Raw genomic sequence first — 56,731 nt, 5'->3', positions numbered from 1 at the left:
ACGCCTCACCAGCACGCGAATGGCCATTCGCGATTCCAAGGCCCCCGACGACCCGGCTCTGACACTCGATCGGAACGCCTGGGCCTCGCTCTGCACAACGCTCGGCGAAAGCAACATGACGTGACCACGTCGCGCTTGGCCTGGCGCAAGTCGTCCCGCAGCGACGAGGAGGTCAACTGGGTCGAGGTGGCGGTCATCAGCGCCGAGGCTCTCGCAGTCCGCGACTCCAAGCTCCCGGGTAGCGCAGTGTTCACGCTCGACCAGCAGGAGTGGCGCGCGCTCCACGCGGCACTCAGCAAGTACACGCCATGAGCGGAGAGCACCTGACCTGGCGCAAGTCGTCGCAGAGCGATGAAGAGTTCAACTGCGTGGAAGTTGCTCGCGTGGCGGGATACGCCGTGGCTGTTCGGGATTCCACGGATCGGGACGGTGGGGCGTTGTTCGTCCGGCTTGCTGATTGGAGCGCGCTTGTCAGTGCGCTGCGCTGACGCGTGGTGGGCACGTTCAGTATCAGTGGGCGACGCTGGCTGATTTTGGTGCGGTGACGGGGGGTGGTCATTGTTGGCGGTGGGCGGCGGTGACTATGGCTTTTAGGAGGCCGGGGAAGGTCTGCTCTAGTTCGTCGCGGCGGAGGGTGTTCATTCGGGCGGTGCCTGCGTAGTGCTGTCGGATGAGGCCGGCTTCTCTGAGGACGTTGAAGTGGTGGGTGGCGGTGGACTTGCTGACCGTGAGGTCGAAGCCGCCGCACTTGATGTCGGTGTCGGAGTCCCAGAGGCGGGTGACGATGCTGCGGCGGACGGGGTCGACGAGGGCCTCGAGGATCTGCTGGAGCGTCACGTCCTGGACGGACGGGTGGGGTGGGGTGCGGTCGTCCATGCGGGCCATAGTACGACAGCGATCAAAGTTTGACATCGGTCGAACTTAGGCGTTCACTGATCATCCGTTGGACGGAGACGATCGGAAGGACGGTCCACTATGGCCAGGACGGTGTTGTTCCACGAGCTCGGCGGCCCCGAGGTGATGCGGATCGAGGACGTCGAGGTCGGCGACCCGGGGCCCGGCGAGGTGCGGATCCGGGTGGACGCGTTCGGGCTCAACCGGGCCGAGGCGCTGTTCCGCTCCGGGCGGTACATCGAGCCGGTGAAGCAGTTCCCGGCGAAGCTCGGGTACGAGGCCGCAGGGGTTGTCGAGGCCGTGGGTGAGGGTGTCGACGGGATCGCGGTGGGCGACTCGGTCAGCACGATGCCCGCGTTCTCGCAGAACGACTACGGGGTGTACGGCGAGCAGGCGATCGTCCCGGCGCACGCGGTGCTGGCCAGACCGGACTCTGTGAGCGCGGTCGACGGCGCGGCGGTGTGGATGCCCTACGTGACGGCGTACGGCGGGCTGGTCGAGGTCGGCGGGATGCGTCCGGGTGACACGGTCGTGCTGAACGCGGCGTCCAGCAGTGTGGCGCTCGCGGCGTTGCAGGTCGCCGAGCGGACGGGCGCGACGGCGATCGCGCTGACGCGGGGCGAGGGCAAGAAGGACGCGCTGCTCAAGCTCGGCGCGGAGCACGTGATCGTGACCGACACCGAGGACATGGTCGAGCGCGTCCGCGAGCTGACCGGTGGACGGGGCGCGGAGTTCGTCTTCGACGCGGTCGCGGGTCCGGGCGTCCTCGACCTGATGAAGGTCGTCGCGCCGGACGGGATGATGATCGAGTACGGGATGCTCAGCGGGCAGCCGACGCCGTTCCCGGGGTTCGACCTGGGGATGCCGCCCGTCAGCATGCGGACGTTCACGATGCGCGAGACGTCCCACGACCCGGAGCGGATGCGGCGGGCGGTCGCGTACGTGAACTCGGGGCTGCGGTCGGGGGCGTTCCGTCCCGTCGTGGACCGGACGTTCGAGCTCGGGGACATCGTCGAGGCGCACCGCTACATGGCGGCGAACAACCAGGTCGGCAAGATCGTCGTCACCGTCGACCGCTGACGTTCAGGTTCAGGGCCACGAGGACGACGACGGTCGTCGCGAGGACGGCCATCGCGGGGAAGGCGTACGGGATCGGCTCCTCCACGGTGGCCAGGCTCTGCGGGACGCAGATCACGGCGATCAGCACTTCGAGGACGAGCGTCGCGATCCGGACGCCCCTCCCGGACGCCAGTTTCCAGGCGCAGCCCGCGGCGGCCAGGGCGAACACGCCGACGAACAGGCCCAGGACCACGACGACCTGCGAGAGGTCGGCGGTCAGCTTGTCCGTGGACCGCGCTTCCTGCGAGCCCGCGACGACCAGGTAGCCCGCCGGGACGGCCATGAGCACGGACTGCACGCCGAGCAGGACGCGCGCGAGGGTGAGGCCGTGACCGGTGTGGTGGCGGGAGGTGTCGGACGTCATGCCTCCAGGATTCCGGGCGAGGTCCGGGTTCCCCAGCGTTCGCGTACTCAGAGCGGTACTCAGTGGAGGAGGCGGCCGAGGCGTTTGAGGTTGCGGATGACAGGGGTGGTCTCGACGTGGGTGACGCCGGGGAGGGCGGCGACGCGGCCGGTGAGGTAGCGGTAGAGGTCGTGGGGGTCGCGGCAGAGGACGGTGGCGGACAGGTTGGTGTTTCCGCTGGTGGCGGCGGCGAAGACGACCTCGGGGTGGGTGGCCAGGGCGCGTCCGGCGGCGTCCAGGTCGGACGGGGTGACGGTCATCCAGAGGCGGGTGCTGTGGTTCAGGCCGACGAGGCGGAGGTCGAACTCGGCGTAGAAGTGCAGGGCGCCGAGGGCGCGCAGGTGCTCGACGCGGCGGCGGACGGTGGACGCGGACCAGCCGGTCTCGGCGGCGAGGTCCGGGAGGGCCGTGCGGCCGTCGCGCGCGAGGACGTCCAGGAGGGGACGGTCGTCCGCGCTGCACTGGGGGATGTCGGCGGGGTCGGCGACGAACTCCGGGTGCGGGTTGAGGGCGGCGGCCTGTTCGGGGGTCAGGGCGTCCAGGAGGCGGATCGGGCTGGGCGAGCCGTAGAAGACGTGCAGGACGGAGTGGGCCGCGACGTCGACGATGCGGTTCGTGCGCGGGAGTCTGTCGAGCAGGAGGTGTTCGGCCTCGTCCGGGGTGCTGGCCCGGGTGATGCACTGGACCTCCGTCCCGCCTGAGGCGAGTTGGACCCAGGCGGTGTCGTCGCGGCGGGCCAGGGCCTCGGCGACGGAGAGGGCCGCGCCGGGCGCGCAACGCAGGCGGAGCACCCAGCGTCCGTGGGCGAGGTATCCGGCGGGCGGGACGGCGACGACGCGCAGGAGGTCCGCCGAGCGGAGGCGGCGGTAGCGGCGGGCGACGGTCTGGTCGGAGACGTCGAGGATCTCGGCGATCCGGCTGAACGGGGCGCGTCCGTCGAGTTGCAGCGCATGGATCAGCTGCCGGTCGAGCTCGTCGATATCCACCACGGCAGCGTACGTGATGTCGAAATCTGTTCATTCGGGTGCTTCTTTGTCGCTTTGGTGGCGGTGAGCGGCCGAGAGTCGTGGGGTTCGATCTGAGCGACTCGAAAGGATCCGGATATGGGCAGGTGGGGACCGCTGACGGCGGTGTGCCTCGGCGCGTTCATGCTGCTGGTGGACGTGAACATCGTGACGGTGGCGCTGCCCGACATGGCGCGCGGGCTCGGCACGACGTTCGGCGCGTTGCAGTGGGTGATGGACGTCTACGCGCTCACCCTCGCCGCGTTGCTGATGGGCGCGGGGACGCTCGCCGACCGGATCGGACGGCGGCGGCTGTACGTGGTCGGACTGGTGGTGTTCGCGGCGTCCTCGCTGGTCAGCGGGCTCGCGCCGGACGCGGCGACGCTCGTGGCGGCGCGGGCGGTGCAGGGCGTGGGCGCGGCGGCGATGTTCGCGACGACGGTGGCGCTGATCGCCGCGTCCTACGAGGGGCGCGAGCGCAGCGTGGCGTTCGGCGTGTGGGGCGCGGTGTCGGGGGCGGCGTCCGGGATCGGGCCGATCCTGGGCGGGGTGCTCACGCAGCACCTGGGCTGGCGGTGGATCTTCCTGGTGAACCTGCCGGTCAGCGCGGTCGCGATCGCGGTGACGCTGCGGCGGGTGCGCGAGTCGCGGAATCCGGACGCGCGGCGGCTGGACGTTCCGGGCATCGCGCTGTTCGCGGTCGCGGCGGGGGCGCTCACGTACGGGCTGACACGCGGCGGCGACACGCTGTGGATCGCGGTCGTGGTGGCCGGGGTGGCTCTCGCGGGGTTCGCGGTCGTCCAGCGGCGGACGGCCTATCCGACGCTTGACCTGGGGCTTTTCCGGCGTCCGAGGTTCGTGGGGGTGATGATCGGGTCGCTGGCCATGTCGGGGGCGGCGTTCGCGACGCTGATCGACACGTCGCTGTGGCTGCGGGCGGTGCTCGGGCTGTCGCCGATGGAGGCGGGCCTGGTGATCCTGCCGCTCCCAGCCGTGTCGTTCGCGACGTCCCTGCTGGCCGGACGGCTGTTGCACGGCGTCTCACCACGCTGGACGGTCGGCGGCGGCCTCGCGCTGATCGGGGTCGGCGGGTTCGCGCAGGCGTTCCTCACGGCGGACGCGGGCTGGACGGATCTCGTCCCGGGCCTGGTCGTGACGGGGATCGGGGCCGGTCTGGCGCTACCGAACGTGACGGCGGCGGCGGTCGGGGCCGTCCCGGCGGAGCGCGGCGGGATGGCGTCCGGGGCGGTCGGGGCGCTGCGTCAGCTCGGCTACGCGCTCGGCGTCGCGGTGCTCGGCGCGGTGTTCCGCGCGGCGGTGCCCGGCGACCCGGCCGTCTCGCACGACGCGGCCGGGTTCGCCTCCGGGCTGTCCGCCGCGTACGCGACGGCGGGGACGCTCGCGCTGGTCGCCGCCGCGAGCGTCCTCCTCCTCGTCCGGGATCGGGACCGGGTCCCTGCGTCGCACACGGAACGGCCGCTGGTCAGGACGTCACCGCGTAGCGGTGCATGACGACGCCCTCGTCGAAGGTGCGCGGGGCCTCGAGGAGGCGCAGGCCGAGCCGCCGGTCCAGGCCGGGGAACAGGGACACTCCCCCGCCGAGGATGACCGGGTGGACGCCGATCCGCACCTCGTCGAGCAGGCCCAGCCGGGCGAGCGAGGTCGCGGCGCGGGCGCCGCCCATGAGGAGCAGGCCCTTGCCGTCCTCCTCCTTCAGCTCGCGGACCTCCGCGGCGAGGTCGGACCCGATGATCCTCTCGGCCCAGTCGCTCTTCTCGAGCGTCCGGGAGATGACCATCTTCCGGGACGCGCGCCAGACCGGCGCGTACCGGACGACGTGCGGGTGGTCGGTCCTGGACTCCGCGTCCGGCCACCAGGACTCCATCATCTCCCAGGTCACGCGGCCGTAGAGGGTGATGTCGTTCTCCTCGTCGAGCTCGAAGGAGTGGTCCGACAGCTCCGGGCCCATGACCGGCCAGTCGAACTCGCCCTTCGGGCCCACGACGTGCCCGTCGGCGCTGGTGTGGATGAAGTAGGTCAGCTTCCGCATCGTTCCGCTCCTTCTCGTCGGTGCCTTCACCCTGGAGTCGGAGCGGTCCGGACGTCCTCTACATCCCGTCCGGGACTTTCTTGTCAGTTCTTCTGGCCGGTCGTGGCGACGGCGAAGCCCAGGCCGATCATCATCAGGCCGCCGGTGCCGCCGATCGCCGCGAGGCGGCGCGGGGAGCGGGCGAGCCAGGTGCGCGCGGACGCGGCGGCCAGGCCCCACACGCTGTCGAGGACCAGCGCGATCGCGCAGAAGATCAGGCCGAACAGGGCCATCTGGAGCGGAACGTGCCCGGCGCTCCGGTCCACGAACTGGGGCAGGACGGCGGCGAAGAACACGCTGGTCTTCGGGTTGGTGACGCCGACGACCAGGCCCTGCCAGAAGGCGCGGCGTCCGGCCGAGGCGTCCGTCCCGCCGAGCGCCTCGGTCAGCTTGCGCCGCTGCCGGACGGCCTGGACGCCCAGGTAGACCAGGTAGACCGCGCCGACCAGCTTGATCGTCGTGAAGAGCAGCGCGGACTCGGCGACGAGCGAGCCGATGCCGAAGGCGACGGCCAGGGAGAGCGTGAGCGCGCCGACCTCGTTCCCGGCGACGCTCGTGAGGGCCGTCCGGCGGCCGTGGGCGAGCGCGCGCCCGACGACGAACAGCACGGACGGCCCGGGGACGAGGATGATCACTGTGGCCAAGGCGCAGAAGGCCAGCAGACGTTCGGGGGACACCATGTCCGGAGATTACGCTCCGCCCGATTCGTCCGGCGAATGAGTTTTGACTGGTGAGACCGCCTGCCCGGACGATCAGGCGGTCGGCTGGCGCAGCGTGGGCGTGGACGCCAGGAGGGCGGCCGTCTCCGCCGCCGTCCGGGTGGATTCGAGGTCGGCGGCGGGCAGGTCGTCCACCACGCGTCCCCCGGCCAGGACGACCACGCGGCCCGCGACGCGGCGCGCCACCCGCAGGTCGTGGGTGACGAACACGATCGCGAGACCCTCGTCCCGGCGCAGCTCGTCCAGCAGGGCGAGGACCCGCTCCTGCGTGATCACGTCCAGGCCGGTGGTCGGCTCGTCCGCGAGCAGGACCCGGGGCCGCGACGCCAGCGCCCGCGCGAGCGCGACCCGCTGACGCTCCCCGCCCGACAGCGTCCTCGGCCTGCGCTCCGCCAGCTCCGGATCGAGGCCGACCCGGGTGAGCAGGGCCGCCACGTCCGCGCGGGTCGCCCCGGCCTCGGCGATCACCTGGTGGACGGTGTGACGGGGGTCGAAGGAGGCGAGGGCGTCCTGGAAGACCAGGCCGGTGCGGCGACGCAGGGCGCGGCGGTCGCGGTCGGGCAGTGACCACACGTCCCGGCCTCCCGCAAGGACCTGGCCGTCCTGTGGACGGTCGAGCGCGGCGAGCACTCCGACCAGCGTGGACTTCCCCGATCCGCTGCGTCCGACGACCGCGACGGCCTCGCCCTCCCGGACGTCGAAGCCGACGCCGTCGAGCGCGACCGTCGTCCGACCTCGACGCGCGACGCGCCCGCTTCCGCCCAGAACGCGCCGCACCCCACGCAACGACATCACCAACGCCCCCGGCTCACCCGAACCGCCCAGACCCGAACCGCCCGGACCACCCGGCTCACCCGGACCGACCAGACCGCCTGGCCCCGGACCGCCCGGCTCGCCTAGACCACCCGGCTCAACCAGACCGCCCGGCTTCACCAGACCGCCCGGCTCGACCAGACCGCCCGGCTCAGCTGGAACGCGCGCGGACGGGGCCGGGTGCGGCGACATCTCCACGGCCACCTGCGGCTCGCCCCGAACTCGCGCGGGCGGGTCCAGGCGCGCGGCGGCGACCAGTTCGCGGGTGAAAGGGTGCTGCGGCTCGGCGAGGACGGTTCCGGACGGGCCGTGTTCGACGATGCGGCCGTCCGTGATGACGGCGACCTCGTCCGCCCAGCGCGCCGCGACGGCGAGGTCGTGTGTGATCAGCAGGACGGCCCGCTCCTCGTCCAGGGCCTGGGCGCGGACGGCGTCCAGCACCTCGGCCTGCGTGACCGGGTCGAGCGCGGTGGTCACCTCGTCCGCGATCAGCACGTCCGGGCCGAGGACGGTCGCGAGCGCCAGCGCGGCGCGCTGCGCCTGCCCCCCGGACAACTCGAACGGCCGCGCACCCCAGACCACGTCCGCATCCAACCCACACCGCCACAACGCCTCCCGCCCGTCGCCCGCCGATCCGTGGGCGTGGAGGGTTTCGGTGAGGTGGTGGCCGATGGTGATCGTGGGGTTGAGGCTGGCCAGGGCGTCCTGGAAGGCGTACCCGACGCGGCTCCCCCGGACGGCCCGCAGCTCTCGCGGGGACAGCGACAGCAGGTCGGTCTCGCCGAGCAGGATCGAGCCGCCGACCCGGACGCCCTCGCGGTGCAGTCCGACGACCGAGCGCGCCGTCAGCGACTTTCCACTGCCGGACGGTCCCACCAGCGCGACGACCCGTCCGCGGGGAACGGTCAGGTCCAGGCCGTCCACGACCCGGCGACCGGGGACGTCGATGGTCAGTGACCGGAAGGTGAGGGCGTTCACCAGGCGCTCCCTTCGCCCCGCGCGAACGCCGAGGCCAGGACGTTGACCGCGAGGATCGTCACGACCACGCACGCGGCCGGGAACGCGACGGTGTACCACTCGCCGGTCAGCAGATGCTGCTGGGCCTCGGTCAGCAGGTTCCCCCAGCTCGGACGGTTCGGGGGAACGCCGAGCCCGAGGAAGCTCAGCGTGGACTCGGTCAGGATCGCGTGCCCGACCTCGAAGGCGGCGATCGACGCGATCGGGGGCAGCGCGCCCGGCAGCAGGTGCCGCCGGAGCACCTGCCACCGCGACAGCCCGAGCGCGTACGCGGCGCGCACGTAGAGCCGTTCGCGCTGGCTGATCAGTTCCGCGCGGGCGGTGAGCGCGACCGGCATCCAGCTCGTCACCGCGATCGCGACGACGACCGTGCCGAGGGACGGTCCGAGCAGCGCCGACAGCGCGAGCGCGACGATCAGCATCGGGACCGAGAGCAGGACGTCCGCGACCCGGGAGATCACGGCGGACGGCCAGCGCGGCCCGGCCGAGGCGAGCGCGCCCAGCAGGACGCCGGCCGCGACCGTGACGGCCCCGGCGAGCAGTCCGGCGGACAGCGACGTCCGCGCGCCGTACAGCAACCGCGCCCACAGGTCGCGTCCGAGCAGGTCCGTGCCGAGCGGGTGCCCGGACGACCCGGGCGGCAGCCCCGTCGCGTCCGTGTCCGTCGCGATCGGATCGTGCGAGGTCAGCAGGGGTGCCGCGACCGCCGCCAGCGCCATGACCGCGAGGACCAGCCCCGCCGCCCACACCCCGGGCCGTCCGGCGGGCAGCCGGAACGCCAGCAGCCCCCGCCACGAAGCCCCGGCACGTATGGGCGAGGTCTCAGTGGGCATGGGCGGGCTCCAGCTTCACGCGGGGATCGAGCCAGGCGACGGCGAGGTCGCCGAGGAGGTTCGCGACCACGACGATCACCCCGGTCAGCAGGACGATCGCCGTGAGGACGGGATAGTCCTGGCTCTGCGCGGCGAGGATGGCCTGGCGGCCGATCCCGGGCCAGGAGAAGATCAGCTCGGTGGCGTAGGCGCCCGCGACGAGGCCGCCGACGCCGACGCCGAGGCGGGCCGCGAACGGGACGAGGCCGGGGCGCAGCAGGTGGCGCGCCACGACGACGCGTCCGGGGAGGCCGCGGGCGCGGGCGTTGTCGACGTGCGGGGCGGTCCGGAGGCGTCCGACGCCGGTCTCGACGAGGCGCGCGTACGCGCCGAAGTGGTGGCCGAACGCGAGGGCCAGCGCGGGCAGCACCAGGTGCGGCAGCAGGACGCCGAGGGTGACCGCCTGATCAGGCCCCGACAACCCGCCGGACGGCAGCCATCCGAGCCAGGCCGAGAAGATCCAGAGCAGCAGCAGCGCCACCACGAAACCGGGCATGCCGCCGACGACGAACAGCGCGGTCTCGATGCCGCGGCGCAGCCAGGCGCGGCGGGTGAGCGCGGCGGCGAGGCCGACCGCGACCGCGCCGAACACGCTGATCAGGACGGCCGCGCCGGTCAGCAGCAGCGTCCACGGGACGGTGTCCGCGAGCACCTCCGACACCGGACGTCCCGTCTTGTAGGAGGTGCCGAAATCACCGTGCAGGACGCCGCCCACCCAGCGTCCGTACCGGGTGGGCGGCGGATCGTCGAGCCCCATGGAGCGCCTCAGCTCGGCGACGGCGGCGGCGCTCGGCGGACGTCCGCCCGACCGCGCCTCCAGGATGTCCGCCGCCGGGTCGCCGGGCGCGGCGTCCAGCAGCGCGAAGCACAGCGCGGACAGGGCGACGACGACCGCGACGGCCGCCCCCGCCCTGCGCAGCACCGACCGCGCTAGGGCGTGCGAGACACGCACTAGGACCAGGACCACTTCTCGGCGTTCCAGAAGAAGCCGTAGCCGTGGTGGCCCAGCGTGCGCTGCTGCGGTCCCCTGAGCGTGTCCGGGATCGCGTTGTCGGTCTTGAGGTAGGAGATCCAGACGAACGGCGGGTCCTCGGCGAGCGCCTTCTGCAGGTCGGCGTACGCCGCCTTGCGGACGGCCGGGTCGTCGGTGTCACGGCCGCTGGCCAGGGCCTTGTCGACGTCCGGGTTGCTGTAGGAGCCGTAGTTCGAGCCGCCCTTGGCGAGCACCTCGCTGGACGAGAACGGGCCGAAGACCGACGAGTCCGGGTCGTAGGGCGTGCCCCAGCCGACGACGAAGGCGTCCAGGTCACCCCAGTGCTTGCGCACCCAGTCGCGCGGGCGCGGGTTCGGCTGGACGTCGAATCCGGCCTGCTTCAGCTGCGTCGCCGACACGTTCAGGATCGCGACGCGCGCGGAGTCCTCGGCGAACGTGCTCAGCTCGAACCGGACGGTCTTGCCGTCCTTGGCCCACAGGTTCTGCGCGTTCCTGGCGTATCCGGCGGACTTCATGAGCGTGTCCACCTTGGCCGTGTCGAACGCGAACGGCGCGGGCGCGGTCTTGTAGGGCGACTCGTCCAGCGGGCCGGTCGCGGGGCTGCCCTGCCCCTTGAGGACGCTCCGGACGATCGCGTCGCGGTCGACGGCGAAGTTCATCGCCTGCCGCACCCGCTTGTCGGCGAAGACGGGCTTGCGGAAGTTCAGCATCAGCGCGCGGTAGTCGGCGGTCGGGTAGGTCTCGACCTTGACCCGCTTCACCTTCCCGGCCTGCGCGACCTGCTGCGGCTGGACGTGCGCCGCGTCCACCTCGCCGGTCCTGAGCTGGATCAGCCGGGCGCTGTCGTCCGGGACGTACTTGATGACGATCTTCGGAAGCTTCGGCTTACCCTCGTAGTAACCGTCGAACGGCACGAGCTCGGCGTACTGCCCCGGCTTGTAGCTCGTCAGCCTGAACGGCCCGGCCCCGACCGGATTCCGCCCGAAGTCGGCGTCGGTCAGCTTCTTCCCCTGAAGGACGTGCTGGGGCAGCAGGCCGACCGCCATCGCGTCCAGCAGCGGCGCGAACGGGCGGCTGAGCTTCAGCGTCGCGGTCGTCGCGTCCGGCGTCTCCACCGACGCGACCGACGCGAAGTTGCGCGACAGCGGGACCTCGGCCCCCGCCCCCTTCATCTCCTCGATCGTGAACCTGACGTCCGCCGAGGTCAGCGGCTTGCCGTCCTGCCAGGTCAGGCCCTTGCGGAGGACGAAGGTGTAGGAGCGGCGATCGGGGGAGACCCGCCACGACTCGGCGAGGCCGGGCACCACCTTGTTGGCGGCGTCGTGGCGGGTCAGCCCGCGGAACACCATCTCGGTGACGGGGTCGATGTGCTCGTCCTGGAGGACGGGGTTCAGCGTGTCCGGCTCGTCCCCGATCGCGTAGGTGAACGTCCCGCCGGACTCGCCCCCGGCTCCGGAGCCGCCGCCCGCGCCCCCGCAACCGGCGGCCACCAGGACCGTCACCACCCCGATGACCAGCGCCGACTTACGCATATCACTCCTAGTTGCAAATTCTTCGCAACAAGGACCCTAGCAAGCGCGACGCCGGGACGCCGAGTCGGCGACCGCTTACCCCGGGGCCCGGCGGAGCGCGGAGCGGCGGATCTTGCCCGTGGACGTGCGCGGCAGCTCGTCCAGGAAGCTCACGCTCGCGGGCACCTTGTGCTCGGGCAGCCGCGTCCGCGCGAGGTCCAGCAGCTCGGCGAGCAGGACCATCTCGTCCGCGCCGTTGATCGCGACCGCGTACGCGTGCAGCGCCCCCGCCTCCGAGCCGTCCGGGACCACCGCGACCTCGACCAGGCCGGGGTGCTGGCCGAGGATCCGCTCCACCTCCAGCGGCGACACCCGCCGTCCCGACACCGTGACCTGGTCGAGCACCCGGCCGTGGTGGTGGACGAACCCGTCGTCGTCCACGTGCACCAGGTCGCCCGTGCGCAGCCAGCCGTCCGCCGACAGCACCTCGGCCGTCTGCCCCGGCTTGCCGAGGTACCCCGTCATCACCGACGGCCCCCGCACGTACAGCACGCCCGGCTCCCCCGGACGCGCCGTCCGGCCGTGCCCCGCCTCGTTCCGGACGGAGATCTCGTACGGGTCGAGCGGCACCCCGAGCGCGCCGCGCCGCCGCCGCGCCACCGTGTTCGACACGAACGTGTGCCCGACCTCCGTGCTGCCCAGGCCGTCCAGCACCGGGCAGCCGAGGACCTGCTCGATCCGGTCGGCGAGGGACGGCAGCAGCGGCTCGCCCGCCGACGCCGCCGCGCGCAGCGAGCCGAACGCGCGCCGCACCCCGGCGTCCCGTTCCGGCGCGGCGACCAGCCGCGCGTACCAGGTCGGGACGGTGAACAGCAGCGTCGGACGGTGCCGCCGCGCCTGCTCCGCCGCGCCCTCGACGCTCGGCTGCGCCGCCCACAGCACCGCCGCCGCCCCGCAGAACATCGGGAACAGCACGGTCGCGCCGAGCCCGTACGGGTAACACGCCTTGGCCAGCGAGAACACCACGTCCGAGGAGCTCATCGCGAGCGCCCCGACACCCATCGCGCGGAAGTACGCCTCCGCGTCGGCGTGCCGGTGCACCGCGCCCTTGGGCTTTCCGGTCGTCCCCGACGTGTACTGGACGTAGGCCGGATCGCCCGGCCCGACCGGCGCCGGATCGGGGACGGACGCGGGCTCGTCGGCCAGGTCGTCCCCGGTCAGGACCTGCGCCGACGGGAACCGGCCGGCGAGCTCCGGCGCGCAGACCACCACGCGCGGGCCGGAGTCGGACCGGATGTGGGCGTGCTCCTCCTCGCCCTGCTCGGGCCCGGCGAGGACCGCCACCCCACCGAGCCGGAGCGTTCCGAACAGGGCCGCGACCAGCGGGACCGAGTCGGGCAGCGCGAGCAGCACCCGATCCCCGCGCCGGACCCCGGCCGCGCGCAGCACCCCCGCCGCGCGCGCCGCGGCGTCGTGCACCTCGCCGTGGCTGAACGTCGCGTCTCCGGTGTGGAACAACGGCCGGTCGCGCCACCCGTGGGTGTCCGCGCGACCGGCCAGGACGGACGCGAGATTGCCTTCCAATGTCGGCTCCTTCCGCCTGGGACGACAAGCGGAGGCTACGCCGGGTAGGCGTACCGACACGGCCGGTTCATGCCGTTTCGGTCTAGCAAGGGGGGTAATTAGGTCATACCTACGGACACCACAGTCCGTCCTGGTTGTCTTGAAAGAACCGCATCTGAGCGGCCTTCGGGGGCTTTTAGGGCGGGATTTTCGGCCCCAACCCGTCCGGGAGCCCCCGGAATTCGGTCTACCGCCGTCCCCCTCGGACCGTGGTTTTCGGTCACCCCTTCGGGCACGCGCGGGACAGATGAGCCGTACGAGGAGGAAATTCCGGCCTTTCGGCAGGTCAGACGGGTAGAGGTTCCCACCCCGTGGGACGCCGCACCAGCAGGTCGCGGGTCAGGAGGGACCCGGCGGGGACGTCCCAGTTCGCCGGGACGGCCGGGTCGGCGGCGCGCTCGGCCGCCCACACCTGGTCGACCGCCCAGCGCAGCTTCGCGATCCCGTCCGCGTGCCCGGTGCCGGACGCGACGAACACGTCCCGGGCGGGCGCGGCCACGACCAGGTCGCCCTCCACGTCCTGGGCGAGCTTGTCGCAGAACCCCTCGTCCAGCAGGAGGCTCGCCTCGAGGCCGCCGCGTCCGGACGGGTCCTTGGCGTCCGCCGAGCCGAGCGTCACGGTCACCGCCCGGGCGTCCGGGTACCAGCTCATCCCCAGCTCGGGACGCAGGTCGCGCAGGTTGATCGACGCCTGCCGCGCCAGGTCGCGCGGGTCGATGCCGAGCTCCCCGCAGTGCCGCCGCGCCACGTGCTCGTACCGGCGTCCCGCGCCCGCGCCGGGCAGCGTCACCGTGCCGGGCTCGGCGGGCAGCTCCAGCGCGTACGTCACGTACACGTCGGCCGCGAACGGCTCGCGGATCGGCTCCTCGCCCGGCGGCAGCGGGAACTCCAGCTGCACGTCGCAGGGGACCTTGGCCCTCATGAGCGGCACCACGAGTCTGCTCCGCGGCTCGGTCACCGGCGAACCTCCTTGCACGGCGGGGTTGGCGGGGTACGCAAGTCGATCACCCTACCGGCCCACCCGCCCGGGAGAGCGCCCCACGCCGGTGTCCCCGCCGATCCGCGCGCCCGGGACGTCCGGTGGTCCGGCGGGTGGGACGAGGGGGAGGCCGGACGGCGCGCCGCGTTCGATGAGCGTCATGATCGCGGCGGTGTCGAGGTGCTCGTCGACGAGGTCGGCGACGGTGTCGAGGGCGGCCTCGCGGAGCGCGGCGAACGAGACGTCCGGCGCGGGCGTGAAGTCGCGTCCGGCGCGGGCGGCGACGTCGGCGAGGAACGCGCGCCGGAAGCCGTCGTTCTCCAGCGCGCCGTGCCAGGTCGTGCCGTACGTGGCGGCCACGCGGCAGCCGTCGAGGAACGGCTCGCCGCCGTCCGGCTCGACGATCCCGTGGTGGATCTCGTACGCCTGGACGGGCTGTCCGTACGCCGTTCCGGACGGCCGTCCGAGCGTCTTGTCCGCGCCGAAGACCACCCGCGTCGGGAGGAGCCCCAGGCCCTCGACCGTGCCCGCGCCCGACTCGTACTCGTCCTCGATCGTGCGGGCGAGCATCTGGTGTCCGCCGCAGATGCCGAGGATGGGCCCGCCCTCGTGCGCGCGCGTGACGATCGCGTCCGCGAGACCGCGTTCGCGCAGCCACGCCAGGTCTGCGACCGTCGCGCGCGAACCCGGCAGGATCACCAGGTCGGCGTCCGCGAGCTCGCCCGGCGTCGTCACATACCGGACGACCACGCCGGGTTCGCAGGTCAGCGCGTCCACATCCGTGAAGTTGGAGATACGCGGCACCCGGACGACCGCCACGCGCAGCGTCTCCCGCCCGACCGGAGGCGCGGACTGCGCGCGCGGGCCGTCCAGGGCGAGCGAGTCCTCGGCGTCCAGGTTCAGGCCCGGCCGCCACGGCAGGACGCCCAGCGTCGGACGGCCCGTCAGCGCCTCCAGCTGCACGAGCCCCGGCGCGAGCAGCTCCGCCGCGCCCCGGAACTTGTTGATCACGAATCCGGCGACCAGCGCCTGGTCCGCGGGCTCCAGCAGGGCCAGCGTGCCGAACAGGGACGCGAACACCCCGCCCCGGTCGATGTCCCCGACCACGATCACCGGGAGGTCCGCGGCGCGCGCGAGCCCCATGTTCGCCAGGTCGCCGCGCCGCAGGTTGATCTCCGCCGGGCTGCCCGCCCCCTCGCACACCACCACGTCGTGCGCCGCGCGCAGCTCGGCCAGGCTGTCGAGGACGACCTTCCGCAGCCGCTCCTTGTGCGCGCCGTACTCCAGCGCGTCCACCTCAGCGACCGGACGCCCGAGCAGCACGATCTGGCTCCGCCGGTCGCTGCCCGGCTTCAGCAGCACCGGGTTCATCAGCGCGGACGGCTCGACCCCCGCCGCCAGCGCCTGCGTGTACTGCGCCCGACCGATCTCCGCGCCGTCCGCCGTGACCATCGAGTTCAGCGACATGTTCTGCGCCTTGAACGGCGCGACGCGCACGCCCTGACGCGCCAGCCACCGGCACAGGCCCGCCGTCAGGACGCTCTTCCCCGCGTCCGACGTCGTCCCCGCCACCAGCAGCGCCCCACCGGACCTCATGCCCGAACCCCCTCGCCTCGCGTCCGCCATTCCGCTTCCCCTCGCGCGCACGCGAGGCCCGCGCACAGGACGGCCGCCGCAGCGGTCACCCGCGCCGACAGCCGCACCGCGTGCCGGATGTCGGCGACCTCCGGCGAACGCCCGTCGCCCAGCTCGGGGCGCGTCTCGACCTGCCCGCCGTACGCGTTGGCCCCGCCGAGCCGGACATCCAGGGCACCGGCGAACGCGGCCTCGCACCGCCCGGCGTTCGGGCTCGGGTGGGACGCGCCGTCCCGGCGCAGCACCCGCCACGCCTCGGACCGCCGTCCACGCGGCGCGACCGCCACCACCACCAGCCCCGTCAGCCGCGCCGGAACCCAGTTCACGACGTCGTCCAGCCGCGCGGACGCCCATCCGAACCGCTCGTAGCGCGGGCTGCGGTACCCGACCATCGCGTCCAGGGTGTTCGCGGCACGGTACGCCAGCAGCCCCGGGACCCCGCCGACCGCGCCCCACACCAGCGGCGCGATGGACGCGTCCGAGGTGTTCTCGGCCACCGACTCGACGGTCGCCCGCGCCAGCTCGTCCGCGCCCAGCCCGGCCGGATCACGCGCGCACAGGTGCCCGAGCCGTCCCCGCGCCGCCTCAAGATCCTGATCTTCGAGAAAGCCGCTCATGACGCGTCCCTCGCGCCCCAGGGACGTCCCGCCGAGCACGGCCCACGTCGCGAGCGCCGTCACCCCCGCGCGCACGAGGGGCCGCCCCCGGACGGCCCGCTCCACCGCAACGCCCCCGGCAAGCGTCCCGCCCACCAGAACAACCGTGTACGCGACCCCGCGCGCACGAGAGTCGGCGTACACCTTCTTCTCCAGCGCGGACGCCACCCGTCCGAACGCCGCGACCGGATGCCCACGCCTGGGATCACCCACCAGGGCGTCCAGCGCCACCCCGGCGAGCAGCCCGACGGCCCTAGACGAGACGCGCATCAAGCTCGTCCCAGTGGGTCTCCAACCAGTCCTGAGCCCGCCGGATGCGCGCACCCGCGCCCCCGCTCCACAGCCGCGCCCAGGCACCGCCGCCCTCGGCACGCGTCCTCATGGCCCGATACGACCGCTCGAACCGCACCAGCGCCGCGGGCAGCAGCTCACGCCGCTCCCCCGCCGCCAGCCCGTACGCGTCCGCGAAGATCCGCATCCGGCGTCCCACGTCCACCCCGTACAGCAGATCGTCACGATCGGCCGGGTCGGCGATCGGAGCCCAGTGCCGCAGCGCCGTCACCACGTCGTACATCCGCGTCGTCGGCCGCGCGAGATCGAAGTCGATCAACCCCACCGGCACACCACCACGGAACACCACGTTCTCGGGCGTCACATCGCAGTGCCCGATCAACTCCGCCGGACCGTCGAGATTCGACGCCGCCGTGTCCCAGGGATCATCCGGCCGCGTCCCGTACGAGACGACGGCGTCGTGGTACTCCCGCAGCAGCAGCCCGACCCCGGCCAGGGCCTCATCACTCACGGCCCACTCCGCCAACGGCCGCTGCGGACTCTCCCCGTCCACCCAGCTCAGGATCTCCCGGCCACGCTCGTCCACGCCGAGCATCCGGGGCGCCCCGTCGAACCCGACCGCCTCCAGATGCCGCAACAACCCGTGCACCGCCGGGCTGTGCGCCCCCATCACCCGCCGAACCGTCTCCCCGGCGCGCACCACGCCCTCGGTGACATCCCCGCCCGCGAGCGGCACCTCGATCTCCAGCACCACAAACCAGAACGATATGACCTGTTCGCACGTCCCGAAGCCGCCCGCCGCCCAAACCCCCCAAGGTGACCACGCCCCCTGGTCAAACAGTGCGAACACACCCCGCCTCGCTCTAGACTCCTCTCTCACAAGCGCCCATAGCTCAGCCGGATAGAGCAGCAGACTTCTAATCTGCCGGTCGGGGGTTCGAATCCCTCTGGGCGCGCCACCCACTGACCTGCAAAAACACCCGCACGGTCATGATCAAACCACGCCCACCTTGCCCCATTTCGCCCCCGTGGTCGCTCGGTGGTCGCTCGGCAGCCATCCAACGCCCGCCCCGCGGATTTGTGACCCACGCCACCCCACATGGCCCGCCGCGCCACACCGCACCCATGGGACCGGACCGGCGAGTCCGACAGCCCCCCGGCCCGCGCCCCGTGCGTTCGGACGCGTGAGCACGTCAGCCCCGGGCCTGTACGCCAACGGGTGGTCGGGTCACGCGGTGCGCATCGGACGCTGATCAAGATGCGGCCGGAGCGGACGCGCGACGTGGCGCACATAAGCCGCAGCCTGCCTCTGGACCCGTCCTTGACGCTTCCCCGCGTCGGGCTGCTCAGCCTGGTCCTGGCCAGCACCTCATCCCGATCAGCCGGTGCGCCGGTGGTGTCTTTCCGGCTGTCCCGCAATATCAGGCGGTCTCGTCAGGCCGGGGTCGGCGCGTCCGCCGCTGAGGTGTCGGGTCGTAGACCTTTGTCGATGAGGTCGATCAGGTCGTGTACGGCCGGGTCGGTGAGCTCGTCGGGGAGGCCGCGCAGTGGGCCGTCGATGAGCAGGACCGCCAGGCCGTGCACGCACGACCAGACCAGGAACTCGGCTCCGGGTCGGCGCTCGGGGGCCATCAGCGCGCAGTCGACCAGGCCGTCCAGAGCCTCGCCGAGCAGTTGGAACGGGGTCAGGCCGCCGTGCCCCGCCGAGACGGTGTCCTGGGCCCGGGTCATGTCGTCGGGGACGTAGAAGGCCGCGCGGAACAGGCCGGGTTCGGTGCGGGCGAAGCGCAGGTAGCCGGTGCCGACGGCGCGGAAGCGGTCGCGGGCGCCCTGGACGGGGTCGTCGGTGGGGGGAAGGGCGGCGATGTCCTCCTCCATGGCGTGGGCCAGTTCGGCCATGGCTCGCAGAGAGATCGCCTGCACCAGAGCGTCGCGGTTGGGGAAGTGCCTGTAGGCGGCGTTGGGCGCGACCCCGACCCGCCGGGTGGTCTCGCGCAGGGCGATCGCCTCGGGGCCGCCGGTGCGGGCCAGTTCGGTTCCCGCCTCGATCAGGGCCTGGCGCAGGTCGCCATGGCGGTAGGTGTCGCGGGTGGGCTTGCCAGGGCGCTCGGGCATGGCCGGAAACCTCTCAAGTGGACAGCGTCCACATGAGTATGCCATGATCCTGCCACGCCAGAATGTGGACGCCATCCACATAGCGTTTTCCCTGATCAGAGCGGATAAATGCCCTGGCTACCTGACCGCTTTGGCGGCGTCGCACGACACCACCGGACGCTTGCGCCGACGAGCGACGCGCCCGCACCCCGATACGCGAGAACAAGAGGATCCGCCATGCGCACGTTGATCAGCACCGCGTTCGTCTCCACCGACGGCGTTGTGGAGGGCCCCGGCGGTGAGCCCGGCTACCGCAACTCCGGCTGGACGTTCAAGGACGTCGAGTTCGTCCCGGAGGCGTTCGAGATCAAGGGGCGGGAGCAGGAGGAGGCGGCCGCGATGATGATGGGCCGCGCCAGCTACGAGGCGTTCAGCAAGGTCTGGCCGGGGATGGCCGAGTTCGCCCGGTACAAGACCCTGCCGAAGTACGTCGTGTCCACCACCATGACCGAGGACGACCTGGTCGACGACTGGGGCGACACCACGATCCTGCGCTCCCTGGACGAGGTCGCCGCCCTGAAGGAGACCGACGGCGGGCCGATCATCGTCCACGGCAGCGCCTCGCTCAACCACGCCCTGTCTGACGCCGGCCTGATCGACCGCTACCACCTGCTGGTCTTCCCGGTGCTGCTCGGCGCGGGCAAGCGCCTGTTCAGCACCACCGACAAGGACACCCAGAAGCTCAAGCTCGTCGAGCACGCCGTCTACAGCAACGGACTGCAGAAGCAGATCCTCGACGTCCTCCACTAGCCAGACCGCACAACGGCCGGGCGTGAGGCGAATCGGACCGGAATCCGCCTCCAGGCGCGTCGGCCGGACAGAGCAGCAACTCTGTCCGGCCTCGGCCACCGCACCCGCCCAGTAAGCGGCCCCGCCCGCTCCGAGGGGGCCAGATGGACATGATCGGTAGTGAGACTCCACGATAGGGCGCATGCTGAGCACCCTCTTCGCCTTTCTCGGCGCCTGCACCCTGATCGCGGCCTCGCCCGGCCCGAGCACGATGCTGATCATCCGACAGTCCCTGCGCAGCCGACGTGCCGGTTTCCTCACGGTGCTGGGCAACGAGACCGGCGTCTTCATTTGGGGTGTCATCGCGGCACTCGGGCTCACCGCACTGCTCGCGGCCTCTCAGTTGGCGTACGACGTCATGCGGATCGCCGGGGCCGTGACTCTGGTCGGCTTCGGTATCAAGACGCTGTTGGACGTCCGTGGCGAGCGGGGAGAAGAGGAGAGACAGGATGCACAGGCAGTGCACTCGGGCTGGGCTTCGTACCGCTCGGGCCTACTGCTGAACCTCGCCAACCCCAAGGCCGCGGTGTTCGCGATGTCCTTCCTGCCGCAGTTCGTGCCCGCAGGCGCCCCTCATCTGCCCACCATGATCGGCCTGGCGGCCATCTGGGCCGTCTTCGAGGTCGGCTACTACGGACTGTACGTATGGTTCGTCGGCCGGATGAAGAAGATCATCTCCCGGGCCAAGGTACGCCAGCGCCTCGAGTGGGTCTCCGGCACTGTGCTGGTCCTTCTTGGTGTTCGGATGGCTATGGAGAGCTGAGGGCGGCTGACGCCGTGGGTCAAGTCTGACCAGACCGTCGAGGCGCAACGTGCTCAACCGTTCTTCCCGCCACTACCTACTGGATTGGGGTGGCTTGGGAGTTCTGGGGGCGGGGGACCGGGGTTACGGCTTGAGGAGAGCTGCTGCCTTTGCCAGGGCCGGGTCTTTGCCCGCGGACGCGTCCGCGGCGGTGAGCGGCGCGTGGAAGTCCGGGGGGACGCCGATTCCGTCCATGATCTCGCCGTTGGCGCCGATGGCGCGCTGGGAGGGGAAGCGGATCACGCTGGTGTTGTCGTTGAGCGCGTACAGCTGGGTGGGGCCGGAGTTGGCCCCCGCGGTGCGGGTGCCGACGAGCTTGCCCAGGTGGAGGTCCTTGACGCCCATGGCGAACGCGTCGCACGCGGAGGCGCAGCCGTCGTCGGTGAGCGTGACCATCGGCAGGTGGAGCAGCGGGGTGCTGTCGTCCACGCGCTGGGGGTCGCAGGTGCCGTTGGCGTTGCAGAAGGACATGACCGTGGCGTCGTGGACGAAAGCACCCAGAAGTACGTTGCCCTCGGCGGCGACCCCGCCGCGGTTGCCGCGCACATCGAAGATGACGCCGGTCAGCTCGGTGGTCGCCCGGAGATCGGCGATGGCCTTGAGGACGTCCTTGGCGACGCCCGGGTAGAAGGCGTCGAAGCGAATGCGGGCGACGCTGCCGTTCACCAGGGTGGCGTCCACGTGTGGCTTGGGCTGCGCGGCCAGTTCGCCGGGGGTGACGCTCACCTTCCGGGTCTTGCCGGTAGCGGGCCGCTGAACGGTGAGGGTCACCGGCGTGCGCTGCGGGTACGGCGGGCGGAGGTAGTCCAGGATTCCGGAGTTGAGCTTTCCGTTGGTGAAGGCCGGGACGCCGTTCACCGACTCGATGACGTCACCTGGCTTGAGCCCGGCCGCGGCGGCGGGGGTGCCCGCGCCGACCGTGCTGAGGAAGAGCGGCCCGGTGAAGTCCGGGGCGGTCTCCGCCCGGGGAAGGGTGTAGTTCAGGCCGACCCCGAGGCCCCACGGGTGGGGGTCCTGCATGGGGCCGCCCGGACCGCCGGGGCCCTGGTACCCGGCGTGGTCGTCGTGCAGGGCGGCGGGCCGTGTCGTTTTCACCAGGGCGGCGGAGGCGGTCGTGCCCGGATGGACTCCGCTGGCGACGAGGATGCCACCTGCCAGTACGGCCGCGCCGATCGCGGCCAGTGCGGGCCGCTTTCGGGTCATCCGGGTCCGGCGGCGGCCAGCCCGCCGGCTCGCCGGCACGGGGTCGCCCGGCTTGTCGGCAGGGGGCATGTCGTTACTCATGTGGAGTGCTCCCGAACTCATTTCGGTCTCACGGACGGAGCGGCGCCGCTGCGACCCGCACGCTGCAGCACCAGGCAGCCGGAAGCGGCGCTCGACAAGGGCATGGATGTTCCCCGGGGGATGCGTGGCAGTGTGATCAAGAAGCTGCGACGCCATGCAACCGGGAGCGGCATAACGGCGCTGTAACCCTCCACACCTCCCCAGCCCAGGCCCGAGCCAAGGCGTTCAGGGGAGGTAGCCGCCGAGGGCCACGGCGGACTGGGATGTCTGGATCGTGAAGGTCCTGCCGACGTCGCGGTATTTGCCGGTGGTCAGGTCGACGATGACGCCTCGTAGGGCCCGGGGCGGTATCCCCCTCTTGCGCGCATCCGGGTGCCCGGACAGATCCCTCGTGGTGAAGTACGTCGTCGGGCCCGTCCAGGCATGGGCCCCACCCACGCCGTCGATCCGGCGCACGGAGGTGATCTTGCCGGTGGCGACGTCCACGAGGACGGCCTTGTCCAGACTCGTCGTGAAGGTGAGGAGCGTGCGCCCGTCGGGAGAGAGCAGGTTGCCGGAGGAGCCGCGCAGGTCGACCTCCGGATCGAGCGGGACGCTGGCGCGGACGGAGCCGTCCGCGCCGGAGACGGTCAGGGGCGTCCGCTCGTCCTCGGTGTCGGCCTGCACGATCGTGGAGGCGTCCCGGCTGAGGCCGATCACGGTCCCGGCGTGCAGGGCCGTCGCGGCTCCGGTTCTGGTGTCGACCAGCAGCGTCCGGCCGCTCTGGTCCACCTTCGGGGAGAGGGCGAGGCGTGTTCCGTCGCCGGAGAACATCATCAGGGGGATGGCCGCCGGAGCGGTGCGCGCGCTGACCGGCGTGACCCTTCCCGAGGTCAGGTCGCGGACCACGAGCCGCTGGTCCTTCGCGCGGTAGTAGGCGATGCGCCATCCGTCCGGGCTGACGACCAGCGGCGCGGAGCCGCTCATGTAGTCCTCCGGCTTCACCACGCGCGAACCGACCGCGTCCGGCAGGCGCCACTGCTTCCCCGACCGGCCGACCAGCCGCCACTGGGCGCAGTCGCCCTTGGCGCTCGTCGTCTCCTTGAGGCTCTTTCCCCTGCAGTAGTCGAGGAAGGCGAACACGATCGGTTCGACCTTGCCGGACGGCAGTCGCCCGGGCAGCACGCCCGGAGGGTTGAGGACCTTGCCGGGCTCGGTGACCAGAGGCCGGTCAGGCTGTGCGGCGGGCCTGGCGGGCTCGGCACCGCCTCCGGCCAGCGTCGCCCCGACGAGGATCGCCGCGGCGGCGGTGGCGGCCACGGAGGGGACGGCGATGAGACGGACGCGCCTGCGGCGGCGGGCACCGGCCAGGACCTGGGCGGCGCTCACCTCGGACGGAGCCCCCTGGGCAAGTTCGTGCAGTGCGTCGTGCAGGCGGGGGCTCATCGCGCCACCTCCGGGATCTCGGTGTCGGTCAGGAGATCGGCGAGCCCGGGTTCGAGGGCGCGCAGCCGCGCGAGGGCGCGGTGGGTCTGGCTCTTCACCGTGCCGACCGAGCAGCCCAGCAGCCGCGCGGTCTCGGTCTCGGAGCGGTCCTCGTAGAAGCGCAGCACGATCATCGCGCGCTGCTTGGCGGTCAGCCTTCCGAGCGCCTGGCCCAGGAGGATCGTCCGCACCGCGCGGTCGGCGATGTCGGGATGGCCCGCCGGCTCGGGCGGGTCCGCGCTCGGGTGGACGTGCCTGCCGCGGCGCTTCCACCAGTTGAGATGCTCGTGGTAGAGGATCTTGCGCACGTAGGACTCGGGATCGCCGCCGGCCGCCACGCGCCGCCACCGGGGCGCGAGCTTGACCAGGGCGGCCTGCACGAGGTCCTCGGCGAGATGCCGGTCACCGGTGAGCAGGAACGCCGACCGCAGCAGCGCCGGTCCCCGCGCCGCAACGAATTCGGACAAGCCGTCGTATCGCACCATCCGCCTCCTTGTTCCCCGTTACACACACCGGAGAGGCGGCAAAGGTTGGCACCCGGCGAGGATTATTCGATCAAGGCGTCGGCTCGCCGGGGAAGGGTTTGCGGGGTGTTGACCGGAACTTCTGCGTCGCCCTGGCATGGCCAGGAAAGGACACTGTCAGTAATTCTTGCGCTTCGAGCGGTGAGGGGCGGACGGTGGGGACGTTGCCGAGGCTGGGATCGGGGCTGGGGTACCGGGCGGAGCTGGCCGAGGACATCGACCTGCACGCCGACCGGATCGACTGGCTGGAAGTGATCAGCGAGCACTTCCTGTTCGCGCGCGAGGCCCGGGAGCGGCTGCGGGAGCTGGCTCGGCGGTTCCCGGTCGTCCCGCACGGGGTGGAGCTGTCCATCGGGTCCGACCGGGAGCCGGACGCGGCCTACCTGGAGGCGCTGGCCTCCCTGGTCGAGGACGTCGACGCGCCCTGGTTCAGCGATCACCTGTGCTTCACCAGGACGGACGAGGTGGCGCTCGGGCTCCTGGCTCCCCTGCCGCGCACCCGGCAGGTCGCGCGGCGTCTGGCCGGACGGGCGGACTGGGTGCGGCGAACGGTCGGACGGCCGTTCCTGCTGGAGAACATCACCTACTACGTGGACCTGGCCACCCCGCTGACCGAGGCGCAGTTCATCGCCGAGGTGCTGGAGCACTGCGACTGCGGCCTGCTGCTGGACGTGGCCAACCTCGACATCAACGCCCGCAACCACGGCTTCGACCCGCTGGACTTCCTGGACACCCTCCCCCTCGAACGCGTCGTCCAGGTCCATCTGGCCGGTGCGGGCGAGGAGGAGGAGATGACCCTCGACACGCACAGCGAGGCGGTCCCGGCCAGGGTGTGGGACCTGCTGGAGGAGGTCGTCGCGCGCACGCCGGTCCAGGCCGCGCTCATCGAGCGGGACGCCAACTTCCCCGACGACTTCACCGAGCTGCTGGACGAGGTCGGCCGGGCCCGGACCGTCCTCGCGTCGCGTCCCGCCGAGCTGATCGGCGGCGCGTGATGGGCCTGGCGGACGCGCTGGCCGCCATGCTGACCAACGAGGACGACCTCGCGCTGCTCCGGCGGGACCCGACGGCGCTCCGCGACCGGTTCGCGCTGACCGAGAACGAGCTGGCCATGCTCGCGGGAGCCGGGCCCGCCGGTTACCGGGTCACCCGCCGCAACGTCCAGGCCAAGCTGCGGCGCGCCATCGGGGGCTGCCTCCCTGTCACCGTCGCCCACCTGCACCGTCACCACCCCGACCTGTGGGAACGGTTCGCGTCCGGGCTCGTCCGGCCGCCGCAGCCGGTGCACAGGCACGGCATCTGGGAGTCCGAGCGGCTGACGGACTGGCTCACCGCCCGCGACCTCGCCCCGGTGGCCGACTACGCCCGCTACGAGCTGGAACGCGCCAAGCTGCGGCGCGCCGACCATGACAGGACCGGTCGAGACCCGGCGGACGTCCTCGGACCTGGAACTGGAACTGGAACCGACCGGCCGCTGACGCTGTCGAGCGACGTGCGGATCCTGATGTTCGACCATGACGTCACCGCCGGTCCCCCGCTCGCCGATCTCCCGGTCCGGCGTACCCACGTCGTCCTGCACCGGCCGTCCCCGTCGTCCCACCTGCAGACCTACCGGGTCAGCCCGGGGACCGCCCTGCTGCTGGCCGGCTGCGACGGCACGCGCACCACCCAGCAGCTCGTCGCCTGCGCCGCCAGCGACCCCGCCGCCGTCCGGACCGCGCTGGACCGCCTCATGGCCGCCGACCTCGTGCGTCCCGCGTGATCACCCACCGGCTCCCGCGCCCGCGCGCCTGAGCGGCGGGCGAGCGCGGGGAACCCGGCCCGCCAACGGGCCACCGACACCGGGCCCGCCGGACGGCGGGCCCCTCACGAAGGGAGAACGGACCATGGAGCCGCAGCTCACCGAAGAGGAGAAGACCGACCAGGAGTTCACCCTGGAACCCGTCGAGGACCACTCCGACACGACCGCCGAAAGCTCTGCCGGCTGCAGCTCCTGCGCCTGCAGCAGGTGACCGCCGGCACCGAGACGAGGGCGGGGCGGCCCGTGCCCCGCCCTCACCGTCCTCAGTGGCGGGACAGGTGGGCGAGGACGTGGGTCACGGGGCGGAGGCTCGCGGCCCTCAGCAGGAAGTCGCGCCTGAGGAGTTCGGACCGGGTGGACGGCGCGTGCATCGCGGCGGCGCGGCGTGCCCGGGTCTGGAAGCGGTCGGCCTCGGGGCGCAGCCGGGCCTCCCAGGCGGTGAGGGCGGCCGGGATGTCGGCCGGTTCGGCTTCGAGGGCGGTGCCCAGGAGGTCGGCTCCGGCCATCGACAGGGACGCGCCGTAGCCGGAGAACGGGGTGAGGCACCAGGCGGCGTCGCCGACGAGGACGACGCGTCCCCGGTGCCAGCGGTCGGCGGCGATCTGGGCGACGCCGTCGAAGTAGACCGAGTCGGTGTCGGCGAGCTGGCCCAGGAGGTCGGGGACGACCCAGCCGAGGTCGCCGTAGCGGTTCGCGAGGGTCTGTTCGGGTCCGAGGGCCCGGTCCCCGGCGGGGTCGGAGCTCTTGTGGATGAAGTAGGCGGCGGCGCGGTCCCGTCCCAGGGACGCGACGGCGATGCTGCGGCCGGGAGGGGAGAACGTGGTGACGGCCCTCTCCGCCAGGCCCGCGGGGAGTTTCCGCAGGCTGAACGCGGCGACGGTGTAGCCGAGGTCGCGGAGGACGGACGGTCCGACGTCGAAGGCCAGGTCGCGGACGGCCGAGTGCAGGCCGTCCGCGCCGACCAGGAGGTCCGCGCGCTCGGTGGTGCCGTCGTCGAGGACGGCCCGGACGCCGTCCTCGTCCTGGGCGATGGACGTCACGGTCGCGCCGAAGCGGACCTCGACGTCGTCCGGGACGGCGGTGAACAGGACGTCCTCGATGTCGCCGCGCAGGAGGTTGAGGGCCCGCCCGCCCCGGAGGGCCTCGGCCCGGTCGGCGGGGAGGGTGAAGCGCCGTCCGCCGTCGGCGTTGACGAAGAGAAGGTCCACGTCGAAGTGGCGTTCGCGCAGGCCGGGGAGGATGCCGAGCGCTTCGGCGGCGGCGTGGCCCCCGCCGGTCAGCGTCAGGGCGTAGCCGCCCCGGCGGCGGGCGGGCGCGCGTTCGAGCAGCAGGACGTCCCAGCCGATGCCGCGCAGGCGCAGCGCCGTGGTCAGTCCCGCGATGCCCGCTCCCACGACGATGGCCCGCCGGATGTCGGAACCCATGGCTCCCCCTTTGATGATGAACGAGTGCTCATCATAATGAGCGACTGTTCATTCCCTGTCCAGGGCCTAGAGTGGATCGCCATGTCACCCCGTGGTGTGCCGATGACCGACGTCCGGCGGCAGCTCTTCGACGCGGCCGAGCGCGTCCTGGTCCGCGAGGGGCCGGGCGCGCTGAGCGGACGGGCCGTCACCCGCGAGGCCGGATGCGCGACCGGCCTGCTCTACAACCACTTCCCGGACTTCGACGAGTTCCTGGCCGAGTTCGTCCTCGACCGGGTGCGGCCCACGGCCGACCGGCTGGCCCTGCTACCCGGACGGGCCGGAGCCGGGACGGTGTCCGGGAACCTCACCGACGGCGCGACCCTGCTGCTCGAGCCGACCCCGCTCGCGCTCACGAACCTGGTCCGGGCCCGTCCGCCGCTCCTGCACCGCATGCACACCGTCGCGCGGGAGGAGATGCCCGAGCTGCACGCCGGCGAGGCGGCGTTCGCGGACTACCTGGACGCCGAGAAGGCCCTCGGACGCGTCGCCGCCGACACCGACGCCGAGGCTGTCGCGCTCGCGCTCGTCGGCGCCGTCCACCAGCTGCTGCTCAGCCACCCCGTGGACGAGCCCGACCTGCGCGGACGGATCGAACGCGTCGTGACCGTCCTGATCAAGGGCCTGGCGACAGCCGAATAGGACGTCCGGCCCTGGCGGAGGGCCGGACGTCGACGAGGGGTCAGCGGGAGGCCGCCTCCGGCGCGGCGGCGGGGGCGCGGTAGGACGCGATCAGGGCCAGGACGCCGAGGACGACCAGCGCCCAGCTACCCGTGACCGGGAAGTAGATCGCGCACAGCGGGACGCCGGTCGCGAGGAGGAACCAGCCGACCTGGGCGGGGATCCGCCCGGTGAGCCGGACGGCCAGGCGGGTCATGGTGCCGAGGACGAGCAGCAGCGCGCCCGCGGTGAGGAACCAGACACTGGCCTCGCGGTTCCAGTAGCCGGGCGCGTCGGTGTCGACGACCGTGGCGGCGAACCCGTCGCGGACGATGTCGTCCCAGGCGTTGGGCTGGACGAACGCCCAGACGAAGTGCAGCACCGACGTCGCGATGATCAGGCGCGGGACCCAGCGGTTCAGGCCGTTCACGGTCGTCCCCTTCCGTTCGTGCGGGCGCGGGCGGATTCGTAGGCGGCGCGGGACCTCGGCAGGAGGGCGCGCCAGAGCGGACGCCAGACGCGTCCGGGCAGGTAGCGGCTGCGTTCCTCGTGCGCGACGCGTCCGCGCGGGTGGGCCTTCCAGCCCGCAGGGCCCGCGGCGTAGGCGGTGCGGTACTCGATCTGGCAGACGTGCTTGACGCTCTTGTAGCCGTAGTGCGCCGGGGCGACCAGCCGCAGCGGCGCGCCCTGGTCGGGCCCGAGGGACGCGCCGTCCAGGGCGTCGGCGAGAAGGACGTCCGGGGCGAGCGCGTCGTCCAGGCGCAGGGTGGCCGAGAAGCCGTCCAGGCCGGTGAAGGTGACCCAGCGCACGGCCTGACGGACCGCCACCAGATCAGTGAGATACGCGTGGACGTCGCGGAACGGCACCCCGCTCCAGGACAGCCCGAGCGCGCTCCACGTGGTGACGCAGTGCAGGTCGGCGACGCGGTCGGTGCGGCCCGGCAGCGCGGCGAGCTCCGCCGCCGAGACCTGGCCGGGATGGCGGACGGCCCCCGTGACGGTCACGGACGCCGTGCCACGCGGACGCGGGACGACCGGCCCGAAGCGCGGCAGCCCGAACGGACGGTGCCCGGCCGGGACCTGTCCCGGCGGCAGGCCGGATGCGGTGTTCACGCGTCCCTCCTGTTTTTAGAGAGCGATCTCCAATATTGAGGGGAGCGTACCCCACCGGTACCCTCGCCGCATGGGGCGACCTGCGCGGCACGACCGCGACCGGCTGCTGGACGCGGCCGTCGACCTGGCCTTCGAGGCCGGGCCCTCGGGCGTCACGGTCGCGGCCGTCGCGCGTTCGGCGGGCGCGCCGAGCGGCTCGGTCTACCACCGCTTCCCCAGCGCGATGGCGCTGCTGGCGGCCGTCTGGCTGCGCACGCTCGAGCGCTTCCAGGACGGCTTCGTCGCCGCCGCGTCCGGCGAACCGGCCGGACGCGCCGCCGTGGACGCCGCCCGCCAGGTCGTCTCCTGGAGCCGCGCCCACCCCCGCGAGGCGCTGCTGCTCCAGTACGGCCCCCGTGATTTCGGACAAGCCGAATGGCCGGACGCCGACAAGGACCGCCTCGCCCACGGCAACCGGCGCGTCCAGTACGCGCTGACCGACCTGGCGGCCCGCCTCGGCCACGCGGCCGACCCCGGACGCGTCGTCCTCGCCGTCGTGGACGTCCCGCAGAGCCTCGTCAGGCGTCATCTCCGGGAGGGGACGCCGATCCCGGAGTCCGCCGAGGACCTCGTCGCCGAGGCCGCCACCGCCCTGCTCAAGCTCTGACCGCCCGCGCCCAGCCTCCAAGATCGGACCGGCCGTCTCACGGCGGCCGTCCCACGACGGCCCTCTCGGAATCGGGCCGGTCGCGGCCGGATCACGCCTGGTCAGCCCCGCCGGAAGGGGTTTCGCGGCGCCCAGCAGGGGCGTGCGGGGATTTCGGTCGGTGATCGGCGGTCGCCGGGAGCGGCATCTTCGGGCTCGGGACGGTAGATTGCGGGCCTGGTCCTCTCCCTGTTCTTCACAACGACCTTAGGTGTGGCCTGGCAGGGTGGTTGACCTTTGGACCTGGTGTCGACGAACCCGGAGCGAGTGAGGAAACATGTCCGACGACGACAAGCCCCGGGGTGAGCCGGCGGTCAAGGCCAAGCTGCCCAACGCCAAGAACATCCGCAGCCCGGAGTTCACCCCGCACGGCATCAGCGGCGGACGGTCCGGCGGCCAGCCGCTCAAGCCGTCCGCGAAGCCCTCGGGGCTGACGGCCGCGCAGGCCAAGAAGCGCCGCAACATCGCGATCGTGGTCGCGGTCGTCGCGGTACTCGCCATCGCCGGGGGGACCACCTGGTACGTGACGCGGCCCGCGCCCAAGGTCGAGGTGACCGGGGCGTTCGGGAGCGCGCCGAAGGTGAAGATCCCGGGCGCGGTCACGCCGGGCAAGGCGCTGAAGGTGACCGAGCCGGTCACCGGCACCGGTCCCAAGATCGGCGCGAACACGCTGGCCCTGCTCCACTACGAGATCTACAAGTGGACGCCCAAGGGCGGCGACAAGTCGGACAAGAAGGGCTCGACCAGCAAGAAGGTGCTGGACACCCGGGAGAAGTCCGAGCTCAACCCGCAGCCCGGCCCGCAGCTGCTGCCGGTCGACAAGCTCCAGGTCAAGGGCCTGAAGAACGGCCTGACCAACAAGGCCGAGGGCAGCCGCGTGGTGCTGCAGATCCCGCCGGACCAGAGCTTCGACCCGCAGTCCGCGCAGCAGTTCGGCCTGGCCGAGGGCGACTCGGTCGTGTTCGTCGCCGACGTCCTCAAGGTCATCCCGACCAACGCCGAGGCGACGGGCGCCGAGCAGAAGCTCACCGACAAGAACCTGCCGACGGTCGAGCCGCAGAAGGGCAAGGCCCCGAAGGTCACCATCCCGAAGGTCGACCCGCCGAAGACCATGCAGGTCAAGACCCTGATCCAGGGCACCGGCCCGGCCACCACCAAGGACGACACCGCGGTGGTGAACTACGTCGGCCAGATCTGGGGCACCGGCAAGCAGTTCGACTCGTCCTGGGAGAAGGGCGCGCCCGCGGCGTTCCCGCTGGCCGACCCGCCGCCCGGCGCGATGCCCGGCTTCTTCAAGGGCCTGCGTGACCTGAAGGTCGGCAGCCGCGTGATGCTGATCCTGCCGCCGAACGACGGCTACGGGAAGACCGGCAACCCGCAGGCCGGCATCAAGGGCACCGACACGGTGGTGTTCGTGGTGGACATCCTCGGGGCGGCCAAGACCGGCTGATCCGACATCGAGGTCCCGAATGGCGGGACGGTCCGGAACCGGACCGTCCCGCCATTCGTTTTCGGTCCATCCGCAGGCCGTCCGATATCGGACGAATCGAAAGACCTTCCCTTTCGAGCGGCCTGCGACCTGGGCATTTCCCGGCGTCTCCGGGCAGCCCGGGATTCTCCGAGGATCCGGCGCTCTGTGACCCGCGCCACGCGAACCTCCGGGGCTTTCCAGTCGTCCTTGTAGTGGGGGCCATGTGAGCGCGCTGACCCGCCCGACGCACCGAAACCCCTCGGGTATCGTCGATAACGAAAAAATCACGGGGGGCCAGTGAGCAGCAAGAACAGGACCCCGGGGGGCGAATCGTCCACCGGGTCGAACAAGGACGTCTCGTCCCGGAACGCCTCCGCCGCGCGGCTCGGCGGGATCGCCGAGAGCCCGCGCACGGCCGGGGCCAAGGCCGCCGCGACCTCCCGCACCGCGGCGGGCGTCGCGGGACGGGCGCCGGGCACGGCCGGGGGGCCGCGAGGGCCGCGCAAGAAGCGCAGCCGCGGCGCGAGGTACACCCGCCGCGCGCTGTTCGTCCTGCTCGGGCTGATCGGCCTCGGCGTCGCCGGGTTCGCCGTCGCCTACCTGCTCACCCCCGTCCCGTCGCCGTCGCAGGCCGCCGTCGCGCAGGGCCCGACGTACTACTACGCCGACGGCAAGACCGTGATCGCCAAGACCGGCACCAACCGCGAGGCGGTGCCGATCAGCCAGGTTCCCAAGAGCGTGCGCGACGCGGTCATCGCCGCCGAGAACCGCAGCTTCTACAGCGACCCCGGCGTCTCGGTGAAGGGCACCGGGCGCGCGCTCTGGTCCACCGCGACCGGCAAGCAGCTGCAGGGCGGCTCGACCATCACCCAGCAGATGGTCCGCAACTACTACGGCGGCATCGGCCAGGAGCGCTCGGTCACCCGCAAGCTCAAGGAGATCATGGTCTCCCTGAAGGTGGGCCGGGAGAAGTCCAAGGACTGGATCCTCGAGCAGTACCTGAACACCATCTACTTCGGCCGCGACGCCTACGGCATCCAGGCCGCCGCGCACGCCTACTACAACAAGGACGTCCGGGACCTCACCCCGTCCGAGGGCGCCTACCTGGCCGCGGCGATCCAGCAGCCGACGCCGTTCGGCGACCCGTCCGGCGCGTCCCTGACCTACGCCAAGCAGCGCTGGCAGGCCGTCGTCGGGAACATGGTCCGCGACCACGCGGTGACGCCCGCGCAGCAGGCGCAGATGAGGTTCCCGGAGCCGCGCAAGCAGAAGCTGAAGAACGTCTACCGCGGCCAGAACGGCTACATGATCAACGTGGCCCGCAAGGAGCTGATCGAGCGCCGCGGCTACACCGAGGACGAGATCAACCGGGACGGCCTGAAGATCGTCACGACGTTCGACAAGAACCTCATGGACGCCGCCAAGCAGGCGGTGAACGGCAACGTCCCGAGCGGGATGAGCAAGAAGATCCGCACCGCGCTGGTGTCGGTCGACCCGTCCACCGGGCAGGTGCTCGCCTTCTACGGCGGGCGCAACTACCTCGACGAGATGGGCTCGAGCGTCTGGTACGACTGGGCGCAGCCGGGTTCGGGCTTCAAGCCGATCGTGCTGGCCGCCGCGCTCAAGGCGGGCTACGGCCTCGACACCACCGAGGACGGCTCGTCCCCGCAGACCTTCGCGGGGACCCCGCTGCACAACGACTCCGACGAGCAGTTCGGGAACATCAACCTGGTCACCGCCACCGAGCACTCGGTGAACACCGCCTACGTCAACCTCGGCCAGCAGGTCGGGCTCGACAAGGTGACGAAGATGGCCGAGGCGCTCGGCATCCCGAAGAGCCAGCTCACCGCGAACGGAGCGAACACCGCGCCGTCGCTGCCGCTCGGCCCGATCTCGGTGCACCCGATCGAGATGGCCGGGGTGTACTCGACCTTCGCGGCGGGCGGCACGCACCGCACCCCCTACGTGGTCCGCTCGGTCGAGGACAACAAGGGCAACTCGGACGAGTTCTCCGAGAAGGGCGACAACGTCTTCAGCGACCAGGTCGCCAAGGACGCCACCTACGCGATGCAGAAGGTCGTCCAGGGCGGCACCGGCACCGGCGCCCAGCTCGACGACGGACGCGACGTCGCGGGCAAGACCGGCACCACCAACGGCGGCGCGGCGATCTGGTTCAACGGGTTCGTCCCGCAGCTCCAGACGACCGTCGCGATGTTCCGCAGCGACGGCAAGCCGCTGAACATCCCGGGCTACGGCTCCTACGGCGGTCAGCTTCCGGCGCAGATCTGGAAGAGCTACATGGGCGACGCGGTCTCCATCAAGAACCTCGAGGCCAAGTCGTTCGACCCGCCGTCCATCGACACCGGCTACGACCAGGGCCCGGTGACGAACCGCCCGACCGACACCCCGACGACCAAGCCTCCGTCCGGCAGGCCGACCAAGCCGGGCGGCCGTCCGACGGTGCCCGGCGGGCAGCCGACCGGCCGTCCGACGCACCGTCCCACCGACAAGCCGACGGGCGGCCCGACCAGCCCCGGGCCCGGCGGCGGAGGCGGAACCGGCGGAGGTGGCGGCGGAACCGGCGGTGGCGGCGGGGGTGGCGGCACCGGCGACCTGGGCTTCTGACCCGAGGGGTCCCGAGTTCTCTCGGGACCCCTTTTCCGTGCCCGGCGTCCGTCAGGGCGTGTCTCGAAGTCGGCGCCCGTGGCGAGCGGCGCGCAGTAGGGCAGGTGACTTTGAGACACGCCCTAGCGCGGCGGGGTCAGTGGCAGGCGGTGCCGAGGGCTCCGGGGGCGGCGGCCAGGGCCGCGTTGAGTTGTTCGACGTCCCCGGCCGCGACCGTTCCGGCGGCGGCGCGGAGCTTGTCCGCCTGGTCCTTCAGCGTGTTCTTGAGCTTGGCGTCGGACGCCTTGTCCGCCAGCCCCGACAGGTTCGCGGCGAGCTGCTCGGTCGGCTGCCGCCACTGGGCGGCGTCCGCCGCCGACACCGCGCGCACGCCGCCGATGTACTTCTCGTAGGCCTGCTTGGCGTCTCCGCAGGTCGTGGCGGAGTTCCCGCCGCCGCCGGCCGCCGCGCCGCACCCCGCCAGCAGCGCCGACGCGCCCGCCGCGAGCGCTCCCCCGATCATCAGCGTCCTGATCGCCCCGTGCCCCATCCGTTGCCCTCCGACTTGATCCACATCCCGTCCTCCTATACTTTCGCACCAGGTCATGAGCGCCAGCGTCAAGCCCCGGCTAGCTGGCCGGCAACCCTTCGTCCGCGATGGGGTGCCCCGGGTGAGGACCAGGCCGGGCGTGGTTCCACGCCCCGGCAAGCGCGGATCCCGTCGATCCAGGGCCTGGCCCTCGGGATCCCTGATCCCGAGGAGTGCACACCTATGTCCGCGACCACCCTTGACGCCCCTTTTGTCGGGTTCGCTCCGTCCGTGATCGGGACGGACGCGCCCGTCCCGCTGGACGACGGACGCCGCGTCCCCTACGCCAACCTCGACTACGCCGCGAGCGCGCCCTGTCTGGAGGCGGTGCGCGAGGCGATCTCCGAGGCGCTGCCCTACTACAGCAGCGTGCACCGGGGCGCGGGCTACGCGTCCCAGGTCACGACGGCCGCGTATGAGAAGGCGCGGGAGACGGTCCGGGGCTTCCTCGGCGCGCGGCAGCGCTCGTCGGTCGTGTTCACGCGCAACACCACGGACGCGATGAACCTGCTCGCGCACTGCGTCCCGTCCGGGACGACGGTCGTGGTGTTCGAGACCGAGCACCACGCGACGCTGCTGCCCTGGCGGCGGGCCGTCCGGCTGCCCGCGCCGTCCTCCCCGACCGAGGCCGTCGCCGCGGCCGACCGGGCGCTCGCCGACTCCCCCGCCGGACCGCGCCTGCTGGTGGTCACCGCCGCCTCCAACGTGACCGGCGAGGTGTGGCCGCTGGCGGAGCTCGCGGCCGTCGCGCGGACGCACGGCGCGCGCATCGCGGTGGACGCGGCGCAGCTCGTCCCGCACCGCCCGCTGGACACGACCGCGCTCGGCCTCGACTACGTCGCGTTCTCCGGGCACAAGCTGTACGCGCCGTTCGGCGCGGGCGTGCTCGCCGGACGGTCCGACTGGCTGCGCGCGGCCGGGCCCTACCTCAAGGGCGGCGGGGCCAGCGCGTCCGTCGACGAGCACGGGAACCGCGCGCGCTGGCACGCCGACCCCGAGGCGCGGCACGAGGCGGGCACCCCGAACGTCCTCGGCGTCCTCGCGCTCGCCGCCGCGTGCGAGACGCTCGCCGCGACCGGCTGGACGCCGCTCGTCGAGCACGAGGAGCGGCTGCTCGCCCGCCTGCGCTCCGGGCTGGCCCGGACCCCGGGTGTGCGCGAACTCACGCTCTGGGGGGACCGCTCGCCGCGCGTCGGCATCGTGTCGTTCGTCGTGGACGGCTGGGACGCGCGCGACCTCGCGGTCGCCCTCTCGGGCCGCTTCGGAATCGGCGTCCGAGACGGCAAGTTCTGCGCGCACCCCTTCGTCCAACACCTCCTCAACGCCGACAACCCGACCAGCACGGACGCGGGGGGCGAGGGCTGTGCGGACGGGGGGAGCTCGGCGGTGCGGGCGAGCTTCGGGATCGGAACCACCGAGGCGCATGTGGACCGGCTCGTCGAGGCGGTCGCGGAACTCGCTCGCCGAGGGGCCTGAACCGCAGTCCGCGCAATTGCCGCGGGGTTAGATCTCCATTACTCCGGCGGGCCCCCGGGCTGGTGGCGTTCAGCGGATGGCGCGGGAATGTCACCGTCCCGCGCCATACTGGCCCGAGGGTCGTCCGCGGACCGGTCGAGTGGGCGCTTTAGCTCTGTTCGCCCATGTAGCGTAAGCAGGTCCGTAAGGTGCCCCAGGGGCCCGCCTCCCGGCGTCGGGGTCCGGGAGGAGGAAGGTCCGGGGCGGGATGAAACAGGGGGTGGCGACCGTGGCCGACGGCTGGCAACCCACGTCGGAGCTCGAACGCCGACTGGGGGACGCGGTACGGAGCGGCGACCAGGAGGGGTACTTCCGGCTGCTGGCGGAGAGCGAGCTGGTCGTCCCCGTCGCGCCCGACCTGGTCGACGACGTCCTCGCCAACCGGCGGCAGCCGACCTGGCCCACCCAGGACGAGGACGACCGCACGTTCGTGCTCGCCTACACCTCGCCCACCGCGATGCGCGCCTGCCTCGGCCCGTCCTACCGGCACTACGTCCGGCTGCGCTTCACCGCCCTCGCCGAGACCTGGCCGGACAACAACTGGTGGCTCGCGGTCGACGTCCCGTCCCACGCCGCCCGGCACGAGGTGTCGCTCCCGATCGAGGGCCGCCTGCCCGCCTGGTTCCTCCTGCAGCTCGCGCAGGGCGACCCGCGTCCGCCGCTCGCGGGCCACCACCAGGCCGACCCGTCCGCGCTGTCCGGCCCGGCCACGCCGCCACCGCACGCTCCCGCCGCGCCGCTTCAGGACGGCGCGCACAGCACGCCGCCTTCCGCCGCCGCGCCGCAGGGTTCCGGCTACGCGCCCGCGCATGAGGATGGCGCGGTGCAGGCGTCCGCGCCTTCCGCGCCGCACGTCCCGGTTTCCGAGGGGGACGTGTCCGTCGCGGGCAAGGCGGCGGACGTGCCGCAGAAGGCGTCCCGTCCCCCGATGGACGACCCGCGCGCCACCGTCCCCGACCTGTCCGTCTACACGGGCCGCGAGGCACCCGAGCCCACCGCGCCTGGACCCACCGCGCCGGGGCCTGCCGCCTCCGAGGCCGCCGCGGCCGGGCCTGCTGCGGGCGGGCCTGCTGCGGGCGGGCCCGTCGCGGAGGGGGGCGCGCCTCCGCTTCCGCCGGGCATCGCCGACATGCCGCCCGTCCCGGAGCCGCCGAGGTCCGCGAAGGCCTCGCCCGCCGCGACGTCCGTCGACCCGATCCCCGTGATCACGCCGGGGCAGGACGCGGACGAGCCGTGGGAGGAGCTCCAGGGCCAGCACCGCGACCTGCCGCGCACCGAGCCGCGTCCGGAGTTCCAGCCCGCCAACGACGTGGAGCGGTCGCTGCTGCGCGCCGCGACCGACAACGACCACGACCTCTTCCTCCAGACCCTCGCCGACGCCGAGGTGCTGCTGCCGGTCGGTCCCGACGCCGACTTCACGCTCCGTCCGGGCCGCGCCGAGTTCCAGTGGCGGACGCGCGAGGCGGACGGCGCGACGCTCGTCCAGGTGTTCAGCTCGCCCGAGCGGCTGGCCGAGGCCGCCCTCACCGCCGGGACCGGCACCGACTCCATCCGCATGCCGTTCCCGCTGATCCTGCGCTACTGGCCGGAGCACGCGAACGCGCTCGCTATCAACCCCGGCTCCCCCGCGGGCGGCACGATCCTGGCCGAGCAGCTGGTCGGCCTCGCGACCTGGGCCGACCAGCGCGCCGCGCGCCGCATGTCGGAGGAGTTCGAGGCGCAGAACGAGGTCGAGCAGCGCCTGTTCGACGCCGCCGTGCGCCGCGACACCGACGCGTTCTTCAAGGTCCTGCTGGGCGCGCAGGTCCTGATCCCCGCCGAGCCCGAGACCCCGTGGGGCATCACCCCGGACGACCCGGAGTTCCCGTGGCGTCCGTCCCGCGTCCACGGCCGCGTCGCGATCCAGCTGTTCACGTCGCTGCGCTGGATGAACGAGGCGGTCGGTTCGTCCCGTTTCGTGATGCCGACCTTCCTCGAGGTCGTCGCCGCCTGGCCGGACGCCGACTGGACCCTCGTCCTCAACCCCGGCACCCCGGTGGACGCCGCCATCCCGGGCGAACAGGTCCGAGCCCTCAGCGGCCCCACCGAACCGTCCCCCGAGACGGCCGCACGCGCCGACTCCCCTGGACAGGCCGAAGCCGCTGGTGCCGACACGTCCGGTGGACGCCCCGACGGGCACGTTGATGCCCCCGCGGGCGCGGACGCACCCCGCCCAACCGACGGGCCTGGGCTCGCGGACATGCCGTACGCAGAAGCCAACGGCCAGACCGAAACCGCCCCGTCCGACTACACGGGCACTACCGCCCCCACCGAAGCCACCGACCGCACCGACACGTCCGCCCACGGCACCCCCAGCGGCCACACAGACACGAGCGGGCGCGCGGACGTAAGCGGGCGCGCGGGCACCAACGGGCTCGACGATGCGAGCGGACTCGCGGACGCGAGCGGACTCGGTGACGCGCACACGCGCAATGACGTGAGCGGGCCTGCGGGCACAAGCATGCGCGACGACGCCCGCGGCCTCGCGGATGCGTCCACGCGCGACGACCTGAGCGGGCCCCCGGACGCGGACAAGCGCGTCGATGTGAGCGGCCCCGCAGGCACCAACGGGCCCGGCGACGTGCGCGGATTCACGGACGCGCACGCGCGCGAGGACGTGAGTGGGCCCGCAGGCACGAACGAGCTCGACGATGCGAGCGGACTCGCGGACACGCACGCGCGCGACGACCTGAGCGGGCCCCCGGACACGAACCAGCGCGATGACATGAGCGGGGTCGCGGACGCGAGTGGGCCTGCGGACGCGAAGGCGGTCGGGGGCGCTGACGGGCGTGCGGAGGCCAACGGGCTCGGTGGCTCGGAGGCGGATGCGGGCGCGGGGCGTCCGGCGGAGCCTGGGGCTGAGCTCGGTGCCGAGCCCGAGGTGCCGTTCGAGCCGGGGAACCGGATTGACCAGGAGCTTTACGAGGCGGCGCTTGGCGGTGACTCCGACGCGTTCCTGCGGGTGCTGCTCGCGGCGAACGTGCTGGTGCCCATCCCGCAGGACGCGCCGTTGCAGGTGACGCCGACGCAGCAGGAGTTCCGCTGGGAGGCGGCGCTGCGCGGCTCGGCCGCCGTGCAGGTGTTCACGTCGCTCGTGCGCCTGCGCGAGGTGCTGCCGAAGTCGCGGTTCGTGTACGCCGACTTCCGCGAGCTGATCGCCGCGTGGCCGCGCGAGGACTGGGCGATGCTGCTCAACCCCGGCACCCGGATCGGCGCGTCCCTGCGCGGTGACCAGGTGCGCGCGCTCGCCGAGTGGGCGATCCGTGTCGGTCTCATCCAGCCCGTCCCGGAGCCGGAGCCGGATCCGTCGACTCTCTCTTCCTTCGCCCACTCCCCCGACGCCGCGCAGGGCGCGAGCACGACGGGGACGCTCCCTGTCGCGTCCGGCGAGCATGCCCTCCCCACCTCGGCCCCTGCTGGGGGCGCTCCTGGCACGACCGTCCAGGGTGACCCGAGCGGCGCGCACGCTGGCACGGCCGACGCGTCCGCGCCCGCGAGCCCGAACCCGAATCCGCAGGTCACGGCCCACTCGGATGCGTCCGGAGGGACGGTCGCGGCGGCGCCTGGAGAGCCCGGCGTAGGCGCGCCTTACGCTTCGTCCGGTGGCCTCGGCGCGGAGGGCGGCGCGCACGCGGAAACGCAGAGTGCTTTCGGTGCTGGCGGGCCGGGCGGCTCCGGCGCTGATGCTCGTGGCGAGGCTGAGCCACCCGCGCTTGGCGGGCCTCACGCGGGGGCGTCCGACGCCGCGTCCGGCGGCTTCGGCACGGACGCGCGTAGCGAGGCGGACGCGAGCGCACCTTACTCGGACTCGTCCGGAATCGCGGGCGCCTCGACACCTGGGGCTCTCGGCACGGACGCGCCGGGCGGGGCGCCGGTGGACGCGCAGGGTGCATTCGGCGCCGGGGCGCAGGGCGGAACCGGAACCGGTGCTGACGCGCCTGCTTCGGCCGAAGTGCCCGCGTCTGGCGGACCTCGTGCAGGAGCGCCTGACGTCGCGTCCGGCGGCTTCGATGCGGACGCGGGTGGGGCGGCGGAAGTGCGCGCGCCTGGTGGGCCTCACGCGGGGGCGGCTGACGTTGCGTCTGGTGGGCTCGGGGTGGACGCGCCTGGTCGGGCTGGTGTGGGGGTGTCCGGCGGGGCGCTTGCGGACGGGCCGGGTGTGCGCGACGCCGCGGCTGGTGTGGGCGCGCCGAGCATGCCTGACGTTGTGCCCGGTGGGTTCGGTGTGGACGGGGCCGGGCCTGGGGGGCGGGCTCCGGGGATGCCTGGTGGGGGTCGGGCCGGGAGTCCTGGTGAGGTCGGCTCGTTCGACGGGGTCGCGGCGTTCGGGGTCTCCGGGGAGCGGCGGCGGGGCTCGGAGGCGGACGGGGAGTTCGGGGCCGAGCCGACGATCATGCAGAAGGTCGTCCCGCACACGCATGTGGCCTGGTACCTGGAGCAGGGGTACGACCGCGTCGGAGGGTTCGTCCACCTGACAGCGGACGTGGCGGAGCTGCTGACGCCCGGACAGTTGTACGAGACGCTTGGGCTGCTGTACGAGGACGCGCCGTTCTCGGTCGCGGACGAGTCGGTGCACGTGATCCGGTGGCCGGCGTACTGCCCGGATCTGTACCGGGTGCCGTTCGGCGGGCGGACCGAGGAGGAGGTCGCGTCCTGGGGCGAGGCCGGGTGGGTGCTGGAGCGTCCGCCGTTCACCGGCGCGGGGTTCGCGCCGGGGAGTGCCGGGTCGATCCGGGAGTACAAGGTGGACAGTGTCCGGCTGCCGTTCGGGGCGGAGATGTACGTGCTCGGACGGGACGGGTCGGAGCGGTTCGTCGCGATGTACGACCCGGACCGGCTGGCCTGGCTGCGGCCCGAGGGCGCGACGCCCGCCGGGCGGACGGAGGCGGCGCGATGAGCCGGGACGGGTACGTGGCGCGCTGGCTCGGGCGCGAGTTCGAGGCGGTGCCGGGCGCGGACGGCGAGATCCGGCTGTACGCGGCGGAGCCGACGGACGGGTTCGAGGAGCTGCGGCCGGACCGGTTCCGGCGGATCGTCCCGGCGTTCGAGCTGGAGTCGCTGCGGTACGTCCGGACGGTGTGCCGGTGGCGTGGCGAGCCGTTCGTGGTCGTCGGGGAGCACGACGGCTGGTCGCGTGTCGAGTACGCCGGGGGCCGGGCGCCGGTCGCCGAGGGGCTCGGGCTCGAGCGGATCGATCAGGGCGTGTGGCAGGCGTGGGCGCCGAGCGGGGAACTCCAGGACGTGCGCGAGGAGTTCATCTGACGGTAGTGTCCGAGTTGCCCGTCCGAATCGGACACAGGGTTGATTTCAGCTCTAGATCCGTGTTGGCATGATTCGGGTACGAGACCCGGGGTAAGCGGATCTCGGGCGTTCGACGACGACGCGACGGAGGTGGCTCGGGCGTGGCTTCCCGGCGGGCAGGCGTACCGGCTCTGAAGGGTCTCGGCGCGGCGGCGGTGGTCGCCGTGGGGGCCTGCGCGGTTCTCGCGCTCCCGGCGTCCGCCGAACCGACTCCGTCCGGTTCGCCGTCGGGCACGACCCCGTCGCCGTCGGCCGCGCCGTTCGGGCTCTCGGTGGCCGTGGTGAAGAGCGAGGTGAAGGCGGGCGAGACCGCGACCGTCCTCGCGCTCGTGTCGAAGTCCGACGGCGACTACTCGGGAGCGAAGGTGCTGCTCAGCACGGGCGCCGCGCACGTCGACCTCGACGCCGTGTCGTGCGGGTCGGGCGCGCCGCTGAGCTCGTCGCACGGATGCGACCTCAAGGGCGCGAAGGGCGACTCCACGCTCGTCCGGCAGAGCTTCACGCTCCCCAAGGCGTACGTGAAGAAGAAGATGTCCGTGACGGTGAACGTCTCGCTCGTCCAGGGCGGCGCGACCACCAAGTCCGGTCAGGGCACGGTCGTGTTCGACCCGGTGGCGAGCCCGTCGCCGACGCCGTCCAGCCCGAAGCCGTCCAAGCCCGACCCGGGCAAGCTGACCCACCCGCCCAGCACGCCCAAGCCGACGACGACGAGGACGACCTCGGGCGGCGGCGGTGGCGGGACGAACAACACCGGCGGCGGGACGAACAACACGTCCGGGAACGGCGGCGGTTACACGCCTCCGACCACCAACGGGTCGTTCAACGGTGCGAACAGCCCGCAGGTCGCGCTGCCTCCGATCACCGGGAACGCGCCGAGCCCGTCGGTCGCCGCGCCGGACACCTCGGTGACGACCCCGCAGAGCACGCTGCGTTCCAACCAGCGTCCGGTCGCGCAGGAGATGACGTTCCAGCGGGTCGCCAGCACGCAGATCGCGTGGCTCGCGGCGCTGCTGGTGGCGTGCTCGCTACTGCTGACGCAGCTGCGCCTCGGCCGCCGTCCGGCCGCGTCGGGCGCGTCGGGCGCGGCGGCTGCGAAGCGCGCCAAGGGCGGCGCCCACCGGCGTCCGCGCAACGGCGCGTTCGGCAAGTAAGGCCCACGCCGACGGCCGCTCAGCGGGAGCGGACGAGGTCGTGGCAGGCGATGGCCGCCGCGGCGACGACGTTCAGCGAGTCGACGCCGTTCGCGAGCGCCGTGTCGCTCATCGGGATGCGGACGAGCCGGTCGGCCTCGTCCATCCAGTGGGACGAGAGGCCGTCGCCCTCCGAGCCGAGCATGAGCGCGGCGCGGTCGCCGAAGTCGGCCTCGTCCAGGGGGACGGCGGACGCGTCGGGTGTGAGGGCGAACAGCGCGAACCCGGCGGCGCGGAGCACGCCCAGGTCGTCCCGCCAGTTGGTCATCCGCGCGTACGGGACGGCGAACACCGCGCCCATCGAGACCTTCACCGAGCGCCGGTAGAGCGGGTCGGCGCAGCGCGGCGCGAGGACGACCGCGTCCACCCCGAGCGCCGCCGCGCACCGGAAGATGGCCCCGACGTTTCCGTGGTCGACCAGGTCCTCGAGGACGAGGACGCGGCGGGCGGAGGTGACGACGTCCTTCACCGGGGGGAGCGGGAGGCGTTGCAGGGAGGCGAGGGCGCCGCGGTGGACGGGGAATCCGGCGACGGCCTCGACGACGGCGTCGTCGGCGACGTAGACGGGGGCGTCGACGTCGTCCAGGAGGTCGGCGAGGGGGTCGAGCCAGCGGCGGGCCATCAGCAGGGACCGGACGGGGTGGCCGGTGCCGATCGCGCGGCGGATGACCTTCTCGCCCTCGGCGATGAACAGACCGTGCTCGGCCTCCAGGCTCTTGCGCAGGTTCACGTCCCGCAGCCGGGTGTAGTCGGCGAGGCGGGGATCGGCGGGGTCGGTGACCGGAACCTGGTGGACCATCCCCCTATTGTGCCTGTTCAGGGGAGTCGCAGGCGCGCGTAGACGGCGCGGTGGTCGCTGCCGGGCAGGTCGAGGACCACAACATCGCGGACCGCGCACCGCCGGTCGAGCAGGACGTGGTCGATGGTCAGCGGCGGGCTCGCCTGGCCGACCCCCCACGTCGGGATCAGGCCCTTGCCCGTGCGGGCGGCGGCGTCGGCGTAGCCGCGTCCGAGCAGGCGGCGGAGGGTGGCGTGGTCGAGGGTCGCGTTGAAGTCCCCGGCGAGGACGCGGGTCACGCCGTCCGCGGGGGCTCCGCCCGCGGACGCGGCGGCCGTGCTCGTCCCGGAGGGGAGTTCGCCCAGATCGCGCTTCCAGTCGCCCAGCGACTCGGCGTTGATGGGCGGGACGGGGTGGACGGCGGTGATCTGGACGCGCCGTCCGCCGGGCAGGGTGAACTCGGCGGACGGCATCGCCATCTGGGTCTTCGGCAGGGACGGCAGCGCGCGCAAGGGGTACTTCGAATAAAGGCCGGAACCGGCCGCGCCCCACCGCGTGTCGGTCACCTTGTACGGCAGGAGCCCGGTCAGCCCGGCGCGCTCGAACTTCGCGACGGCCTCCGGCGGGTACTCCTGGAGGCTGAGGACGTCGGCGTCCGTCCGCCGGACGAGGTCGACGACGCGGTCCGGAGCGGCCGAGCCGAATTTCAGGTTCGCGGTGAGGACGCGCAGCTCGGGGCCGCGTGCGGCGGGCTGGCCTCCGGGGATCGCGCGTGGCAGGACGGCCGCGGCCAGCCCGGCGGTGACCAGCCCGGCGGCGATCGCGGCGCGCGGACGCCGCAGGACGAGCGCCGCGACGACCGGGATCGGCGCGGTCGCGGCGACGTACGGCGTCACGGCCAGCGCGGGCGCGGTGAGCACGCCGAGGCCCGGGATCCGGTCGCCGTCCACCCAGCGGAGCAGCGCGAACGTGCCCCAGGCGGCCACCCCGCCCCACGCCACCCAGCTCCGCCAGGCCCGTCCGCGCCGCTTCCTCCCGCCGGTCGCCGGAGCGCTCCGTCCGGACGGGTCGTCCTCGCCGGTCAGGGCGGGCAGTGGGATCTGCCCCGCCGGACGGTCGGTCGTGTCGTCGCCGCTGGTCTCGCTCACACCCGCTCCCCCGGTCGCGCGGCCCCCGGCGAGCCCCGCCATGTGAAGCCGTTCCGGTCTTCATCCTCTGGGACGAACGGGCGCGGACGAGAGTTGCCCCTCCGCCGGGCCCTCTGCCCGAGCCGCCGGACGCGCCGTCCGAGCCTCCCGGCAGACTCTCCGCGAGGGCCCCGAAAGCCCCGCCGCACCGCCGCTCCGCGCCTCCCGGAGGGCCCGCCGCCGCCCCACGCGAAGCCATGAATCAAGGGGTCATATGCTCATGACCTGCGTCATTATCGTTTTTGGAGGTCTTTGTAACCTCTGGGCCGTACTACTACAGTGCCGTGGAACATCGACGGGTTTCTGCTGAAACGAGGACAGCCGTGAACGGACGTCATCGCAATGACCTCCCGGAAGGGACGCCGGGTGACGGCGGGCGCGACGACGCCCGGCCGCCCCACGGCCCTGCCGACGAGGGCCGGGCGTCCTCCGACTGGTTCGGCCCCCGGGGCGGCGCCCCGGACGGGCCTCGGCAGCCCCAGCAACCTCCGCAGCCGCCCGGCGATTCCGGCGGATACCTGTTCGGGCCGTCCGCGCCGCAGGGGCAGGGGGCCTATCCGTCGAGCCCGTCCCCGAACGCGGGGCAGGGCGGGTACCCGGCCGGTCCCGGTGGCGCGGGTTCCGAGTCGCCCGAGTGGTTCTCGCAGCGTGAGTCCGGGCCGCAGCAGACCTACGGCGGGGCGGGCGGGTTCTCCGGCGCGTCCGACGCGGGCGGCTACGGCCTCGGACGGCAGGCCCCGGCGGCGGACGAGTACGGCAGCGGACACTACGGCGCGGCCACCGGCCCGGAGGGCTCGGGCGAGGCGCGCTACGGGCAGGAAGGCCCGGGTGAGGCGCGGTACGGACAGGAGGGCGCTCCCCGTCGAGGCCCCCTCCGGTCCGGCTACGGCGACTCGGGCTACGGCGACGAGGACGACGTGCTCGGCCGTCCCGACGACCGTCCGACCGGGTTCTTCGGCGGACGCGCCGGCGGCTCGGGCGACAACCCGTCCGGCGGTTCCGGTGGTTCGGGTGGTTACGGCGGCGGTTCCGGGGACGGGACGGGCGGCTACGAGTCCGGACGCCGCAGGCGCAAGCGCAGCCTGTCCACGCTGATCGGCCCGATGGCGGGCGCGATCGGCCTGGCGCTGCTGCTCGGCGTCGGCGTGTACGCGTTCGCCGAGAGCGGCGGCGGCTGCTCGGGCGGCAACGCGATCAGCCTCAAGGTCGCCGCGTCCCCCGACATCGAGCCCGCGGTGACCAAGGCCGCCGGACGCTTCAACGACGACCGGCGCAAGGTCGGCGGGAAGTGCGTCAAGGCGACGGTCACCCGCAGCCAGCCGTACGAGGTGTCCACCGTCCTGTCCGGGACGGCCGTGGACCAGGGCGGCGACCAGCGTCCGGACGTGTGGATCCCCGACTCCTCACTGTGGACGTCGCTGGTGCGCAGCAACTCCAAGGGCGGCGGCGCGACCATCCAGCCGACCAAGACCTCGGTCGCGACCAGCCCGCTGGTGATCGGCCTGCCCGGAACGCTGGCCTCGACGCTGAAGAAGCAGGGCGTCACGGCCTCGCCGTCGTGGGACAACCTGCTGAAGGCGGCGGGCGGCGTCCAGGGCGGCGGCGTCACCAAGAACCAGATGATCCCGCCGGACATGATCCGGCTGCTCGTCCCCGACCCGGGACGCAACGGCGCGGGCATGGCGGCGCTGATGGTCACCAACATCCTGCTGGCCAGCGACACCAACAAGGACTCGATCTTCACCGGGATCGTCCGGACCGTCCGGGAGAGCACCGTCCCGACCGTGGACGACCAGTTCAAGCAGTTCCACAAGGGGCAGCGCGCCCGCCAGCCGGTCGCGCTGTCGTCCGAGCAGGCGGTGTTCAAGTACAACAGGACCGGCCCGGCCGAGCCCGCGCAGGCGCTCTACCCTGACGACGGCACGCTGATGTTCGACTACCCGTTCACGGTCACGACCGCCGACACCGACCGGCAGAAGGCCGCGGGGCTGCTCGAGCAGGCGATGAACACCGACGCCACCCGGTCGGACGTGCGGGACCTCGGGTTCCGGTCGGCCGACGGCAAGGCGCCGTCCTCGTTCTCCCCGAAGCTCGGCGTGAACGCGGGCCGCGTGCGGCAGCTCCCCGCGCCGAAGTCCGGGGACGTCGGCGAGGTCATGCAGGCGTGGTCCAAGCTGTCGCTCGGCCTGCGGATGCTCACCCTGATCGACGTGTCCGGCTCGATGGTCGCGCCGGTCGCGCCGAACACCAACCGGCTCCAGGCGATCCAGCAGGTCGCGCAGGGCGGGCTGAGCATGATGTCGAACGACACCGAGCTCGGCGTCTGGCTGTTCTCCACGAACATGGGCGCCGGCGGCGTCCCGTACAAGGAGGCCGTGTCGGTCGGCCCGCTGGGCGAGCGGATCGGGTCCAGCACCCGGCGGACGACGATCCTGTCGCAGTTCCAGCAGATGAAGCCGAAGCCGGACGGCGACACGGGCATCTACCGGTCCGTCCTCGCGGCGTACAAGTACATGAAGCGGACGTACAAGCCGGAGTTCGGGACGTCGATCGTGCTGCTCACCGACGGCACCAACGACGACAAGAACGGCCCGACGCTGAAGGAGACGCTCGCCAAGCTGAGGTCGGAGAAGGACCCGAACAAGCCGATCCAGGTCAACATGATCGGCTTCGGCCCGGACACCAACCCGGCCGAGCTGAAGCAGATCGCGCAGCTCACCGGCGGTGACGTCGAGGTCGCCAAGACCCCGCAGGAGATCAGCCGCATCTTCCTGGCCATGCTCTCCCGCCGCATCAAGCAGTGAGCGCCCACCGGTAGTCCCACGCTCCGGACGGCCCGGACGGCCCCGCCGAGTTCGACCTCGGCGGGGCCGTTCCGTTCCCGGCACCCACCTCCCGAGGTCCTGTTCCTGCCGTTCTGTTCCTTCTGTCCCGTGTTCGCGCTCGTCACGGACGGAGCACGGGACGTCACCCGAAATCACGGAAATTTCTCTGGCAACCCGTGTCAACCGGACGGCGGAGTGGGCCGTCTTTCTCTGTGGAGGCCCGACGGGGAGCGGGGCCGTCGGGCCTCCACACATCTTCCACGCCTCTTCTTCCGGCGGGCCTTCCCCGGGGTCGTCCGACCTCCGCCCGTCCCAGGCATCACCGCTCCGCCGAGCGATCCGGCGGCCCCGGCGGCACCCCCCGCGCGCGGCATCTCCCGCGCGCCGCCCCGGTTTCCGCGCCAGGCTGCGAGCGCGCTCCCTCGAATCCCCTGTGCCCAGCCTGCGGGAGGACCTCGTGTCCGGTTGGCCCACGCTCGATCACCAGGACGACGAACGACTGGCGCGTTCCCTGGCCAGATCGGGGGCGCACGTCCTGTCCGGGCCGCCGCCCGGCGACGCGACCGCGCCGTTCCAGGCGGCCGACACCGACGCCCTCGCGCGCCTGGTGGACGCCTACGCCGCCCGCCTGTTCGACTACTGCCACGCCCTGCTGCGCGACCAGGACCAGGCCGCCCGCGCGTTGCACGCGGCGTTGCTCGCCGCCTACGCGCACGCGAGCGGGCTCACCGATCCGGCGAGTTTCCGCGCGTGGCTGTACGCGCTCGTCCGGAACGAGTGCCTGCGCCGGTTGCGCGATCCGCAGCGTCCGGCCGAGCGGCACGAGGCCCCCGAGGTCGAGGACGTGTTCCTGGACGAGGCGGAGCGCACCCGCCGCCTGGCGACCCGGCGGCTCGTCCACGCCGCCCTCGGCGACCTGCGCGGGCCCGAGCGGGAGTCGCTCGACCTGCTGCTGCGGCACGGCCTGGAGACCGCCGAGGTCGCGGCCGTCCTCGACCTGTCCGCGCCGCGCGCGGCCGAGCTGACCCGGCGGGCGCGGGGCAGGCTGGACGACGCGCTCGCCGTCGCCGTCATCGCCCGCACCGGGCGCGACGACTGTCCCGAGGTCGCCGCGCTCGCCGGGGACGGCGCCGACGAGACCCCGCTGCCCCCGGCGGTGGTGCGGCGGCTGATCCGGCACATCGACGCGTGCCCGGTCTGCCGTGAGCGCCGCGGCCGGACGGTCTCGACCGCGCGCCTGCTCCAGGTGCTGCCGGTCGCGCTGATGCCCGCCGACCTGCGTCCGGCCGTGCTGTCCGCCGCGTCCGATCCGGCGCGGTTCGACCGGCTGCTGGCCGCCGCCAAGCGTGCCGAGCCGTTCGACGAGGACGGCTGGCCACTCTCCCTGGACGGGTCGGGGTCGGGGTCCGGTTCCGGTGGGGACGACGAGCCGCGACGGTCGTCCCCGCGCTTCTGGCCCGCCCTCGCCGTCGCGGCGGCGGTCCTCCTGATCGTCGCCGTCGGGTTCTTCCTGATGCCCGGCTCGTCCACCAACACGAGCGCGAACGGCACACCGCGGCCGTCCGGCAGCAGCGCCCCGGACGCGTCGGACCCGCCGTCCTCCTCATCCGGCCCGACCGAAACCCCGTCCCCCACCAAGAGCGCGTCGCCCTCGCCGACCACGTCGTCCGCCTCGCCGTCCCCGCGCTCCCCGAGTCCGTCCCGCCACTCGCCGCGTCCGGCCCCGACGCGTCCGACGACGCCGTCCGGGCCGACGCACACGGCCCCCGCCGGACGGCTCGCCGTCTCCCCGGGCAGCTGCGCGCTGTCGGCGCAGAACACATCCTGCGGGATCACCGTCGTGGCCGTCGGAGGCCCGGTGACATGGAGCGTCGGCGCGAGGTCGCCGCTCGTGGCCCAGGGCGGCGGCACGCTCCGCTCAGGTGGCACGGGGCACGCGACGATCACGCTGGCCGCCTGCGACGAGAGCGGTTCCGGCACGGTCTCGTTCTCCCCCGGCGGCGGCGTCGCGGTCTCCTGGACGTGCCCGTAGCGGCCCCGCGGTGATCCCCCGGAGTGATCATCCGGGTGTGATCGCGTGAGCGGGATGATCACGCTCGGCGCGAGGACCACGACGCACCGTCGAGCCCCGGAGGGCATCCGGGGCCAAAAGGAGATTTTCCTCACAGTGCGATAAACGCGATGGTCAGCGGGCGCGCGCGTCCGCGGATCCGCAGGTCTCGGCCGTCCGAAATCCGGCATGGCGCCAATCGGACGGCGAGCGGTGGCAAGATCGGTCAACCAGGCAGCCGGTCCGCCGTCGGACCGGCGCGGGAAGTGACCACCGCGGGAAGCGACGCCGCGGAACGACCGCCGCGGGAAGTGACCGCGCACTCATCTCATCCGGGAGGCACCACGTGACCGGTCGGGCCGTGCCCGGTGCGAGCGACGACGCCCGGCTCGTGGAAGCGCTGCGCACGGGCGACGTCATAGCGCTCAGCGAGGTGTACGACACCTTCGCGCCGTCCCTGTTCGACTACTGCCACGGGCTGCTGCGCGACCGTGTCGAGGCGGCGGGCGCGCTGCGCCACTGCCTGTTCGCGGCGCGCGAGCACGTCGACGCGCTGCGCGAGCCCCAGCGGCTGCGCGGCTGGCTCTACGCGATCGCGCGCAAGGAGAGCCTGCGCCGCCGCGAGGACCCCACCCGCAGCACGGGCCAGGAGGCCCCCGAGGCGGGCGCGGACGAGATGTCCCGGCAGGAGCGCGGGCGGCTGCTCGAACGGCGCGAGCTCGCGCACGCGGCCCTCGGCGCGCTGGACGGCCCCCGGCGCGAGATGCTCGACCTGGCCGTCCGGCACGGGCTGACCGCCCCCGACCTCGCCAAGGTCTTCGGGAGGGCCCCGGACGAGGCGGACGCCGCCCTCCGCGAGGCCCGCGCCGCGCTCGCGAGCGGCCTGCGGGCCGCGCTGGTCGCGCGCCGCCACTCCCGCGACTGCGCCGACCTCGCCGCCCTGCTCCCGCGGACGTGGCCGCCCGCGCCGCCGCAGGCCCGCGCGCTCAGCGAGCACGTCGCGTCCTGCCGGGTGTGCGCCGCCCAGTCGGTGCCGGACCTCCCGTCCGACCAGATCCTCGGCTACATGCCGATCGCCGCGATCCCGGCCGACCTGCGTCTGGACATCCTCAACGCCGCCGCCTCCCCCGGCCGCGCCGAGGCCCGCCGCTCCGCCGCCGCGCTCTCCGAGCCGCTGGACCCCGACGGCTGGCCCACCCCGTACAGCCCGCGCCGCTCCAAGCGGGGCCGCCGGGCCCGCGCCAACGACGCGCGCCCGCCCGCCCCGGCCGCGCACGCCGGCGGCGGGCCCGGGTGGGAGTCGCCCGCCGAGGCCCCGCGGGAGGACCTCGACCGGACACCGAGCTGGAACGCCGAGGCGACCGCGCCCGACACCGCACGTCCCGCCGCCGACGTGATCGGCTCGGGAGCGCCGGACACGACGCTCACCTTCGACGCCGTCCCCGGCCAGGACGCCGCGGGCCACGCGCCCGCAGGCGGCCTGTCACGCGGACGCGGACCGGCAGGCGAGCGCGGACGCGGGCCTGCGGGCGGAGGCGGTGGACGCCACTCGCGGGACGCGTCGTCCGACGGCGGCGACGCGGACGGCGGGGAGCAGCTGCAGCCGCGGCGCTCCGGCCGCATCCCCGAGGACGGGGACCGCTGGGTCGCCGGTGAGCTGCGCAGCGCGCGCGGACGCAAGCGGGCCGTCCTCGCCGGGGCGGGCGGCGTGGCCGCCGTGGCGATCCTCGGCGCTTCGGTGGCGGCGTTCGCTGGCGGCGGCGGAGGCGGCGGGTCGTCCGCCGCGAAGGGCGGGCACCCGGCCAGGCCCACGCCGTCCGAGAGCGTCGTGGAACCGTCCATGACGGGTGCGGGATCGCCCTCGGGAACGCCGACGCTGCGCCCGAAGAAGGGGACGGCGTCGCCGACGCGCACGCCGTCCGAGACACCGTCGTCGCCGACGTCCTCGCCGAAGCACTCCCACACGCCGCCCCCGAAGCGCTCCACGACGCCGCCTTCGTCGCGTCCGCCGCGTCCGGGGACGCTGTCGGTGACCGGATGCAGCATCGGCTTCGGCAGCAGCTGCCCGATCGTCGTGACGGCGACCGGCGGGTCGGTGTCATGGCGCGTCGTGGGCGTCTCGAACGGCCTCTCCGCGTCCGGCTCCGGAACGCTGGCGGCCGGTCAGTCCACGACGGTGCAGGTGCGCCGGGAGGACATGTGCTTTGGATCGCGGACGGGCCAGGTGGCGTTCGCACCGTCCGGTGCCGCCGCCGTCAGCTACTGCTGACCCGCCCCTCGGCTACCAGGGAGAACGCGCGTCCAGAACACCGTGCGCGCGGTCGAGCAGCATCGGGACGGCCGAGCCGATCTCCTCGAATCCCTCGCCGACCGTGGCGCGCTGCAGGAACCGCGCGTGGATGCCCTCCAGGACGACCGCCAGCTTGAAGCACGCGAACGCCACGTAGAAGTCGAGGTCGGAGAGGTCGTAGCCGGTCAGCTCGGCGTACCGCCCGGCGAACTCGCGGCGCGTCATGAACCCGGGCGCGGTGGTGATCGTCGCGCCGACCGGGAGCAGCGCCGGGTCGGTCGCCTCGGCCCAGTAGACCAGCGTCAGGCCGAGGTCGGACAGCGGGTCGCCGAGCGTGGACATCTCCCAGTCCACGACGGCGGCGATCTCCGGCCTCGGCTCCAGCCGGACCAGCGCGTTGTCGAGCCGGAAGTCGCCGTGGACGAGCCGCGCCGGGGCTCCGGCGGCGGGCACGGCGGGGAGCCGCCCGGCGAGCCGCGCGACGAGCCGGTCGTATTCGGGCAGGTCACGCTCGGTCCCGGTGGCGTGGATCGCCTCGCGCGAGGCGTCCCACTGCTTGCCCCAGCGGCGCAGCTGCCGCTCCATGTACCCGGACGGACGGCCGAAGTCGGCGAGCCCGGCCTTCTCGACGTCCACGGTGTGGATCGCGGCGAGCGCGGCGGCGAGCGCCTCGCTGAGCCCGCGCGCCCGCTCCGGGGTGACGTCGGGGGCCTCCTCCGGCGTGCGCAGGACGCGGCCGTCCACGAAGTCCATCAGGTAGAAGCGCGCGCCGACGACCTCCGCGTCCTCGCACAGCGCGAGGACCCCCGGCACCGGGACGCCCGTCCCGTGCGCGCCGAGCGCGGACAGCACCCGGTACTCGCGTCCCATGTCGTGCGCGGTCGGCAGGACGTGCCCGAGCGGCGGACGGCGCAGCACGATCCGGTCGCGGTCGCCGCCGTCCAGGGTGATCGCGTAGGTGAGGTTGGACCGTCCGCCCGCGATCACCTCGATCCGGGTGATCCGCCCGGACCCGGGCAGTTCACGGGCCAGCCAGGCGGCCAGCCGGGGCGCGTCGATGCCGGGGACCCCGGCCGGGAGTTCAGCGTCTGCCGTCATGAGGCCCTATTAGAACGCGGCTCGGTTCCCCTGGGAAGCCCACCCCACCGGGCCGTTCCAGTGCGCCCGCGACACCGTTCCACCCGGCCCCGCGACGCCGTTCCGCCCGGCCCCGCGACGCCGCGGCGGCCGGGACCGGGCCCGGCCGGATCCGGCCGCAGCGCGCACCACCTTCCCCAGCCGTCCCGGCAGCCCGCCACCTGCGTGTTCATCACCGTGCGGGGAGTGACGCGTGGCTGATGGACGGGGGTGCGCGCAGGAAAGTCGCCGTCCCAGGTGAGAGCGGACGCCGGTGGGGGTAGTCATCAGCGACACAAGGCACGAATGCCTAATAAAGAGCCATCCAAACCGGCCCAGGGCGGGCCGACCGGACCCCAGGGTCCGGCCGGGCACGAAGGCAAGGACCGGACCGAACGGGGCCGTGACCCACGCGCCCCATAGGGGGGAACGCACCGTGGCCGACGCATGGCTGCCCGCGGCCGTCCGGCTGCCCGCACGACTGGACGGCGGCGCCCTGCGGGGCGGAGCCCCCCGGGCCGTGTGGCTGACCAGCGGGTCCGATCCGCGCGCCGTGTCCGCGCGGTCGCTCGCCGCCGACCTCGCCAAGATCGGACGGCCCGCGCACCTGGTCTGGAACCCGCTCTCCGGCGAGCTCGTCCAGCAGATCCCGATCCTCCGCGCGTCCCTCGCCCTCGCCGAGGACGGCCCCGAGGCCGGTTCCGGCCCCGGGCACGAGGGCCGGATCTGCGCGCAGATCATGGTCGTCGGCGAGGCCCGCGAGCCGTTCACCGGCGGCGCGCTGACCGGCCTCGACCCGATCCTGCGCTGGCTGGACGGCTGGGGCGTGGCGCGCCGCTGGCCCGCCGGGCCGCCGCTGCCGACGCCGCAGTCCTACGAGTCCCGCCGCGAGCGCCGGGCCTGGGCGCGCGGCGGGCACTTCGGCGCGTCCCAGGTGCCGGACGTCGTCCGGCCCGACCCCGGAGGCATCGACGTCCGCCGCGTCACCGGCCCCGACACGACGCTCCCCGCGCTGCCCCGCCCGCGTCCCGTCGCGGGTGACGACGGGCCGCTCGGCAACGGCTCCCGCAAAACACTCCTCACCCGCGCGGCCCCGCCCCCTCCCCCGCCACCGGCCCCCACGGCACCCCCGCAAACCCCCCGGCCCGTCCCCGTGAACGCCCGGTGACCCCCTCCACGCGGCGTCACGCGGTGGGCGTCAGTTCACCTCCGCCCTGGACGTGACGAGGCGGCGGACGAGGGTGCAGGCGGTGCGGAGTTCGGTCCGTCCCGCGACCGCGCCGTAGCCGATGACCAGCCCGGAGAACCGGGCCGGTCCGGCGTGGTGGTGTTCCAGGACGTCCAGCAGGACGCCGTGCCGGACGGCCTCGGCGGCGATCGGCTGGGCGCGGCCCGGCGGCAGCGACACCACCAGGTGCAACCCGGCGGTGTCGCCGACCAGCGGCAGCCCGGCGAGCTCCTCGGTCACCACGGCGCGGCGGCGGGCGTACTCGGCGCGCATCCGGCGGACGTGCCGGTCCAGGTCGCCGCTCTCCAGCAGCAGCCGGACGGCCTCCTGGGACACCGCGGCCGTCCGGTCGGCAAGGTCGATCCGGCGGCGCGCGACGGCCTCCGCCAGCTCGGGACGGGCCACCAGCCACCCCACGCCCACGTCCGAGGTGAGGATCTTGGCGGTGGTGCCGAGGTGCACCACGACCTCCGGGTCCAGGTCGAACAGCGCGGGCAGCGGCGCGACGTCGTAGCGGAACTCGCCGTCGTAGTCGTCCTCCACGACCAGCGCGCCGGTGCGCCGCGCCCAGGCCAGCAGCGCCTGCCGTCGCGGCACCGGCAGGACGCCGCCGAGCGGGTACTGGTGGGACGGCGTCGTGTACACCATGCGCAGGTCGCCGGGCAGCGCGTCCACGACGAGGCCGTGCTCGTCGACCGGGCACGGGACGGGCGTCATGCCGCGCGCGTCCAGCACCGTCCGGGCGCGCGCCCAGCCCGGGTCCTCGACGCCGACGCGGTCGCCGGGACGCAGGACGGTCGCCGCGAGCAGGTCCAGCCCGTTGCCGACGCCGCGCGTGACGACGACGCCGTCCGGGGTGCAGGACACCCCACGGCTGCGCCGCATGTGCTCGGCCAGCGCCGCGCGCAGGGCGGGCCGTCCGTGCGGGTCCGGACGCGCGGACGGGACGGCCGCCGCCGCCAGCCGCCACGCGCGCCGCCACGCCGGGCCGTCCAGGCCGCCGATCCACGCCGCGCCGGGCCGCAGGTCGATCACGCCCTCGGGGACGAACCGCTCGTGCGGCACCGGCCCGTCCCAGGTCGGACGCGGCGCCGGGACGATCTCGGTCACGTACGTGCCGGACCCGTGCCGTCCCTCCAGCCAGCCCTCCGCGTACAGCTGCCCGTACGCCTCGGTCACCACCGTCCGGCTGACGCCGAGCGCCGCCGCGAGCGTCCGCCCGGACGGCAGCCGCTCCCCCGCGACGAGCCGTCCGTCCCGCAGGGCCGCCCGCAGCTGCCCGGCGAGCTGCGCGCCGAGCGGCTCGGCCCGCTCCCGGTCCACGGTGAGCGGCAGGTCGAACATCGCCAAAGTGGTCTCCCGGAATCCCTGTGAAGTGGCCCTTCTTCCCAGTCCACTCGCCTCCTAGCGTAGGTCCATGACCACCGTTTCGACCCCGGACGGCCCGCTCGCCCCGGACCTGTCCGTCACCGACCGCACCCGCCTCCGCCGCATGCGCGCCCGTGGCCGGACCGACCGGGCCGACCTCCACGCCGTCCTCGACGCGGGTCGCATCTGCCACCTGGGGGTCGTGGTGGACGGCTCGCCGCGCGTCCTGCCGACCACCTACGGACGCGACGGGAACACCCTCTACCTGCACGGATCCTCCGGCGCGTCCAGCCTGCTGGCGGCCCCGGCGGGCGAGATCTGCGTCACCGTCACCCATGTGGACGGCCTGGTCCTCAGCCGCTCGGCCAACCACCACTCGGTGAACTTCCGCTGCGCGATGATCTACGGCGTCCCCCGCCCGGTCACAGGCCGTGACGAGAAGCTGCACGGCCTGCGCACGGTGGTGGAGAACATCGCCCCCGGCCAGTGGGACGCCACCCGCGCGCCCACCCGCAAGGAGATCGCGGAGACGGCCGTCCTCGCCCTCCCCCTGGACGAGGCGTCGGTCAAGATCCGCCAGGGCGGCCCGGGGGACGATCCGGAGGACCACGCGCTCGACGTCTGGGCGGGCGTCGTCCCGGTCCGGACGACCTACGGCGAACCGGTCCCCGACCCCGCGCTCCGGCCGGGCATCCCGGTCCCCGGGCACATCCTGGCCACGTTCCAATCCGGATGACCCACCGCCCCCCGGGTGGCCGTATGGTGAACCCATGAATGAGCGGCTCGTATGGGTGGACTGTGAGATGACCGGCCTCGACCTGCGCAATGACGCGCTGATCGAGATAGCCGCACTGGTCACCGACAGCGAGCTCAACATCCTCGACGAGGGCGTCGACGTGGTGATCAAGCCGCCGCAGGAGTCCCTCGCCCAGATGAGCAAGGTCGTCCGCGACATGCACACCTCCTCGGGCCTGCTGGACGTCCTGGCCAAGGGCGTCACCCTCGCCGAGGCCGAGCAGACCGTCCTGGACTACGTCCGCAAGCACGTCCGGGAGCCGAAGAAGGCGCCGCTCTGCGGCAACTCCATCGCCACCGACCGCTCCTTCCTGGCCCGCGACATGCCCGCCCTGGACGGCCACCTCCACTACCGCATGGTCGACGTCTCGTCGATCAAGGAGCTGGCCCGCCGCTGGTACCCGCGCGCCTACTTCGCCAGCCCGGAGAAGAAGGGCGGCCACCGCGCCCTCGCCGACATCACCGAGTCGATCGTCGAGCTCCGCTACTACCGCGCCGCCGTCTTCGTCCCCCAGCCGGGCCCCGACTCCGAGCACGCCCGCGCCCTGGCCGGCGAGATCCTCTCCCAGGCCTGACCCGGGGGCCCTCCCGGAAATCCGGTGCGCGACCACCCCCCGCGAACCGCTACACTGATTCTCGCCGGGGCAAGCCCCGGCCATGGTGGGTGTAGCTCAGCTGGCAGAGCACTTGGTTGTGGTCCAAGATGTCGGGGGTTCAAGTCCCCTCACTCACCCCAAGGTGAGAGGCCGGTTCCGCACAGCGGAACCGGCCTCTTCGCTTTTCCGCACGTCCCCGGGCACGCCACTCTCCCGTCCGGTGCCCTTTGTCCGGCGTGGATGACCTTTTGTCTGACGTGGCCGGTACGGCTTGCCAGACAATCCTCCGCGCCGAAGTCTGGGTTCCGGCCGGTCCCGAAGTCCGACACGTGACCGCTCACCCAACCCCGCAGGTCCATGACTCACCCGAACCCCGCTGGTCCCTGAGTGGAGGTACCTGTGTTCAAGCGATGGCTGACCCTCGGCGGAGC

General features: G+C 73.2%; 51 protein-coding genes, 2 tRNA genes and 1 riboswitch (2 of these 54 cut by a window edge). Of the genes, 27 read left to right on the top strand and 26 right to left on the bottom strand.

The annotated features are described in order from the left end of the window. The 3 genes in view from P696_RS55230 to P696_RS55225 are tightly spaced (each overlapping or abutting the next) and all read left to right on the top strand, a layout consistent with a single transcriptional unit that may run on beyond the window. On the top strand, positions 1-124 hold the 3' portion of the coding sequence (locus P696_RS55230; protein WP_026416119.1) for a DUF397 domain-containing protein. 71 nt of this gene lie to the left of the window's left edge; the window shows 124 of its 195 coding nt (coding positions 72-195); the start codon falls outside the window, past its left edge; it ends in the stop codon at positions 122-124. Then, positions 121-312 (top strand): DUF397 domain-containing protein, encoded by a 192-nt coding sequence (locus P696_RS57140; RefSeq protein WP_026416118.1) that lies wholly within the window; start codon positions 121-123, stop codon positions 310-312. Before P696_RS55230 ends, P696_RS57140 begins: the two co-directional genes overlap by 4 nt. Then, positions 309-488 carry a DUF397 domain-containing protein gene (locus tag P696_RS55225; RefSeq protein WP_084338683.1) on the top strand — a complete coding sequence of 60 codons (180 nt, stop codon included), beginning with the start codon at positions 309-311 and terminating at the stop codon, positions 486-488. Before P696_RS57140 ends, P696_RS55225 begins: the two co-directional genes overlap by 4 nt. A 67-nt stretch (positions 489-555) precedes the next feature. Here the strand turns inward: P696_RS55225 and P696_RS0135965 are convergent, their stop codons facing one another. Continuing rightward, the gene (locus tag P696_RS0135965; protein ID WP_211245933.1) at positions 556-876 is read right to left on the bottom strand and encodes an ArsR/SmtB family transcription factor; all 321 of its coding nucleotides are present in this window, start codon (positions 874-876) and stop codon (positions 556-558) included. 99 nt (positions 877-975) lie between these two features. Between P696_RS0135965 and P696_RS0135960 the strand changes: the two genes are divergently transcribed. Further along, positions 976-1,974, top strand: coding sequence for a zinc-dependent alcohol dehydrogenase family protein (locus tag P696_RS0135960; protein ID WP_026416116.1), 999 nt, complete (start codon positions 976-978; stop codon positions 1,972-1,974). Here the strand turns inward: P696_RS0135960 and P696_RS0135955 are convergent. Both P696_RS0135955 and P696_RS0135950 read right to left on the bottom strand, forming a co-directional pair. Further along, the gene (locus P696_RS0135955) at positions 1,958-2,377 is read right to left on the bottom strand and encodes a hypothetical protein (RefSeq protein ID WP_026416115.1); all 420 of its coding nucleotides are present in this window, start codon (positions 2,375-2,377) and stop codon (positions 1,958-1,960) included. The genes P696_RS0135960 and P696_RS0135955 overlap by 17 nt on opposite strands. A 59-nt stretch (positions 2,378-2,436) precedes the next feature. Beyond that, a complete protein-coding gene (locus tag P696_RS0135950; protein ID WP_211245932.1) occupies positions 2,437-3,402 on the bottom strand; it encodes an Lrp/AsnC family transcriptional regulator in 966 nt (321 codons plus the stop codon). A gap of 117 nt (positions 3,403-3,519) precedes the next feature. Between P696_RS0135950 and P696_RS50340 the strand changes: the two genes are divergently transcribed. Then, positions 3,520-4,932 carry an MFS transporter gene (locus tag P696_RS50340; protein WP_034488400.1) on the top strand — a complete coding sequence of 471 codons (1,413 nt, stop codon included), beginning with the start codon at positions 3,520-3,522 and terminating at the stop codon, positions 4,930-4,932. Here the strand turns inward: P696_RS50340 and P696_RS0135940 are convergent. From P696_RS0135940 to P696_RS0135890, 11 genes are all read right to left on the bottom strand, one after another. Continuing rightward, complete coding sequence (locus tag P696_RS0135940; protein ID WP_026416113.1) at positions 4,904-5,470, bottom strand: dihydrofolate reductase family protein; 567 nt, start codon at positions 5,468-5,470, stop codon at positions 4,904-4,906. The genes P696_RS50340 and P696_RS0135940 overlap by 29 nt on opposite strands. Positions 5,471-5,553: 83 nt before the next feature. Continuing rightward, on the bottom strand, positions 5,554-6,189 hold the full coding sequence (locus P696_RS0135935; protein ID WP_026416112.1) for a LysE family translocator: 636 nt from the start codon (positions 6,187-6,189) through the stop codon (positions 5,554-5,556). Positions 6,190-6,261: 72 nt separating this feature from the next. Then, complete coding sequence (locus P696_RS0135930) at positions 6,262-8,019, bottom strand: ABC transporter ATP-binding protein (protein ID WP_051468554.1); 1,758 nt, start codon at positions 8,017-8,019, stop codon at positions 6,262-6,264. After that, positions 8,016-8,891 carry an ABC transporter permease gene (locus tag P696_RS0135925; RefSeq protein ID WP_026416110.1) on the bottom strand — a complete coding sequence of 292 codons (876 nt, stop codon included), beginning with the start codon at positions 8,889-8,891 and terminating at the stop codon, positions 8,016-8,018. Before P696_RS0135925 ends, P696_RS0135930 begins: the two co-directional genes overlap by 4 nt. Further along, positions 8,881-9,882 (bottom strand): ABC transporter permease, encoded by a 1,002-nt coding sequence (locus tag P696_RS0135920; protein WP_245627937.1) that lies wholly within the window; start codon positions 9,880-9,882, stop codon positions 8,881-8,883. Before P696_RS0135920 ends, P696_RS0135925 begins: the two co-directional genes overlap by 11 nt. Further along, complete coding sequence (locus P696_RS0135915; RefSeq protein ID WP_051468553.1) at positions 9,882-11,456, bottom strand: ABC transporter substrate-binding protein; 1,575 nt, start codon at positions 11,454-11,456, stop codon at positions 9,882-9,884. The genes P696_RS0135920 and P696_RS0135915 overlap by 1 nt, the downstream gene beginning before the upstream one ends. A gap of 75 nt (positions 11,457-11,531) precedes the next feature. Then, positions 11,532-13,019, bottom strand: coding sequence for an AMP-binding protein (locus tag P696_RS0135910; RefSeq protein WP_034488398.1), 1,488 nt, complete (start codon positions 13,017-13,019; stop codon positions 11,532-11,534). Between the two features lie 325 nt (positions 13,020-13,344). Further along, positions 13,345-14,016, bottom strand: a complete 672-nt coding sequence (locus P696_RS0135905) for a DUF1444 domain-containing protein (protein WP_026416106.1) — start codon at positions 14,014-14,016, stop codon at positions 13,345-13,347. 51 nt (positions 14,017-14,067) lie between these two features. After that, the gene (locus tag P696_RS50335; protein ID WP_051468552.1) at positions 14,068-15,633 is read right to left on the bottom strand and encodes a cobyric acid synthase; all 1,566 of its coding nucleotides are present in this window, start codon (positions 15,631-15,633) and stop codon (positions 14,068-14,070) included. Continuing rightward, complete coding sequence (locus tag P696_RS50330) at positions 15,630-16,598, bottom strand: cobalamin biosynthesis protein (RefSeq protein WP_051468551.1); 969 nt, start codon at positions 16,596-16,598, stop codon at positions 15,630-15,632. The genes P696_RS50335 and P696_RS50330 overlap by 4 nt, the downstream gene beginning before the upstream one ends. Then, positions 16,582-17,373, bottom strand: coding sequence for a phosphotransferase (locus P696_RS0135890; protein WP_157430113.1), 792 nt, complete (start codon positions 17,371-17,373; stop codon positions 16,582-16,584). Before P696_RS0135890 ends, P696_RS50330 begins: the two co-directional genes overlap by 17 nt. A 128-nt stretch (positions 17,374-17,501) precedes the next feature. Here P696_RS0135890 and P696_RS0135885 point away from each other — a divergent pair. Further along, a tRNA-Arg gene (locus P696_RS0135885) sits at positions 17,502-17,578 on the top strand. Between the two features lie 475 nt (positions 17,579-18,053). Here the strand turns inward: P696_RS0135885 and P696_RS50325 are convergent. Then, entirely contained in the window at positions 18,054-18,734 is a 681-nt protein-coding gene (locus tag P696_RS50325; RefSeq protein WP_051468550.1) for a TetR/AcrR family transcriptional regulator, read from the bottom strand. Positions 18,735-18,950: 216 nt separating this feature from the next. Between P696_RS50325 and P696_RS0135875 the strand changes: the two genes are divergently transcribed. Then, complete coding sequence (locus tag P696_RS0135875) at positions 18,951-19,523, top strand: dihydrofolate reductase family protein (protein WP_026416104.1); 573 nt, start codon at positions 18,951-18,953, stop codon at positions 19,521-19,523. A 181-nt stretch (positions 19,524-19,704) separates the two neighbouring features. Then, complete coding sequence (locus P696_RS0135870; RefSeq protein WP_026416103.1) at positions 19,705-20,325, top strand: LysE family translocator; 621 nt, start codon at positions 19,705-19,707, stop codon at positions 20,323-20,325. Between the two features lie 123 nt (positions 20,326-20,448). Here the strand turns inward: P696_RS0135870 and P696_RS50320 are convergent, their stop codons facing one another. From P696_RS50320 to P696_RS0135855, 3 genes are all read right to left on the bottom strand, one after another. Then, a complete protein-coding gene (locus P696_RS50320; protein WP_211245931.1) occupies positions 20,449-21,567 on the bottom strand; it encodes a S41 family peptidase in 1,119 nt (372 codons plus the stop codon). A 306-nt stretch (positions 21,568-21,873) separates the two neighbouring features. After that, positions 21,874-23,073 (bottom strand): WD40 repeat domain-containing protein, encoded by a 1,200-nt coding sequence (locus P696_RS0135860; protein ID WP_026416102.1) that lies wholly within the window; start codon positions 23,071-23,073, stop codon positions 21,874-21,876. Beyond that, entirely contained in the window at positions 23,070-23,579 is a 510-nt protein-coding gene (locus P696_RS0135855; protein ID WP_342669052.1) for a SigE family RNA polymerase sigma factor, read from the bottom strand. The genes P696_RS0135860 and P696_RS0135855 overlap by 4 nt, the downstream gene beginning before the upstream one ends. Before the next feature lie 221 nt (positions 23,580-23,800). Here P696_RS0135855 and P696_RS0135850 point away from each other — a divergent pair, with 221 nt between their 5' ends. The 3 genes from P696_RS0135850 to P696_RS58945 all read left to right on the top strand — a co-directional run bounded on the left by P696_RS0135850 (position 23,801) and on the right by P696_RS58945 (position 25,648). After that, positions 23,801-24,631, top strand: a complete 831-nt coding sequence (locus P696_RS0135850; RefSeq protein WP_211245930.1) for an MbnB/TglH/ChrH family RiPP precursor modification enzyme — start codon at positions 23,801-23,803, stop codon at positions 24,629-24,631. Continuing rightward, positions 24,631-25,398 carry a hypothetical protein gene (locus tag P696_RS0135845; RefSeq protein ID WP_026416099.1) on the top strand — a complete coding sequence of 256 codons (768 nt, stop codon included), beginning with the start codon at positions 24,631-24,633 and terminating at the stop codon, positions 25,396-25,398. The genes P696_RS0135850 and P696_RS0135845 overlap by 1 nt, the downstream gene beginning before the upstream one ends. 124 nt (positions 25,399-25,522) lie before the next feature. Continuing rightward, positions 25,523-25,648: a hypothetical protein gene (locus P696_RS58945; protein WP_281175022.1), complete on the top strand. Its 126-nt coding sequence runs from the start codon at positions 25,523-25,525 to the stop codon at positions 25,646-25,648. 52 nt (positions 25,649-25,700) lie between these two features. Here P696_RS58945 and P696_RS0135835 read toward each other — a convergent pair whose 3' ends face one another. Continuing rightward, positions 25,701-26,861: an FAD-dependent oxidoreductase gene (locus tag P696_RS0135835; RefSeq protein ID WP_034488395.1), complete on the bottom strand. Its 1,161-nt coding sequence runs from the start codon at positions 26,859-26,861 to the stop codon at positions 25,701-25,703. 81 nt (positions 26,862-26,942) lie between these two features. Here P696_RS0135835 and P696_RS0135830 point away from each other — a divergent pair, with 81 nt between their 5' ends. Continuing rightward, complete coding sequence (locus tag P696_RS0135830; protein ID WP_026416097.1) at positions 26,943-27,542, top strand: TetR/AcrR family transcriptional regulator; 600 nt, start codon at positions 26,943-26,945, stop codon at positions 27,540-27,542. A 40-nt stretch (positions 27,543-27,582) separates the two neighbouring features. Here P696_RS0135830 and P696_RS50315 read toward each other — a convergent pair whose 3' ends face one another. Continuing rightward, a complete protein-coding gene (locus P696_RS50315) occupies positions 27,583-27,990 on the bottom strand; it encodes a DUF6463 family protein (protein WP_051468548.1) in 408 nt (135 codons plus the stop codon). Beyond that, complete coding sequence (locus P696_RS0135820; protein ID WP_026416096.1) at positions 27,987-28,673, bottom strand: molybdopterin-dependent oxidoreductase; 687 nt, start codon at positions 28,671-28,673, stop codon at positions 27,987-27,989. Before P696_RS0135820 ends, P696_RS50315 begins: the two co-directional genes overlap by 4 nt. 70 nt (positions 28,674-28,743) lie before the next feature. Between P696_RS0135820 and P696_RS0135815 the strand changes: the two genes are divergently transcribed. The 3 genes from P696_RS0135815 (at position 28,744) to P696_RS50310 (ending at position 33,454) form a co-directional block, all read left to right on the top strand. Further along, complete coding sequence (locus tag P696_RS0135815; protein WP_026416095.1) at positions 28,744-29,319, top strand: TetR/AcrR family transcriptional regulator; 576 nt, start codon at positions 28,744-28,746, stop codon at positions 29,317-29,319. 316 nt (positions 29,320-29,635) lie between these two features. Next, entirely contained in the window at positions 29,636-30,808 is a 1,173-nt protein-coding gene (locus tag P696_RS0135810; RefSeq protein ID WP_026416094.1) for an FKBP-type peptidyl-prolyl cis-trans isomerase, read from the top strand. A 318-nt stretch (positions 30,809-31,126) separates the two neighbouring features. Continuing rightward, entirely contained in the window at positions 31,127-33,454 is a 2,328-nt protein-coding gene (locus P696_RS50310) for a transglycosylase domain-containing protein (RefSeq protein WP_051468547.1), read from the top strand. Positions 33,455-33,590: 136 nt separating this feature from the next. Here the strand turns inward: P696_RS50310 and P696_RS0135800 are convergent, their stop codons facing one another. Continuing rightward, on the bottom strand, positions 33,591-33,983 hold the full coding sequence (locus tag P696_RS0135800; RefSeq protein WP_026416093.1) for a hypothetical protein: 393 nt from the start codon (positions 33,981-33,983) through the stop codon (positions 33,591-33,593). 51 nt (positions 33,984-34,034) lie between these two features. Then, positions 34,035-34,151: riboswitch (SAM riboswitch) on the top strand. Positions 34,152-34,205: 54 nt separating this feature from the next. Between P696_RS0135800 and P696_RS0135795 the strand changes: the two genes are divergently transcribed. The 4 genes from P696_RS0135795 to P696_RS0135780 all read left to right on the top strand — a co-directional run bounded on the left by P696_RS0135795 (position 34,206) and on the right by P696_RS0135780 (position 42,028). Then, positions 34,206-35,498, top strand: a complete 1,293-nt coding sequence (locus tag P696_RS0135795) for an aminotransferase class V-fold PLP-dependent enzyme (RefSeq protein WP_051468546.1) — start codon at positions 34,206-34,208, stop codon at positions 35,496-35,498. A 247-nt stretch (positions 35,499-35,745) separates the two neighbouring features. Next, entirely contained in the window at positions 35,746-40,473 is a 4,728-nt protein-coding gene (locus P696_RS0135790) for an SseB family protein (RefSeq protein ID WP_157430111.1), read from the top strand. Then, entirely contained in the window at positions 40,470-40,838 is a 369-nt protein-coding gene (locus P696_RS0135785) for a hypothetical protein (protein WP_026416090.1), read from the top strand. Before P696_RS0135790 ends, P696_RS0135785 begins: the two co-directional genes overlap by 4 nt. Before the next feature lie 140 nt (positions 40,839-40,978). Further along, positions 40,979-42,028: a hypothetical protein gene (locus P696_RS0135780; RefSeq protein ID WP_157430110.1), complete on the top strand. Its 1,050-nt coding sequence runs from the start codon at positions 40,979-40,981 to the stop codon at positions 42,026-42,028. A 19-nt stretch (positions 42,029-42,047) separates the two neighbouring features. Here the strand turns inward: P696_RS0135780 and P696_RS0135775 are convergent, their stop codons facing one another. After that, complete coding sequence (locus P696_RS0135775) at positions 42,048-42,866, bottom strand: TrmH family RNA methyltransferase (RefSeq protein WP_026416088.1); 819 nt, start codon at positions 42,864-42,866, stop codon at positions 42,048-42,050. 17 nt (positions 42,867-42,883) lie between these two features. Further along, positions 42,884-43,993, bottom strand: coding sequence for an endonuclease/exonuclease/phosphatase family protein (locus P696_RS50305; RefSeq protein ID WP_170026674.1), 1,110 nt, complete (start codon positions 43,991-43,993; stop codon positions 42,884-42,886). A 362-nt stretch (positions 43,994-44,355) separates the two neighbouring features. On the opposite strand from P696_RS50305, the gene P696_RS0135765 reads away from it, so the two are divergent. From P696_RS0135765 to P696_RS0135755, 3 genes are all read left to right on the top strand, one after another. Beyond that, on the top strand, positions 44,356-46,836 hold the full coding sequence (locus tag P696_RS0135765) for a substrate-binding domain-containing protein (protein ID WP_026416087.1): 2,481 nt from the start codon (positions 44,356-44,358) through the stop codon (positions 46,834-46,836). Positions 46,837-47,314: 478 nt separating this feature from the next. Next, positions 47,315-48,889 carry a sigma-70 family RNA polymerase sigma factor gene (locus tag P696_RS0135760; protein ID WP_026416086.1) on the top strand — a complete coding sequence of 525 codons (1,575 nt, stop codon included), beginning with the start codon at positions 47,315-47,317 and terminating at the stop codon, positions 48,887-48,889. A gap of 364 nt (positions 48,890-49,253) precedes the next feature. Then, complete coding sequence (locus P696_RS0135755) at positions 49,254-51,176, top strand: hypothetical protein (protein WP_026416085.1); 1,923 nt, start codon at positions 49,254-49,256, stop codon at positions 51,174-51,176. 12 nt (positions 51,177-51,188) lie between these two features. Here the strand turns inward: P696_RS0135755 and P696_RS0135750 are convergent, their stop codons facing one another. Beyond that, positions 51,189-52,295 (bottom strand): phosphotransferase family protein, encoded by a 1,107-nt coding sequence (locus tag P696_RS0135750; protein ID WP_026416084.1) that lies wholly within the window; start codon positions 52,293-52,295, stop codon positions 51,189-51,191. A gap of 454 nt (positions 52,296-52,749) precedes the next feature. Here P696_RS0135750 and P696_RS50300 point away from each other — a divergent pair, with 454 nt between their 5' ends. Further along, on the top strand, positions 52,750-53,481 hold the full coding sequence (locus tag P696_RS50300) for a hypothetical protein (RefSeq protein ID WP_051468544.1): 732 nt from the start codon (positions 52,750-52,752) through the stop codon (positions 53,479-53,481). A gap of 30 nt (positions 53,482-53,511) precedes the next feature. On the opposite strand, the gene pdxR is transcribed toward P696_RS50300, so the two are convergent. Then, the gene (gene pdxR / locus P696_RS0135740; RefSeq protein WP_026416083.1) at positions 53,512-54,885 is read right to left on the bottom strand and encodes a MocR-like pyridoxine biosynthesis transcription factor PdxR; all 1,374 of its coding nucleotides are present in this window, start codon (positions 54,883-54,885) and stop codon (positions 53,512-53,514) included. Positions 54,886-54,958: 73 nt separating this feature from the next. On the opposite strand from pdxR, the gene P696_RS0135735 reads away from it, so the two are divergent. The 4 genes from P696_RS0135735 to P696_RS0135720 form a co-directional block, all read left to right on the top strand. Continuing rightward, positions 54,959-55,645 carry a pyridoxamine 5'-phosphate oxidase family protein gene (locus P696_RS0135735; protein WP_051468543.1) on the top strand — a complete coding sequence of 229 codons (687 nt, stop codon included), beginning with the start codon at positions 54,959-54,961 and terminating at the stop codon, positions 55,643-55,645. A 34-nt stretch (positions 55,646-55,679) separates the two neighbouring features. Next, complete coding sequence (gene orn, locus P696_RS0135730; protein WP_026416081.1) at positions 55,680-56,279, top strand: oligoribonuclease; 600 nt, start codon at positions 55,680-55,682, stop codon at positions 56,277-56,279. 85 nt (positions 56,280-56,364) lie between these two features. Next, positions 56,365-56,440, top strand: a tRNA-His gene (locus P696_RS0135725). Positions 56,441-56,699: 259 nt separating this feature from the next. After that, positions 56,700-56,731 carry the 5' end (the start) of a hypothetical protein gene (locus P696_RS0135720; protein WP_026416080.1) on the top strand. It continues 1,273 nt past the right edge of the window, so only the first 32 of its 1,305 coding nucleotides appear in the window; the start codon lies at positions 56,700-56,702; its stop codon lies off the right edge, out of view.

Source organism: Actinomadura oligospora ATCC 43269, from assembly GCF_000518265.1.
GTDB classification, from domain to species: domain Bacteria; phylum Actinomycetota; class Actinomycetes; order Streptosporangiales; family Streptosporangiaceae; genus Spirillospora; species Spirillospora oligospora.
Note: the sequence above shows the minus strand (reverse complement) of the source record. Positions and strands in the feature narration are given on the sequence as shown.

What these genes read in the sequence shown, in the direction of transcription:
- P696_RS0135835 (WP_034488395.1), bottom strand. Translation starts at nt 26,861, where the DNA reads ATGGGTTCCGACATCCGGCGGGCCATCGTCGTGGGAGCGGGCATCGCG.
- P696_RS0135960 (WP_026416116.1), top strand. Translation starts at nt 976, where the DNA reads ATGGCCAGGACGGTGTTGTTCCACGAGCTCGGCGGCCCCGAGGTGATG.
- P696_RS50335 (WP_051468552.1), bottom strand. Translation starts at nt 15,633, where the DNA reads ATGAGGTCCGGTGGGGCGCTGCTGGTGGCGGGGACGACGTCGGACGCG.
- P696_RS0135860 (WP_026416102.1), bottom strand. Translation starts at nt 23,073, where the DNA reads ATGAGCCCCCGCCTGCACGACGCACTGCACGAACTTGCCCAGGGGGCT.
- P696_RS0135735 (WP_051468543.1), top strand. Translation starts at nt 54,959, where the DNA reads ATGACCACCGTTTCGACCCCGGACGGCCCGCTCGCCCCGGACCTGTCC.
- P696_RS0135925 (WP_026416110.1), bottom strand. Translation starts at nt 8,891, where the DNA reads ATGCCCACTGAGACCTCGCCCATACGTGCCGGGGCTTCGTGGCGGGGG.
- orn (WP_026416081.1), top strand. Translation starts at nt 55,680, where the DNA reads ATGAATGAGCGGCTCGTATGGGTGGACTGTGAGATGACCGGCCTCGAC.
- P696_RS55225 (WP_084338683.1), top strand. Translation starts at nt 309, where the DNA reads ATGAGCGGAGAGCACCTGACCTGGCGCAAGTCGTCGCAGAGCGATGAA.
- pdxR (WP_026416083.1), bottom strand. Translation starts at nt 54,885, where the DNA reads ATGTTCGACCTGCCGCTCACCGTGGACCGGGAGCGGGCCGAGCCGCTC.
- P696_RS0135915 (WP_051468553.1), bottom strand. Translation starts at nt 11,456, where the DNA reads ATGCGTAAGTCGGCGCTGGTCATCGGGGTGGTGACGGTCCTGGTGGCC.
- P696_RS0135790 (WP_157430111.1), top strand. Translation starts at nt 35,746, where the DNA reads ATGAAACAGGGGGTGGCGACCGTGGCCGACGGCTGGCAACCCACGTCG.
- P696_RS0135815 (WP_026416095.1), top strand. Translation starts at nt 28,744, where the DNA reads ATGGGGCGACCTGCGCGGCACGACCGCGACCGGCTGCTGGACGCGGCC.
- P696_RS50325 (WP_051468550.1), bottom strand. Translation starts at nt 18,734, where the DNA reads ATGCCCGAGCGCCCTGGCAAGCCCACCCGCGACACCTACCGCCATGGC.
- P696_RS0135845 (WP_026416099.1), top strand. Translation starts at nt 24,631, where the DNA reads ATGGGCCTGGCGGACGCGCTGGCCGCCATGCTGACCAACGAGGACGAC.
- P696_RS50320 (WP_211245931.1), bottom strand. Translation starts at nt 21,567, where the DNA reads ATGACCCGAAAGCGGCCCGCACTGGCCGCGATCGGCGCGGCCGTACTG.
- P696_RS0135870 (WP_026416103.1), top strand. Translation starts at nt 19,705, where the DNA reads ATGCTGAGCACCCTCTTCGCCTTTCTCGGCGCCTGCACCCTGATCGCG.
- P696_RS0135800 (WP_026416093.1), bottom strand. Translation starts at nt 33,983, where the DNA reads ATGGGGCACGGGGCGATCAGGACGCTGATGATCGGGGGAGCGCTCGCG.
- P696_RS0135935 (WP_026416112.1), bottom strand. Translation starts at nt 6,189, where the DNA reads ATGGTGTCCCCCGAACGTCTGCTGGCCTTCTGCGCCTTGGCCACAGTG.
- P696_RS50330 (WP_051468551.1), bottom strand. Translation starts at nt 16,598, where the DNA reads ATGCGCGTCTCGTCTAGGGCCGTCGGGCTGCTCGCCGGGGTGGCGCTG.
- P696_RS0135875 (WP_026416104.1), top strand. Translation starts at nt 18,951, where the DNA reads ATGCGCACGTTGATCAGCACCGCGTTCGTCTCCACCGACGGCGTTGTG.
- P696_RS0135940 (WP_026416113.1), bottom strand. Translation starts at nt 5,470, where the DNA reads ATGCGGAAGCTGACCTACTTCATCCACACCAGCGCCGACGGGCACGTC.
- P696_RS0135795 (WP_051468546.1), top strand. Translation starts at nt 34,206, where the DNA reads ATGTCCGCGACCACCCTTGACGCCCCTTTTGTCGGGTTCGCTCCGTCC.
- P696_RS0135785 (WP_026416090.1), top strand. Translation starts at nt 40,470, where the DNA reads ATGAGCCGGGACGGGTACGTGGCGCGCTGGCTCGGGCGCGAGTTCGAG.
- P696_RS58945 (WP_281175022.1), top strand. Translation starts at nt 25,523, where the DNA reads ATGGAGCCGCAGCTCACCGAAGAGGAGAAGACCGACCAGGAGTTCACC.
- P696_RS0135965 (WP_211245933.1), bottom strand. Translation starts at nt 876, where the DNA reads ATGGACGACCGCACCCCACCCCACCCGTCCGTCCAGGACGTGACGCTC.
- P696_RS0135955 (WP_026416115.1), bottom strand. Translation starts at nt 2,377, where the DNA reads ATGACGTCCGACACCTCCCGCCACCACACCGGTCACGGCCTCACCCTC.
- P696_RS0135810 (WP_026416094.1), top strand. Translation starts at nt 29,636, where the DNA reads ATGTCCGACGACGACAAGCCCCGGGGTGAGCCGGCGGTCAAGGCCAAG.
- P696_RS0135775 (WP_026416088.1), bottom strand. Translation starts at nt 42,866, where the DNA reads ATGGTCCACCAGGTTCCGGTCACCGACCCCGCCGATCCCCGCCTCGCC.
- P696_RS0135830 (WP_026416097.1), top strand. Translation starts at nt 26,943, where the DNA reads ATGTCACCCCGTGGTGTGCCGATGACCGACGTCCGGCGGCAGCTCTTC.
- P696_RS50340 (WP_034488400.1), top strand. Translation starts at nt 3,520, where the DNA reads ATGGGCAGGTGGGGACCGCTGACGGCGGTGTGCCTCGGCGCGTTCATG.
- P696_RS0135750 (WP_026416084.1), bottom strand. Translation starts at nt 52,295, where the DNA reads ATGACGGCAGACGCTGAACTCCCGGCCGGGGTCCCCGGCATCGACGCG.